Source organism: Aromatoleum toluclasticum ATCC 700605 (genome assembly GCF_000378245.1).
Lineage (GTDB): Bacteria > Pseudomonadota > Gammaproteobacteria > Burkholderiales > Rhodocyclaceae > Aromatoleum > Aromatoleum toluclasticum.
Map to the genome: position 1 here is coordinate 1 of NZ_KB899506.1, position 57,671 is coordinate 57,671.

The 57,671-nt window shown below is 65.6% G+C and carries 46 protein-coding genes (1 of these 46 running past the window's edge); 9 read left to right on the forward strand and 37 right to left on the reverse strand.

Translation table 11 applies throughout. The annotated features are described in order from the left end of the window. The 12 genes from F464_RS0121520 to fabF form a co-directional block, all read right to left on the reverse strand. Positions 1 to 630: sarcosine oxidase subunit gamma (locus F464_RS0121520; RefSeq protein ID WP_040395691.1), on the reverse strand; the 630-nt coding region annotated here is incomplete at its 3' end. Next, a complete protein-coding gene (locus F464_RS0121525) occupies positions 623 to 3,652 on the reverse strand; it encodes a sarcosine oxidase subunit alpha family protein (protein ID WP_018989914.1) in 3,030 nt (1,009 codons plus the stop codon). The genes F464_RS0121525 and F464_RS0121520, both read right to left, overlap by 8 nt. Continuing rightward, positions 3,649 to 3,948 (reverse strand): sarcosine oxidase subunit delta, encoded by a 300-nt coding sequence (locus tag F464_RS0121530; RefSeq protein ID WP_018989913.1) that lies wholly within the window; start codon positions 3,946 to 3,948, stop codon positions 3,649 to 3,651. The genes F464_RS0121525 and F464_RS0121530 overlap by 4 nt, the downstream gene beginning before the upstream one ends. A gap of 14 nt (positions 3,949 to 3,962) precedes the next feature. After that, complete coding sequence (locus F464_RS0121535) at positions 3,963 to 5,213, reverse strand: sarcosine oxidase subunit beta family protein (protein ID WP_018989912.1); 1,251 nt, start codon at positions 5,211 to 5,213, stop codon at positions 3,963 to 3,965. 17 nt (positions 5,214 to 5,230) lie between these two features. Beyond that, on the reverse strand, positions 5,231 to 6,610 hold the full coding sequence (locus tag F464_RS0121540; RefSeq protein WP_018991930.1) for an L-serine ammonia-lyase: 1,380 nt from the start codon (positions 6,608 to 6,610) through the stop codon (positions 5,231 to 5,233). Between the two features lie 22 nt (positions 6,611 to 6,632). Beyond that, a complete protein-coding gene (gene glyA, locus F464_RS0121545; protein ID WP_018991931.1) occupies positions 6,633 to 7,907 on the reverse strand; it encodes a serine hydroxymethyltransferase in 1,275 nt (424 codons plus the stop codon). A gap of 432 nt (positions 7,908 to 8,339) precedes the next feature. Beyond that, a complete protein-coding gene (locus F464_RS0121550; RefSeq protein WP_018991932.1) occupies positions 8,340 to 9,026 on the reverse strand; it encodes an isochorismatase family protein in 687 nt (228 codons plus the stop codon). Positions 9,027 to 9,279: 253 nt separating this feature from the next. Continuing rightward, positions 9,280 to 10,089: a hypothetical protein gene (locus tag F464_RS0121555; RefSeq protein WP_018991933.1), complete on the reverse strand. Its 810-nt coding sequence runs from the start codon at positions 10,087 to 10,089 to the stop codon at positions 9,280 to 9,282. 39 nt (positions 10,090 to 10,128) lie between these two features. Further along, the gene (locus F464_RS0121560; protein WP_018991934.1) at positions 10,129 to 11,640 is read right to left on the reverse strand and encodes an NCS1 family transporter; all 1,512 of its coding nucleotides are present in this window, start codon (positions 11,638 to 11,640) and stop codon (positions 10,129 to 10,131) included. A gap of 162 nt (positions 11,641 to 11,802) precedes the next feature. Beyond that, positions 11,803 to 13,611 (reverse strand): hydantoinase B/oxoprolinase family protein, encoded by a 1,809-nt coding sequence (locus tag F464_RS0121565; protein ID WP_018991935.1) that lies wholly within the window; start codon positions 13,609 to 13,611, stop codon positions 11,803 to 11,805. Between the two features lie 10 nt (positions 13,612 to 13,621). Next, entirely contained in the window at positions 13,622 to 15,718 is a 2,097-nt protein-coding gene (locus F464_RS0121570) for a hydantoinase/oxoprolinase family protein (RefSeq protein WP_018991936.1), read from the reverse strand. 683 nt (positions 15,719 to 16,401) lie between these two features. After that, positions 16,402 to 17,715: a beta-ketoacyl-ACP synthase II gene (gene fabF, locus F464_RS0121575; RefSeq protein WP_088179129.1), complete on the reverse strand. Its 1,314-nt coding sequence runs from the start codon at positions 17,713 to 17,715 to the stop codon at positions 16,402 to 16,404. A 150-nt stretch (positions 17,716 to 17,865) separates the two neighbouring features. Between fabF and F464_RS0121580 the strand changes: the two genes are divergently transcribed. Then, entirely contained in the window at positions 17,866 to 18,777 is a 912-nt protein-coding gene (locus F464_RS0121580; RefSeq protein WP_018991938.1) for a LysR family transcriptional regulator, read from the forward strand. Positions 18,778 to 18,923: 146 nt separating this feature from the next. On the opposite strand, the gene F464_RS0121585 is transcribed toward F464_RS0121580, so the two are convergent. The 5 genes from F464_RS0121585 to F464_RS0121610 form a co-directional block, all read right to left on the reverse strand. Further along, positions 18,924 to 20,213 (reverse strand): TRAP transporter large permease, encoded by a 1,290-nt coding sequence (locus tag F464_RS0121585; RefSeq protein ID WP_018991939.1) that lies wholly within the window; start codon positions 20,211 to 20,213, stop codon positions 18,924 to 18,926. Next, on the reverse strand, positions 20,210 to 20,737 hold the full coding sequence (locus F464_RS0121590; RefSeq protein WP_018991940.1) for a TRAP transporter small permease: 528 nt from the start codon (positions 20,735 to 20,737) through the stop codon (positions 20,210 to 20,212). Before F464_RS0121590 ends, F464_RS0121585 begins: the two co-directional genes overlap by 4 nt. Positions 20,738 to 20,816: 79 nt before the next feature. Beyond that, on the reverse strand, positions 20,817 to 21,839 hold the full coding sequence (dctP, locus tag F464_RS0121595; RefSeq protein WP_198292319.1) for a TRAP transporter substrate-binding protein DctP: 1,023 nt from the start codon (positions 21,837 to 21,839) through the stop codon (positions 20,817 to 20,819). Between the two features lie 575 nt (positions 21,840 to 22,414). After that, the gene (locus tag F464_RS0121605) at positions 22,415 to 23,485 is read right to left on the reverse strand and encodes a dipeptidase (RefSeq protein ID WP_018991943.1); all 1,071 of its coding nucleotides are present in this window, start codon (positions 23,483 to 23,485) and stop codon (positions 22,415 to 22,417) included. A gap of 418 nt (positions 23,486 to 23,903) precedes the next feature. Further along, complete coding sequence (locus F464_RS0121610) at positions 23,904 to 24,590, reverse strand: isochorismatase family protein (protein WP_018991944.1); 687 nt, start codon at positions 24,588 to 24,590, stop codon at positions 23,904 to 23,906. Between the two features lie 394 nt (positions 24,591 to 24,984). On the opposite strand from F464_RS0121610, the gene nhaC reads away from it, so the two are divergent. Then, positions 24,985 to 26,493: a Na+/H+ antiporter NhaC gene (nhaC, locus tag F464_RS29255; RefSeq protein ID WP_018991945.1), complete on the forward strand. Its 1,509-nt coding sequence runs from the start codon at positions 24,985 to 24,987 to the stop codon at positions 26,491 to 26,493. Between the two features lie 125 nt (positions 26,494 to 26,618). Next, positions 26,619 to 27,680, forward strand: a complete 1,062-nt coding sequence (locus F464_RS0121620) for a GlxA family transcriptional regulator (protein WP_018991946.1) — start codon at positions 26,619 to 26,621, stop codon at positions 27,678 to 27,680. Between the two features lie 6 nt (positions 27,681 to 27,686). Here the strand turns inward: F464_RS0121620 and F464_RS29260 are convergent, their stop codons facing one another. The 15 genes from F464_RS29260 to purU form a co-directional block, all read right to left on the reverse strand. After that, a complete protein-coding gene (locus F464_RS29260) occupies positions 27,687 to 30,074 on the reverse strand; it encodes a hybrid sensor histidine kinase/response regulator (protein ID WP_018991947.1) in 2,388 nt (795 codons plus the stop codon). Next, positions 30,058 to 30,843 (reverse strand): substrate-binding periplasmic protein, encoded by a 786-nt coding sequence (locus F464_RS29265; RefSeq protein ID WP_018991948.1) that lies wholly within the window; start codon positions 30,841 to 30,843, stop codon positions 30,058 to 30,060. Before F464_RS29265 ends, F464_RS29260 begins: the two co-directional genes overlap by 17 nt. Next, complete coding sequence (locus F464_RS0121635; RefSeq protein WP_026296212.1) at positions 30,840 to 31,565, reverse strand: response regulator transcription factor; 726 nt, start codon at positions 31,563 to 31,565, stop codon at positions 30,840 to 30,842. The genes F464_RS29265 and F464_RS0121635 overlap by 4 nt, the downstream gene beginning before the upstream one ends. Before the next feature lie 522 nt (positions 31,566 to 32,087). After that, complete coding sequence (locus tag F464_RS0121640) at positions 32,088 to 33,968, reverse strand: putative bifunctional diguanylate cyclase/phosphodiesterase (RefSeq protein ID WP_051092337.1); 1,881 nt, start codon at positions 33,966 to 33,968, stop codon at positions 32,088 to 32,090. A gap of 171 nt (positions 33,969 to 34,139) precedes the next feature. Next, positions 34,140 to 35,468, reverse strand: coding sequence for an MFS transporter (locus tag F464_RS0121645; RefSeq protein ID WP_026296213.1), 1,329 nt, complete (start codon positions 35,466 to 35,468; stop codon positions 34,140 to 34,142). A 303-nt stretch (positions 35,469 to 35,771) separates the two neighbouring features. After that, positions 35,772 to 37,016 (reverse strand): M24 family metallopeptidase, encoded by a 1,245-nt coding sequence (locus F464_RS0121650; protein WP_051092339.1) that lies wholly within the window; start codon positions 37,014 to 37,016, stop codon positions 35,772 to 35,774. A 183-nt stretch (positions 37,017 to 37,199) separates the two neighbouring features. Continuing rightward, positions 37,200 to 38,288 carry an ABC transporter ATP-binding protein gene (locus F464_RS0121655; protein WP_018991953.1) on the reverse strand — a complete coding sequence of 363 codons (1,089 nt, stop codon included), beginning with the start codon at positions 38,286 to 38,288 and terminating at the stop codon, positions 37,200 to 37,202. 8 nt (positions 38,289 to 38,296) lie between these two features. Next, complete coding sequence (locus F464_RS0121660; protein ID WP_018991954.1) at positions 38,297 to 39,151, reverse strand: ABC transporter permease; 855 nt, start codon at positions 39,149 to 39,151, stop codon at positions 38,297 to 38,299. Then, positions 39,148 to 39,987: an ABC transporter permease gene (locus F464_RS0121665; protein WP_018991955.1), complete on the reverse strand. Its 840-nt coding sequence runs from the start codon at positions 39,985 to 39,987 to the stop codon at positions 39,148 to 39,150. Before F464_RS0121665 ends, F464_RS0121660 begins: the two co-directional genes overlap by 4 nt. 58 nt (positions 39,988 to 40,045) lie before the next feature. After that, the gene (locus F464_RS0121670; RefSeq protein ID WP_051092340.1) at positions 40,046 to 41,203 is read right to left on the reverse strand and encodes a polyamine ABC transporter substrate-binding protein; all 1,158 of its coding nucleotides are present in this window, start codon (positions 41,201 to 41,203) and stop codon (positions 40,046 to 40,048) included. Positions 41,204 to 41,347: 144 nt separating this feature from the next. Further along, a complete protein-coding gene (locus F464_RS0121675) occupies positions 41,348 to 42,175 on the reverse strand; it encodes a hypothetical protein (protein ID WP_040395688.1) in 828 nt (275 codons plus the stop codon). A gap of 454 nt (positions 42,176 to 42,629) precedes the next feature. Further along, positions 42,630 to 43,430, reverse strand: a complete 801-nt coding sequence (locus tag F464_RS0121680) for a creatininase (protein WP_228216767.1) — start codon at positions 43,428 to 43,430, stop codon at positions 42,630 to 42,632. Positions 43,431 to 43,480: 50 nt separating this feature from the next. Continuing rightward, entirely contained in the window at positions 43,481 to 44,863 is a 1,383-nt protein-coding gene (locus F464_RS0121685; RefSeq protein ID WP_018991959.1) for a purine-cytosine permease family protein, read from the reverse strand. A gap of 337 nt (positions 44,864 to 45,200) precedes the next feature. Further along, the gene (locus F464_RS0121690; RefSeq protein WP_018991960.1) at positions 45,201 to 46,232 is read right to left on the reverse strand and encodes a GlxA family transcriptional regulator; all 1,032 of its coding nucleotides are present in this window, start codon (positions 46,230 to 46,232) and stop codon (positions 45,201 to 45,203) included. An 87-nt stretch (positions 46,233 to 46,319) separates the two neighbouring features. Beyond that, complete coding sequence (gene purU, locus F464_RS0121695; protein WP_018991961.1) at positions 46,320 to 47,189, reverse strand: formyltetrahydrofolate deformylase; 870 nt, start codon at positions 47,187 to 47,189, stop codon at positions 46,320 to 46,322. A gap of 174 nt (positions 47,190 to 47,363) precedes the next feature. Between purU and F464_RS0121700 the strand changes: the two genes are divergently transcribed. Further along, on the forward strand, positions 47,364 to 48,494 hold the full coding sequence (locus F464_RS0121700; RefSeq protein WP_018991962.1) for an AI-2E family transporter: 1,131 nt from the start codon (positions 47,364 to 47,366) through the stop codon (positions 48,492 to 48,494). On the opposite strand, the gene F464_RS0121705 is transcribed toward F464_RS0121700, so the two are convergent. Continuing rightward, positions 48,450 to 48,818 carry a disulfide bond formation protein B gene (locus tag F464_RS0121705; protein ID WP_232429014.1) on the reverse strand — a complete coding sequence of 123 codons (369 nt, stop codon included), beginning with the start codon at positions 48,816 to 48,818 and terminating at the stop codon, positions 48,450 to 48,452. The genes F464_RS0121700 and F464_RS0121705 overlap by 45 nt on opposite strands. On the opposite strand from F464_RS0121705, the gene F464_RS31430 reads away from it, so the two are divergent. Genes F464_RS31430 through F464_RS0121720 form a run of 3 tightly spaced genes read left to right on the forward strand, consistent with a single transcriptional unit; the run spans position 48,817 to position 52,641 of the window. Next, positions 48,817 to 49,239, forward strand: a complete 423-nt coding sequence (locus tag F464_RS31430) for a hypothetical protein (protein ID WP_198292320.1) — start codon at positions 48,817 to 48,819, stop codon at positions 49,237 to 49,239. The two genes, F464_RS0121705 and F464_RS31430, sit on opposite strands and share 2 nt — an antisense overlap. A gap of 46 nt (positions 49,240 to 49,285) precedes the next feature. Further along, positions 49,286 to 51,889, forward strand: coding sequence for a DNA mismatch repair protein MutS (gene mutS / locus F464_RS0121715; RefSeq protein ID WP_018991964.1), 2,604 nt, complete (start codon positions 49,286 to 49,288; stop codon positions 51,887 to 51,889). Beyond that, on the forward strand, positions 51,886 to 52,641 hold the full coding sequence (locus F464_RS0121720) for a fused MFS/spermidine synthase (protein ID WP_018991965.1): 756 nt from the start codon (positions 51,886 to 51,888) through the stop codon (positions 52,639 to 52,641). Before mutS ends, F464_RS0121720 begins: the two co-directional genes overlap by 4 nt. Positions 52,642 to 52,649: 8 nt before the next feature. On the opposite strand, the gene dnaQ is transcribed toward F464_RS0121720, so the two are convergent. The 3 genes from dnaQ to F464_RS0121735 are packed head-to-tail and all read right to left on the reverse strand — an operon-like array spanning position 52,650 to position 54,637. Continuing rightward, on the reverse strand, positions 52,650 to 53,378 hold the full coding sequence (gene dnaQ / locus F464_RS0121725) for a DNA polymerase III subunit epsilon (protein ID WP_018991966.1): 729 nt from the start codon (positions 53,376 to 53,378) through the stop codon (positions 52,650 to 52,652). 45 nt (positions 53,379 to 53,423) lie between these two features. Continuing rightward, a complete protein-coding gene (rnhA, locus tag F464_RS0121730) occupies positions 53,424 to 53,885 on the reverse strand; it encodes a ribonuclease HI (protein ID WP_018991967.1) in 462 nt (153 codons plus the stop codon). 11 nt (positions 53,886 to 53,896) lie between these two features. After that, a complete protein-coding gene (locus F464_RS0121735; RefSeq protein WP_018991968.1) occupies positions 53,897 to 54,637 on the reverse strand; it encodes a class I SAM-dependent methyltransferase in 741 nt (246 codons plus the stop codon). Here F464_RS0121735 and gloB point away from each other — a divergent pair. After that, positions 54,636 to 55,427: a hydroxyacylglutathione hydrolase gene (gene gloB, locus F464_RS0121740; protein ID WP_018991969.1), complete on the forward strand. Its 792-nt coding sequence runs from the start codon at positions 54,636 to 54,638 to the stop codon at positions 55,425 to 55,427. The genes F464_RS0121735 and gloB overlap by 2 nt on opposite strands. A 6-nt stretch (positions 55,428 to 55,433) precedes the next feature. Here the strand turns inward: gloB and F464_RS0121745 are convergent, their stop codons facing one another. After that, positions 55,434 to 56,402: a diguanylate cyclase domain-containing protein gene (locus F464_RS0121745; protein ID WP_018991970.1), complete on the reverse strand. Its 969-nt coding sequence runs from the start codon at positions 56,400 to 56,402 to the stop codon at positions 55,434 to 55,436. A 210-nt stretch (positions 56,403 to 56,612) separates the two neighbouring features. Here F464_RS0121745 and F464_RS0121750 point away from each other — a divergent pair, with 210 nt between their 5' ends. Further along, positions 56,613 to 57,671 carry the 5' portion of a transglycosylase SLT domain-containing protein gene (locus F464_RS0121750; protein WP_018991971.1) on the forward strand. The gene runs 441 nt beyond the window's last position, so the window shows 1,059 of its 1,500 coding nt (coding positions 1–1,059); its start codon is at positions 56,613 to 56,615; its stop codon lies beyond the right edge, outside the window.

Consider the following 57,671-nt stretch of genomic DNA (forward strand, 5'->3'; position numbering starts at 1 on the left):
GACGAACACCCCGAACTCCTCCGCCGCATCGAGGATCCAGCGGTACAGGTAATCGGCGAAGCTGCGGCGGATCACGAGTTCCCAGCGCTCTTCATCGACGCGGCGGATGACTGCCGAGCTCTTCGCGAAGACGCTGGAGACGCCCTTGCCGACCGGGAAGGCGCGCGGATGCACGTCGTAGGGGGTGCACTTCATCAAGAGCTCGCGCACCTTCGGGCCCGTGAGCTCCAGCACCGTCTGGCCGCCGCTGGTGTTCATCACCGCGTAGTGACCGGTGAGCTCGCGCCGCAGCGCCGCCTCGGCGTCGAACTCGAGCCCGGCCGGCACGACGATCAGCCACTCGTCGGGCGACATCCACTGCAGGCTCACGCCGCGCGCCTCGTCGCGCGCGACCGGACCGAGCGCGAGCGGCAGCGCCAGACCCAGCACGCGCTCGACACCGGCGCGGAAGGCTTCGTCCTCGGCGCGCCCACGCAGCACGAGATGCCCGAGGAAGGGTTTCTCGCGCACCACCACGCCGGCGTCACGCGCCGACGCGGCGAGCACGACGTTCACGCGCGTCATCGCCAGCGGCGACTCGGACTTCACCGCGCCACGCGGATTCAGGTCCATCTGTGCAATCTCAGACATTTTGGCGTGCTCCTTCTGCATCCAGGAAGACCGGGCTCACGACCTCGGCCGCATGCACCCGGCCGTCGGCCATCGGCAGATAAACGGTTTGCCCGATGCGCTGGCTGCCGCCCTTGACGACCGCGAGCGCGAACGAGTGGCCCAGGTTGGGGCTGTAATAGCTCGACGTGACGTGCCCGACCATGGGCATCGGGATGCGGATCTCCTTCTCGAGCACGATCTGCGCACCCTCGTCGAGCACCAGCTGCGGGTCGAGGGGCTTGAGGCCGACGAGCTGCTTGCGGTCCTCGCGCTTGGTGTCCGGGCGCGTCAGCGCGCGCCGCCCGATCCACGAGAAGGGCTTCTTGTAGCCCACGCACCACTGCATGCCCAGATCCTCGGGCGTCATCGAGCCGTCGGTTTCCTGGCCGACGATGATGAAGCCCTTCTCGGCGCGCAGCACGTGCATGGTCTCGGTGCCGTAGGGCGTCAGGCCGTACTTCTCGCCCTTCTCGAACAGCGCCTTCCACACATGCAGCGCGTGGTTGGCCTGCACGTTGATCTCGTAGGAGAGCTCGCCGGTGAAGGAGATGCGATACACGCGCGCCGGGACGCCCGCGACCGTGCCTTCGCGCATGTCCATGAACTTGAAGTTGTCGCGCGCGAGGTCGATGTCGTCGGTGAGCTCCGCGAGGAGCTTCCGCGCGTTGGGGCCGTTGATCGCCATCGCCGCCCAGTGGTCGGTCACCGAGTTGAAATACACCTCCAGCTCGGGCCACTCGGTCTGGTGCCACAGCTCCATCCAGTCCAGCACCGCCGCGGCGCCGCCGGTCGTCGTGGTCATGTGGAAGTGGTTGTCGCCGATGCACGCGGTCACGCCGTCGTCCATCACCATGCCGTCGTCCTTGCACATGAGGCCATAGCGGCACTTGCCGACGTCGAGCTTGGTCCAGGCGTTGGTGTAGATGCGGTTGAGGAACTCGCGCGCGTCCTTGCCCTGGATCTCGATCTTGCCCAGCGTCGAGGCGTCGAGGATGCCGACGCCTTCGCGCACGGCGCGGCATTCGCGCTGCACCGCCTCGTGCATGGTCTCGTTGCCGCGCGGGAAGTACCACGGACGCATCCACTGGCCCACTTCCTCGAACTTCGCGCCGTGCTCGACGTGCCACGCGTGCAGTGCCGTGAACCGACGCGGGTCGAAGAACTCGCGGCAGTGGCGCCCGGCGATCGCGCCGAAGGTGATCGGCGTGTAGTTCGGGCGGAACACCGTGGTGCCGGTCTGCGGGATGGTCTGCTTCAGGCAGCGCGCGGCGATCGCCATGCCGTTGATGTTGCCGAGCTTGCCCTGGTCGGTGCCGAAGCCCATGCCGGTGTAGCGCTTGACGTGCTCGATCGACTCGAAGCCTTCGCGCGTGGCGAGCTCGATGCCGGCCGCGGTGACGTCGTTCTGCGGATCGACGAACTGCTTCGGGGCGCGCATCGCGGGTTTCACGTGCGGCACCTGGTAGAGCGCCGCGGCCTTGCCTTCGCGCACCTTGGCGACCTTGGGCAGCGCGGGCGCTTCGACCTTGAAGCCGGTGCGCTGGGCCGCGGCCACGCCGGCCGCGGCGCCGTCGGCGAGCGCTTCGGCAATCGCGCTCTTGCCGTGCACGCCGCCCACCGGGGTCATGCCCGGCACCTTGCCGGGCACGAAGCCGAGGATGTCATCGCGCCACTCGGGACGCGCACCGGTGTGCGCCGCCAGATGCACGACGGGGCTGTAGCCGCCCGAGCTCGCGATGGTGTCGCAGGACAAGGTTTCGACGCGACCGGCGACCTTGAAGCCGCCGATGTCGATGCGCGCGACCTGCGCGCCCGTGACACGCTTCTTGCCGTTCGCTTCGATCACCGCGGAGCCGGGGATGATGCGGATGTTGCGCGCACGCGCTTCGTTGACGAGGTCGCCCTCGGGATGCTCGCGGGCATCGACGATCGCGACCACTTCGCGGCCGGCGTCCGCCCAGTCGAGCGCGGCGCGGTAGGCGTGGTCGTTGGCGGTCGACAGCACCAGGCGGCGGCCCGGGACGACGGCGTAGCGGCGGATGTAGGTCGACACCGCACCGGCCACCATGCTGCCCGGCACATCGTTGTTGGCGAAGACGAGCGGACGCTCGTGCGTGCCGGTGGCGAGGATCACCTCGCCGGCGCGCACGCGGTGCATGCGGGCGCGCACCTGGCGGCGGCCGTTGATGCTCGGCGCGAGATCCGCGAGATGCTCGGTGCGGCGCTCGTGCAGCGTCACGAAGTTGTGGTCGTGGTAGCCGTTGGCGGTGGTGCGCGGCAGCACCAGCACTTCGGGCAGGGTCGCGAGCTCGGCGAGCACGCTGGCGACCCACGCGGACGCCGGGCGGCCGTCGACGAGTTCGCGCGCATCGAGCAGCGATCCGCCCATCTCGTCCTGTTCGTCGCACACGATCACGCGTGCGCCGGAACGGCCCGCCGCCAAGGCTGCGGCCAATCCCGCCGGGCCCGCGCCGATCACCAGCACGTCGCAGTGGCGGTTGATGTGATCGTAGATGTCCGGGTCCTTCTCCTTCGGCGTGCGCCCGAGGCCGGCGGCCTTGCGGATGTACTTTTCGTACTTCGGCCACAGCGAGGCCGGTGCCATGAAGGTCTTGTAGTAGAAGCCCGGGGGCATCATGCGCCCGCCGACGCTGCCGATCACGCCCAGCAGGTCGCGGTCGACGTTCGGCCAGCCGTTGGTGCTCGCGGCCACCAGCCCGCCGTAGAGCGCCTGTTGCGTCGCACGCACGTTGGGCACCTGGCCCGCTTCGGTGGCCCCGAGCTGCACGATCGCATTCGGCTCCTCGGCGCCCGCGGCAACGATGCCGCGCGGGCGTGAGTACTTGAAGCTGCGGCCCACGACATCGACGCCGTTGGCGAGCAAGGCGGAGGCGAGCGTGTCGCCGGCGAAGCCCTCAAGGGTCTGGCCGTTGAAGCTGAAGCGCAGCGGGCGGCTGCGGTCGATGCGCCCGCCCGTACCGAGACGATTCTGCTGGCTCATTTGGCCGCTCCTTTGTCAGCGGTGACCGAAGGCTTCTGGCCGACCTTGTAGGTTTCGTGAATCTGGTAGCTCACGGTGTCACGCGTCACGTTGAAGAACTTGCGGCAGCCCGCGGCGTGGTACCACAGCTCGTGGTGCAGGCCGCGCGGGTTCTTGCGGAAGAAGAGGTAGTTGCCCCAGTCTTCGTCGCTCGTGGCTTCCGGTTCCACCGGGCGCGCGATGTGCGCTTCGCCCTTCGGCCGGAACTCTTCCTCTTCGCGGGTTTCCGCGCAGTGCGGGCAGTAGATGTGCAGCATGGGTGCGGCTCCTGTCAGTGCGCGACGCCCGCGGCGCCGTGCTCGTCGATGAGTTTTCCGGAGATGAAGCGGTCGATGGAGAACGGCGCGGCGAGCGGATGCGCCTTGCCCGCGGCCAAGGTCGCCGCAAAGACGTTGCCCGAGCCCGGGGTGGCCTTGAAGCCGCCGGTGCCCCAGCCGCAGTTGAAGAAGAGCCCCCCCACCGGGGTGGCCGAGATGATCGGGCACGCGTCCGGGCAGGTATCGACGATGCCGCCCCACTGGCGGTTCATGCGCACGCGCGAGAAGATCGGGAACATCTCGACGATGGCCTGCAGCGTGTGTTCGATGGTCGCGTAGCTGCCGCGCTGGCCGTAGCCGTTGTAGCCGTCGATGCCCGCGCCGATCACGAGGTCGCCCTTGTCCGACTGGCTCACGTAGCCGTGCACCTTGTTCGACATCACGACGGTGTCGAGGATGGGCTTCATCGGCTCGGACACCAGCGCCTGCAGCGGGTGCGATTCGATCGGCAGCTGGAAGCCCGCCATCTTCGCGAGCACACCGGAGTTGCCGGCAGTCACGACCCCCACCGTGTCGGCGGCGATGAAGCCGCGGTTGGTCTCGACGCCGACGACCTTGTTGCCGTTCTTGCGGATGCCGGTGACTTCGGTCTGCTGCAGCATGTCCACGCCCAGCGCGTCCGCGCCGCGGGCGAAGCCCCAGGCCACCGCATCATGGCGCGCCACGCCGCCGCGCGGCTGCCAGGAGGCGCCCATCACCGGATAGCGCGTGTTCTTCGACAGGTCCATGATCGGCACGATCTCCTGGATCTGCTTGACGTCCAGCACTTCGCCGTCGATGCCGTTGAGGCGGTTGGCATTGACGCGGCGGTGGATGTCGCGCATGTCCTGCAGCGTGTGGCCGAGGTTCATCACGCCGCGCTGGGAGTACATCACGTTGTAGTTCAGATCCTGGGAGAGGCCTTCCCACAGCTTCATCGCGTGCTCGTACAGCCACGCGGCCTCGTCCCACAGGTAGTTCGAGCGCACGATGGTGGTGTTGCGCGCGGTGTTGCCCCCGCCCAGCCAGCCCTTCTCGACCACCGCGACGTTGGTGATGCCGTGTTCCTTGGCGAGGTAATAGGCGGTGGCGAGCCCGTGGCCGCCGCCGCCGACGATCACGATGTCGTATTTCTTCTTCGGCGTCGGGTTGCGCCACGCGCGCTGCCAGTTCTCGTGGTAGGTGAGCGCGTGCTTGACGAGCCCGAATCCCGAGTAATGCTGCATGTCCTATCTCCTCGTCTTCAGCATTCGATGACGTTCACGGCGAGTCCCCCGCGCGACGTCTCCTTGTACTTGTCCTTCATGTCGCGACCGGTGTCGCGCATGGTCTTGATCACCTTGTCGAGCGACACGAAGTGCTTGCCGTCGCCCCTGAGCGCCATGCGCGCGGCGTTGATGGCCTTGATCGAGCCCATCGCGTTGCGCTCGATGCACGGCACCTGCACGAGGCCCCCCACCGGGTCGCAGGTGAGGCCGAGGTTGTGCTCCATGCCGATCTCGGCCGCGTTCTCGACCTGCTCGGGCGTGCCGCCCATGACTTCGGTGAGCGCACCGGCGGCCATCGAGCACGCCACGCCGACTTCGCCCTGGCAGCCGACTTCGGCGCCCGAGATCGAGGCGTTCTCCTTGAAGAGGATGCCGATCGCGGCCGCCGTGGCGAGGAAGCGCACCACGCCGTCCTCGGTCGCGCCGGGGATGAAGCGGTAGTAGTAGTGCAGCACCGCGGGGATGATCCCGGCCGCGCCGTTGGTCGGGGCGGTGACGATGCGCCCGCCCGCGGCGTTCTCTTCATTGACCGCCAGCGCGTAGAGATTCACCCAGTCCATGGTCGTGAGCGGATCGCGCAGGCTCGCTTCGGGCGCGCCCGAGAGCTTGCGGTGCATCTCGGCCGCGCGGCGCTTGACCTTCATGCCGCCCGGCAGCGTGCCTTCGATCTCGCAGCCGCGGCGCACGCAGGCCTGCATCACCTTCCAGATGTGCAAGAGGCCGTTCCTCGTCTCGGCTTCGCTCCTCCACGCCTTCTCGTTCTCCAGCATCAGCTGGCTGACCGAGAGCTCATTCACCGCGCACTGCGTGAGCAGCTGGTCGGCGCTGTGGAAGGGGTACGGCAGCGAGGTGCTGTCCTGGACGATGCGATCCGCCCCCGCGGCTTCTTCATTGACGACGAAGCCGCCGCCGACCGAGTAGTACACCTTGCTCGACAGTTCGCACTCGCCCTCGCCAAAGGCCGTCAGGCGCAGGCCGTTCGGGTGATAGGGCAGCGTCTGGCGGCGCAGGAAGACGAGATCGGTCTTCTCCTCGTAGGGCACGCCATGCAGGCCCAGCAGGGTGAGGCGCCTGGCCCCGCGGATCGCCGCGAGGCGGCTGTCGATGGTGTCGGGGTCGATGAGATCCGGCGCCTCGCCTTCCAGGCCCAGCAGCACCGCCTTGTCGCTGCCGTGGCCCTTGCCGGTGGCACCGAGCGAGCCGTACAGCTCGGCCCGGATACGGCACACGCGCGGCAAGAGCCCGTCGTCCTTGAGCCCGGAGGCGAAGGTGAGCGCCGCACGCATGGGACCCACGGTGTGGGAACTGGACGGGCCGATCCCCACCTTGAACATCTCGAATACGCTGATCGCCATGACGTGTCGCTCCGCGGGCCGTTCAGCGGCTGGCCGGATAGACCGGGAAGCGCGCGCACAGGGCCGAGACCTTCTCGCGTACCGCGGCGATCACCGACTCGATTTGGTCACCCCGGTCGATGTGGTCGAGCACGTCGCAGATCCAGTGCGTCAGCTCCTTCGCCTCGGCTTCCTTCAGGCCACGCGTGGTGATCGCGGGCGTGCCGATGCGGATGCCGCTGGTGACGAAGGGCGATTGCGGGTCGTTGGGCACGGCGTTCTTGTTCACCGTGATGTGGGCCGCACCGAGTGCCGCATCGGCCTGCTTGCCGGTGAGGCCCTTGGCGACCAGATCGACGAGGAAGAGGTGATCGTCCGTGCCGCCCGAGACGATCTTGTAGCCGCGCTCGATGAACACGCCCGCCATCGTGCGCGCGTTCTTCAGCACCTGCTGCTGGTAGGCGCGGAACTCGGGCTGCAGCGCTTCCTTCAGCGCCACCGCCTTGGCGGCGATCACGTGCATCAGCGGGCCACCCTGGATGCCGGGGAACACCACCGCGTTGAGCTTCTTCTCGAGCTCCGCGTTGGCGCGCGCCAGGATCAGGCCGCCGCGCGGGCCGCGCAGGGTCTTGTGCGTGGTCGTCGTGACGACGTCGGCGAAGGGGATGGGGTTGGGATAGAGACCCGCGGCGACCAGCCCCGCGACGTGCGCCATGTCGACGAAGAGCTTGGCGCCGACGAGGTCGGCGATCTCGCGGAAGCGCTTCCAGTCGACCACGCGCGAGTACGCGGAGAAGCCGGCGACGATCATCCTGGGCTTGTGCTCCTTCGCGAGCGCCTCGACCTGGTCGTAGTCGATCTCGCCGGTCGCTTCATCGAGGCCGTACTGCACCGCGTTGTAGAGCTTGCCGGAGAAGTTCACCTTGGCGCCGTGCGTGAGGTGACCGCCATGCGCGAGACTCATGCCCAGCACCGTGTCGTGCGGCTCCAGGAGCGCCATGTACACCGCGGCGTTCGCCTGCGAGCCCGAGTGCGGCTGCACATTCGCGTAGTCCGCGCCGAAGAGGCGCTTGGCGCGGTCGATCGCGAGCTGCTCGACGACATCCACATGCTCGCAGCCGCCGTAGTAGCGCTTGGCGGGGTAGCCTTCCGCGTACTTGTTGGTGAGCACGCTGCCCTGCGCCTCGAGCACCCGCGGGCTGGTGTAGTTCTCGGAGGCGATCAGTTCGATGTGCGATTCCTGGCGCTCGAACTCGGCGTCCATCGCCGCCTTCAGTTCGTCGTCAAAATCGGCAATGCGGTCGCTCAGTGCAAACATGGGATCCTGTCTCCTCGGTTTATCGGCTGTCGTAAAAGCCTTGTGTCGCCGCAACATCACGGCTTCTTGGGAGGAGATGGTAGAAACTCTCGCCAACTCCCCTTTGCCTGTATCCGTCATGCTCTTGCTTGATACGGACCGGGGCGGCGGGCCGGCGGGAATTCTGAACGTGCGGCGCATTGGGTCTCGCTAACGAGAAGTTCATCCTCGGTTCAAAAGATGCTTGGGAGACCTTTAGCGTTACTTCTTCGCGCTGTGCGACGCGGCAAATTTCTCGCCCTTCATTGCGCAGGAAGACTCGACCGGAACGCGAAAAAAAGCGACCCGCAAGCCTGGAGCGCCTGCGGATCGCGAGGGGGAGACACAATTCCCGCTGGGCGGGTCAAGCGCGGTAAGCCGGCAGAGGTAACCGCGCCCCCGCCACGAGCACGATCAGCCCTTCATCGAGTACAGGTAATCGACGCAGCGGTCGACCGACTCGACGTCGGCGAACTTCGCATCGATGTCGAACAGGTTCCACTCGACCGCGCCGGGCACGCGGTCGCCGATGCACTCGCGCACGGCGATGGTGCGGAAGCCTTCGGCGAGGCCGTCGCACAGCGTCGTGCGCACGCAGGCCGAGGCGGTCACGCCGGTCACGAGGATGGTGTCGACACCGGCCGCGCGCAGGAAACCCGCGAGGTAGGTGCCATGGAAGGAACTCGCGCGCTTCTTGATCAGCACCTGCTCACCGGCGATCGGCGCGATGCGCGAGTCGATCGCCCAGATGTTCTCGTCTTCCTGATTGACGACATCGACCGGGATCTTGTTGTGCCACAGACCCATATCGGTGTGCGGATTCTTGCGATCCGTGACCTGGTAGCAGGTCGTCACGTGGATCACCGGGTGGTTGTTCTCGCGGCAGGCCTTCAGCAGCCGCTGCACGCCGGGGATGATCTCGTCGTCGATCTTCTCGCAGGTGAAGGGATTGCCCGGCCGGGTCCAGGCGTTGGCGAGGTCGACGTTGATCAGCGCCGGCTTCTTGCCGAAGCCCACGCGGCGCTGGAAGCCGCGTTCCTGGTAGAGCTTGGTGGCTTCGGCGAAGGCTTGCTTGAGCATGTCGTTGAGTTGGGTGTCCATGTGATCGTCTCCAGACAATGATTTCGGGGGTGAGCGACAAGAAGTTCTCTGTCTGGAGAAATACTATTCTTTATTGTTTCCTCATCTATTTACAGTTTCGCTTAGATAATTGCTCAAAATTGCAATAGCGACAGACAAGCCCCCTCTGTGCGGCGGACAAAGAAAACGCGGGCGCAATGCGCCGGCAAATCGCCGCACATTGCGCCCGCAGAGGCCGCAGCGCAAACGCCGCGGCCGTGCTACTCAATACGGATCAGAACTTCACGACGGCCATGATGTTGGGGAAGCTCTCGTCGAGCCCGTCAATGCCGTACTTGTTGTGCCAGTACTGGTATTCGGTACCGATAAAGAATGCATCGCGGCGTCCCGAAACGAGTTCGCCCACGTCCAGCCGCAGCTGTGGCTGGCATAGCAGCTGGTTCACCGTGCCCTGCCCGCGCGCACCGATGTAGTCGCAGAAGCCCTCGAAACTCCAGTGTGTGGGGCCGATGCTGAACGGCAGTTGCCATACCGGCGTCACCTGGTAACTCTTGCGGTAATGGGTCGGGGCGCCGTCGAACTGCGAACGGTCGTCGTAGGCCAGCAGATCGACGTTGAAGTAGTTGAAACCGGGAAGCGCGAGATCCAGGGTCACGCCATACAGCAGGATCCGCGTCGCCGCGCCGCCGGTCGACGAGCCTGCGTTCACCCCGGCCGTCAGGCTCACGTCCTTCAGCATCCCGCCGCCGAAGGTTGCGCCGCTTGTCTTGCCCAGGCTGAGGTAGTGGTAATACTCCCCGTAGATGTCGTTCGAACGCGGCGCATTCTTCGTTCCCCAGTAGGAATCGACGAAGAAGTAGTTGCGCCCGTAGGCATACCCGCTCACGTGTTGCAGGGTGACCGTCGTCTTCGTCACGTCGTCGTGAATGCCCGGATCGCGAAAGCCCGTTCCGTTCATGACCTGCACGTCGGTCTGGCTCCAGTCGGCTGCCGTCGCCTGCCCCGCTCCGGCTGCCAGCGCGAAGGCCAGGACGCTCGCCGCTGCGCTGCCGGCGGACTTGTGGTTCGTGGAAAACTGCTTCATTCCAGATGCTCCTTTTGTCGTTTTGGTAGCTGCCGGGAATTACAGGTCGTTGCGGTGCGTCGAGGCCTCGCCCAACTGGTGCGACGGCAGGCGCGAAAAGCCGCGATCGGGGTGGTAGGTCCAGCTGTGGCTCATGCTGGTGGCGAGGAAGCGGTCGCTGTAGCGGGACGTGATCTCGGCCTGCGGGTAGCGCGGCAGCACCCACAGCCACATCAGCAGCAGATAGAGCGCGAAGCCGAGCGCGAAGCCCACGACGAAGGCCCAGGAGCCCGAGTAGAAGGCGGCCGCGCCACCGACGAGCCAGGTGACGAGACCCGCCGGATTGACGCCGCCGAGGAAGCGGAACTGGCCGTCGGCCTCGTAGAGATCGGGCACGTTGAGCCGACGGCGGCGGATCACGAAATAATCCGCAACCATGATCCCGCCGATCGTCGCCAGGAAGGACCCGTACGAGAACAGGAAGCTGAACAGGTTGTCGAGGATCAGCCAGGGCATCGACAGCGTGCCGATGATGCCGGCGAGCACGATCGCCGTGCGGTAGCCGACCCACGGCGTGCCGGCATTCACGAAGGTGAGCGCGGCGGGAATCAGGTTCGCCGCATTGTTCGTCGACCATTGCGCGAGAATCACCATCACCAGCAGGATGATCAGCGAGAAGCCGGTCGCACTGCCCTGGATCACCGTGATCGGATCCCAGTTGCCCGCTGCGATGAAGGCGGCCGCGCCGATCACTGCCACCCAGGTCTGCGTCGCGGGCAGCGCGATGAGCTGCGCGAGGAAGACGTGACGGTTGCGCCGCACGAAGCTCTTCGTGCCTTCCTCGACCTTCAGGAAGCGGGTGATGTTGGGGATGTCGATCGCGAGCGTCGACCAGAAGGCCATGTTGGCGAGGAACAGCGTCAGGATCGTCGTGTCCTTGCCGCCGACCCAGTTCCAGATGTTGAGGCCCTTGGTCTGCGCCATCACGTCGAGCGTGTAATACATCCAGATCGAGATCGCGATGATCGCCGGCGCGGCGATGTCGGCAAGCTTCTCGACCGCCTTGATGCCGCAGGCGGTGTTCCAGATCTGCACGACCGCGAACAGCGCGTACCACAACGGCCAGCTCGAGAAGCCGGTCAGGTACTCGACGATGCCGTTGATCGCCAGCGCACCGAGGTAGGTCTGGATGCCGAACCAGATCGCCGCGACTACGCCACGGAAAAGCGCCGGCAGGTGCGTGCCGGATGTCCCGAAAGGCGCGCGCAGATAGACCGCGAACGACAGTCCATGCTCGGTGCCGATGTCGGCGGTGAGCGTCATCAGCAGCGCCAGCGCGACGTTGGCCGCGAGGATCACGCCGACGACCTGCCATAGCGGGAGCGATTCGACACCAGCCGCGCCGAGCTGGAAGGTGGCGATGATGACCGCGAGGCCGATCCAGATCCACACGAAACCCAGCGTACCGATGCTGCGCTGGGTATGCAGGACGGGCAGGATGGATTCTTCGAGAAGGTGGGACCGGGTGGCCCCCCCGGCAATCGGCGCGGTGGCCGTTTCGACATTGCTCATGATGCGACTCCTCCTTGGTGACGACACGTTTTTCTTGGAAGGACGAACAGAAACCCGAAAGGCAGGCACCGGTACGCGCGCGCATGCCTCCCCGCACCCGGCCTTGCGGCCGGGCGGGTTGCGGAGCTACTGACTACGGGGAGACGGTACTGGCCGTGCCGCTCAGGCGGGCGCCGGCTCGGAAGACTGCGGGCTTGCAGCGACCTGCCGCTCCAGGCGGAGCAGCGTGCGGCGGGCATGGGTGGCCGCCACGTCGAGGACGAGATCCTCGGAAATCACGACGCCATAGACCTCGCGGGCGTGCTCAAGTGTGCAGAAGTCGTCCATCACGTCTTCCAGCACCTGGCCCGCGGGACGATCGAGCGGATCGCCGTAGCCGCCGCCGCAGGGCGCGTAGTACGACATGCCGCCGCCCGCCGCCACGCGCAGGTTCGAGAACTTCGCGTAGGTGTCGTACTTCGTACCGTTCGCATGGAAGATCTCGACCCGCCCCGGGACCCCCTCCCTGCCGCCGAACGCGCCCCAGGGCACGTCGAGGTGACGTTCGGATTCGTGCGTGATCGCGCCCTCGGTGAGCAGCCGCTGGCTCTTGACGACACCGATGCCGCCGCGGAACTGCCCCGCCCCCGGCATCACGTCGTCGCGCAGCTCGTAGCGATCACACACCATCGGCAGGTGCATGCCCAGATCCTCGATCGGATTGTTGCGCGTGTTGGCCATCAGGTTGTCGATCGAGTCGGGGCCGTCCGAGCTGGGGCGTCCGCCATAGGCGCCCTCATTGACTTCGAGGAACACCCAGTAATCGCCATCCGGCTTGATGCCCGAGTACGCGGCGAAGGACAGCGTCGCGGAGTTGCCGGCGGTGACCCGCTTCGGGATCACCGGCGAGAGCGCCTTGATGATGAGGTCGATCATCCGGTTGCACTGAGTGAAGCGCGCCTCGGCTGCGGCCGGGTAGATCGGATTGAAGATCGAGCCCTTGGGCGCCGTGACCTTGATCGGACGGAAGGAACCTTCGTTCGGCGGCAGCTTCACCTCCATCAGCGCGCTGTCGGTGAGCATCGCGCGGAAGGCGCAGTAGCAGGCGGGTTTCGTCGAACCTTCGAAGGGCACGTTGAAGCCGGTCGGTACCTGGTCGGCCGAGCCGGTGAGGTCGACCTCCACGCTGTCGCCCGTGACACGCACGCACACCTTGATCGGCAGGCGTTTGTCGCGGTTCGCGCCATCGTCGTCGAGGTAGCCTTCGGCGAAGTATTCGCCGTCGGGGATCTCGGCGATGCGGCTACGCATCATCGACTCGGTGTAGTCCATCAGCTGGTCGGCAGCGCCGAACACGACTTCCTTGCCATAGGTGTCGAGCAGCTCCTGCATGCGCTGCGCGCCGAGCATCGCCGAGGCGATCTGCGCGTCGATGTCGTCCTTGGTCTGCTTCGCGGTGCGGCTGTTGTGACTGATGTACTGCCACAGGCCTTCGTTGCGCTTGCCCTGCTCGTAGAGCTTGATGCCGGCGAAGAGCATGCCTTCCGCGAACACATCCGGGATGTCGATGATCAGGCCCGGCGTCGCCGCGCCGATGTCGACGTGGTGCGCGGTGTTGGCCGCAAACGCCACGAGCTCGCCGCGCCAGAACACCGGCACCACGATGCACAGGTCGGGGCTGTGGCTCGAGCCGTAATACGGGTGGTTGTGAATGACGACGTCGCCCTCGTTCCACGTACCGCCCTGCAGGCAGGCGTCGATGCCGCGCAGGTAGGCGGGAATGGAGCCGATGTGCAGCGGCGAGCCTTCGGACTCGGTCAGCGTGTTGAATTGCAGGTCGAAGAGCCCCGCGCCGATGTCCTGCGACTCGCGGATGATCGACGAGAAGGACATGCGGTAGAGGACGTGGCCCATCTCTTCGGCGATGGTGTGCAGCGCGCCGCTGATGACCTGGAGGGTGATCGGGTCGACCTTGGTGTTCGACGGGTTCATCTGCTTCTCCTTAGACGCGCTGCGCATTGATGTGGATGTTGCCCTTGCCCGAAACCTTGGCGACATAGCCCGGGGGCACCAGGGTCGTGGAGTCGTGCTGGACGATGATCGCGGGACCGGGGAGTTCATGGCCGGCTTTGAGTTTCTTGCGGTCGTAGCGCGGCGTGGCGTAGGTCTGCCGGTCGTCGAAGATCGTCGGGCGCTCGTACATCAGGGCCACTTCGGGCCCGCTGCCGGCGGCGTCCTCCAGTTCGGGCCAGGCCAGCGGCCGGGTGTGGGCGATGCCGATGATACGGATCGTCACGATCTCGACATCCACGTCGTCGAAGGCCCAGCCGTAGTCGCGCTTGTGCTGCGCCTGGAAGTTCGCCTTCACCGCAGCGAGCTTCTCGCCGTCGATCCGGCCCTCGGGAATGTCCGCGCGCAGTTCGAAACCCTGGCCGTGATAGCGGCATTCAGCGATGCGCACGAAGTGCTGGTTGTCCGCCGGCACACCGTCGTCGTCCAGACGCTCGCGGCACAGCGCCGTGAGCTCGTCGATCACGCGGTTGAGCCTGTCGAGCGCGGGCTGTTCGACGTCCTTCAGCAGCGTCGGCACGGAGCGCGTGAACTCGTACTGCATGTCGGTGACGAGCAGCCCGATCGCCGCGGTGATCCCCGGCGCGGGCGGCACGATCACCTCGCGCGCCGACACCGCCTCGGCCAGGGCGACGCCGTTGAGCGGCCCCGCGCCGCCGAAAGGCGCGAGCGCGAACTTGCGCGGATCGAAGCCCTTGGCGACGGAGTTCGCACGGATCGCGAGCGACATGTTGGAGTTGAGGATGCGGATGATGCCCAGCGCCGCCTCTTCGACCGTGAGCCCGAGCGGCTCGGCGACCTTCGTGCGGATCGCTTCGCGCGCCAGCTCGGCGTCGATCTCGATGCCGCCACCGAGGAAATGGTCGGGGTCGAGACGTCCGAGCACGACCTGGGCGTCGGTCACCGTCGGCTCCGTGCCACCCTTGCCGTAGCACGCCGGCCCCGGATCGGCACCCGCCGAACGCGGACCGACGCGGAAGGCGCCGCCCTCGTCGATGTACGCGATGGAGCCGCCCCCCGCCCCCATCGTCGCCAGGTCGATCATCGGCGCGAGGATCGGATAGGCACCGACGTAGGTGTCGCGCGGGTTCATGATCTTCACCTTACCGTCGGGGATCGTGCTGAAGTCCGCCGAGGTGCCGCCGATATCGACGGTGATGATGTTCTTCTCGTCCGACAGCGACCCGGCCCAGCGGCCACCCATCACGCCGCCGGCGAGCCCCGACATCAGGATTGAAACGGCCTCCGACGAACATTTCTCGACCGTCGACACGCCGCCGTTCGACTGCATGATGCGCAGGTGCGCCTTGATCCCCGCATCGAGGAGCTTCTCCTCCAGATTCTTCAGATAGAGCGAGGTCTTGGGGCCGACATAGGCGTTCATCGCGGTCGTCGAGAAGCGCTCGTACTCGCGGATCACGTTGGCGACCTCGGACGAGCACGACACGTAGGCGTCGGGCAGCACCTCCCGAATGATCTCCTTGGCCCGGCGCTCGTGCGTGTTGTTGAGGAAGGAGTAAAGGAAGCAGACGATGACCGACTTGATGCCGCGGGCCTTGAACAGCTCCGCCGCCGCGCGCACCTCGTCCTCGTCCAGCGCCTGCGCCACGTCGCCGTGCGGCGGCATGACACGCTCGCTGATCGCGATGCGGTTGCGCCGCTTCACCAGCGGCCGAGACTGCCACGGGACGTCGAACTGCAGCGAGAAATTCTCCGGGCGCTTGTGCCGGCCGATATGCAGGATGTCGCGGAAGCCGCGCGTGGTGAGCATCCCGACTTCGGCGCCGTTGTGCTCGATGGTGATGTTCGTCGCCACCGTCGTCCCGTGCACGATCAGACGCACATCGCTCGGATAGATGCCGCCGATGCGGCAGATCTCCAGGATGCCGCGCAGCACCCCTTCCGATTGATCCCACGGGGTGCTAGGCACCTTATGAACGTACACCCGATGCTTGCCCTGTTCCTCACCTTCGACCTCGAGCACCAGGTCCGTGAAGGTCCCTCCGACGTCAACTCCGATTCTTGCCATTCCAGTCTCCTTCATTTTCTGTTTATTGCGAATCGTGTCGCCAAGCGGCGCTGTGCAATTAGGCGATATCGAACCTCTCTACTGCATGTTTGCTTACCCGGACAAGGAAACGCTTGCCGAACTGGATACTAGGCGCTGCACTATTGCTGGTCTATTGAGAATTTATCCTCGACTATTTTCTTTTGAGTCAACAATAAATATCGAGCAGCCGCTCGCGCAGGCCTTCCGCATAGGCAAAGGGCATAGCGCGAGCAAGGGCATTTCTGGTGGGGCACGGGGCCCGATTCGCGCGGCAAGGGGCGACGCACGCAGCCCATGCCGGCAGCACCGGGCGGCCGGGAACGCGGTTGAACTCATGCTGGGGGCAGGAACGGGCGTGCGGAGGCGACGCGGGACGCGCAGCGCCCCGGGCGGAAGCCGTTCGGGCGGGCAACGCACCGGCCGATGAACGTATCGCTCTCGCCCAGCGAACGGTCCTGCACAGACCTGCGTCCGGCGGCAGGCCGCTCAGGTCGCGCCGGGTGAGGGGCTGATGAGTACTGCGGCTGCTGTTCCGGTCATTGCTGTCTCCTCGTTCGAATATGTTTTCGAATCGTTGTGGGCGTGTGGGCCGGCACGCCCTCCGGTGCAGGATCTGCGGTCGGGCCGGTGCGCTCGCGCCCCGGCCCTTCGCTCACAAGCGCTCAGTTCGTGACGGCACCGACGACCAGCGCGGCGTTGGTGCCACCGAAGCCGAAGGAATTCGACAGTGCGACACGCACGGAGCGCTTCCGGGCCGAACCGGGCACGAGATCGAAGCGCTCGAAGCCTTCCGGCGGCGCACCGAGGTTGAGCGTCGGAGGAACCACCTGGTCCCGCAAGGCGAGCATGCACAGGATCGCCTCGACCGCGCCGGCGGCGCCGAGCAGGTGTCCCATCGCCGACTTGGTGGACGACACCGACAGCCCGCCTTCGCCCGCACGCTCCGCGTGCGCCCCGAAGACTTCACGCAGGGCACGCAGCTCGACGAGGTCCCCAAGCGGAGTGGAGGTCGCGTGCGCATTCACGTAGTCGACCTCCTCCGGGGCGACCCCCGCCCATGCCAACGCTGCACGCATCGCCCGCACGGCGCCACCGCCGTCCTCGGGCGGCGCGGCGACGTGGTAACCGTCACCCGACAGCCCGTAGCCCAACACCTCGGCATGGATGTGCGCGCCGCGCGCACGGGCGTGCTCGTAGTCTTCGAGGACGACGATACCGGCACCCTCGCCGATCACGAAACCGTCGCGCCCGGCATCCCAGGGACGCGAAGCAGCCTTGGGATCATCATTGAAGCCGGTCGACAGCGCGCGTGCCGCGGCGAAGCCCGCAATGCCCAGGCGTGACACCGCCCCCTCGGTGCCGCCGGCGACCATCACGTCGGCGTCGCCCAGCATCACCATGCGCGCCGCGTCGCCTATCGCATGGGCGCCGCTCGCGCAGGCGGTCGCGACACCGTGCGTGGGCCCCTGAAGGCCGTGGCGGATCGCAACCTGACCGGCCGCCAGATTCACGAGTGCGGAGGGGATGAAGAAAGGCGAGATGCGCCGTGCGCCCTGCCGTTCGAGCGTCACCGCACCCTCGGCCAGGGCAGGCAAGCCGCCTATGCCCGAGCCGATCAGCACGCCGGTCCGCTCACGCGATTCACGCGTCGCGGGATGCCAGCCGGCGTCCTGCAACGCCTGTTCGGCGGCACACAGCGCATACATCGCGAAGCGGTCCATTTTGCGCTGGTCCTTCGCCGGCACCCATTCGCCCGCGTCGAAACCGCCCTCGGCCCGGGATCCCGCCGGCAGCAGGCCTGCGATGCGCGACGGCAGGTCGGCAACCTCGAAGCGATCGATAGCGCGAATGCCCGATTCGCCAGCAAGGAGCCGACCCCACGTGTGCTCGACGCCGACGCCGAGCGGCGTCGCCAGCCCCCAGCCAGTCACCACTACGCGCCGCAGACCGTTCCGTCCTGCTCTCTGTCCCGCCATCTCGTCCCCTTTTCGTCTTCGTCGCGGCCAATAGCCCGACAGTGAGTCCAGCGTGAATCCTAGTCGACACTATTGCGAAGATTATTTACAGTTCTAGTTTAATTATTGCTGAAAATGATTATTATCCCGTTCAACCATCGTGAGGCATCCATGCGTTTCGAAATCCGCCACATGCGCGCCTTCATTGCCGTCGCAGAAGAACTGCAGTTCCGCCCGGCCGCCGAGCGGCTTCACATGACGCAGTCGGCGCTCACGCGCACCATCCAGCATCTGGAGGAAGCCGTCGGGGCGGAGTTGCTGTCACGCACGACGCGCGTGGTGCATCTCACCGACGCCGGCCGCACCTTCCTGTACGAGTGCCGTCTCGCGCTCGGGCACATCGAAAAGGCCTCGCTCCTCGCGCAGGCCGCCGCCGACGGCAAGGTCGGCTACCTGCGCATCGCGTACATGGACTTCGCGATAAACGGCAAGCTGCCCATGATCATCGAGCGGTTCCTGCAGACCCATCCCGGCATCAAGGTCGAGCTCTTCCACTTTCCGAGCTCCAAGCAGAAGGAGGCCCTGCTCGAATCTCGGATCGATGTCGGCTTCCTGATCGGCCCCTTCGAATCCCCGTCGGTGCGCCAGTTCATGATCGAGCGCGAGGACCTCGTGGTGCTGTTGCCGGCCGCCCATCCGCTCGCGGCCAAGCCTTCGATCTCCATCCGCGACCTCGCCAACGAGAAATTCATCCTCGGTTCCAAGGACTCGTGGGAAGCGTTCCGGACCCATTTCTTCGCGCTGTGCCACGCGGCCAACTTTTCCCCCCTCGTCGCGCAAGAGGCATCCACGAGCGACGGCATCTTCGGACTGGTCGCCGCGAACATCGGCGTGGCACTGTACGCGCGCTGCGCGGAGAACATCCAGCGCAAGGGCCTCGTGATCCGCCCGCTCGCGGGTCGGCAGAAGCCCCTGGAAACCATGGTGTGCTGGCGCAAGGACATTCCAACCCCCACCGTCGAGCGCTTCGCCGAGTTCCTGCACGACAACGCGGACGAATTCGGCATCGCGCAGGAGGCATGAGGATAGCGGGGGGCGCGGACCTCACTATTGCAGTTTGCGACGCCATTGTTGCCCTTGTTCGCAACAGTCTCATTCATCATGCGGCAATAAAGGCGCCCCGCCGCCCGGGGGGGGCAGCGGGTTGCAAGCAGAGAACGATGCGCCGGTCAGAAGAAGTGCTCGGGCACGAAGGTCACGATTTGCGGGAAGGCCGTGAACAGCGCGATCACGCTGAGCATGATCAGCCAGTACGGCACGGTGGCCCACGACGCCTCGCCGAGGCTCACCTTGCGCCTGGAGATCGTCACGAGCACGAAGAGGTTGAGCCCCACCGGCGGCGTGATCATGCCGACCTCCATCAGGATCGTGACGATGATGCCGAACCAGACCGGATCGAACTGCATCGACATCATCAGCGGGAAGGCGATCGGCAGCGTCATCAGCAGTAGCGAGATGCCGTCGAAGAAGCAGCCCAGCACCAGATACACGAGCACGATCGCGAACAGCACCTCGTAGCGGCTCAGACCCATCTTCGCGACCCAGTCGACGAGCTCCTTGGGCAGGCCAAGGACGCTGATCGCCTGCGCGAGGATCAGCGTGCCGAGCAGAACCATCGCGATCGTGCCGAACATCAGCACCGAGGTCTTGAACGACTGCCACAGCTTCGGCAACGTCAGGTCACCCCACACGAAGCCCAGCACCGTCGCCGCGACCACGCCCAGTGCGGCGGCCTCGGTGGTCGTCGCGAGCCCCATGTAGATCGTGCCGAGCACGAAGAAGATCAGGATGGGCAGCGGCCAGATAGCGCGCAGGCCGGTGAAGATCTCGCCCCAGCTCGGCCGCTCGTCTTCCTTCGGCACCAGATCCTTGCGGAAGTAGCACAGGCCCGCGATGTAAGCCGAGAACAGGCCGGCGATGAGCAGGCCCGGCACGATGCCGGCGAGGAATAGCTTGCCGATCGACACGTCCTGCGTCGCGCCGTAGATCAGCAGCGACAGACTGGGCGGGATCAGCAGGCCCAGCGTGCCGCCGGCCGCGAGCGAGGCGATGACGGTCGCCGGGTCGTAGCCGCGCTTGACCAGCTCGGGATAACCGACCGAGCCGATCGCCGCTGCGGTCGACGAGCTCGACCCGCTGACCGCGCCGAACACCGTGCATACCGCGATGTTGGTGTGCAGCAGCTTGCCCGAGCAGCGGTGGAACAGCGGCGTGAGGCCGTTGTAGATGCGCCCGGAGATGCCGCTCGCCATCAGGATGTCACCGAGGAAGATGAACAGCGGCACGGCGCTCAGCGTGAAGTCGGTGAAGGTGTTCCACACCGCCTGCACCGCGAGCGAGCTCGCGTCGCCCACCTGGAACTGCAGCAGGATCAGGCCGGTGAGCCCGAGCGCGGCGCCCAGCACCGCCCCGGTGACCATCAGCACGAGCATGCTGGTCGAAAGGATGCCCCAGGTCATAGCACTTCCTCCTCGCCCGCGAGGGAGAACAGCGACGGCCGGCCGGCGAGCTGGCGCAGGCTGTCGAAGAGCTGGCCGAGGCTGACGAGCACCATCACCACGGTGCACAGCGGCAGCATCGCCATCCACGGCCACAGCAGCATCGAGCCGATGTCCGAACGCGCGTCGAGCAGGCGCGAGTAGTCGGCGAAATCGTAGGAGAGCGCGAGGAACCACGCACAGAAGGTAGTGAGGATCACGGTGGCGCCTATGTCGACGAAGTGGCGCAGCGGCCCCTGCAGGCCGCGCGTGACGATGTCGAGGATGATGTGACGGCGCATCACGAGGCCCAGCGGCATCGCGAGGAAGGCCATCGTGGCGAACAGCAGGCCGATGAATTCATCGGAAAAGGCGAAGGGTGCGCCGACGAAGTAGCGCATCACGACGCCCAGGAACACGAACAGGCTCATCAGCACGGCGGCCACGGCCGCGAGCCGGTTCATGCCGAGCGCGAGCCATTCCAGGCAGCGGATCAGGACTTGCATCTTGGACTCCAGCGAGAGGTACGGAAACGATCGGGGCGGCCGCTGCCGCAAGCTTGGCCGGCCGCCCAGGCGACACCGCTCAGGGTGTCAGCTTTGCAATCGCCTCCTTCATTCGCTGGTAGTACTCGGTGCCCTTGGGGCCCGCCGATTTCGCCATGTCCGCCCAGGCCTTGTCGGATGCGGCCGCGAAAGCACTCACGTCACCCTCGGGGAAGGGCTGCAGCATGGTGATGCCGAGCGCCTTGCGTTCCTCGATGGCGGCGCTCTCGCGCTGCGGACTGACGGCTGCCTCGCGCGTCTTGGCCCACATCGCCTCGCCCGCTTCGGCAAGCACCGCCTGCAGATCCTTGGGCAGGCGCGACCACGCCTTGTCGCTCACGCCGAACATCCACGGCACGGCGGCCCACGGGTGCAGGTAAGCCTCGTACTTCGCGACTTCCTGCAGCGATACCGTCTTGGCCACCGTCGACAGGTAGTAGGCGCAGTCGACCACGCCGGTCTGCAGGGCCATGTACATGCTGTTCTGCGGAATGACCTGCGCCGCCACGTCCAGCCCCTGGAAAGTGCTCACCAGGTGGCTGCCCCACACGCGCAGCTTCTTCCCTTTAAGCTGGGACAGGTTGTTGATCGGCTCCTTGCAGTGCACGCCGACGTTGAACACCGGGCTCACGACACCGCCAACGGTATGGATGTGCCACTTCGAGTAGCCCTCCTCGTAGATCGCGCGCATTGTCGGCAGCAGCTGGAGATGCTGCTGGGGCGTGCGGATGGCGCCCTGCACATACACAACGCCCAGCTCGGGGGCGTCGCGCGTGAAGTACTCTCCATACAGCATCGCCATGTCCACCGCCCCGGCCTGCATGATGCGCAGCAGATCCGTGTCCTTCAGGCCCAGCGATCCTGCGTGGAACACGTTGATCTTCAGGCGACCGTTCGAGCGCGCCGCCACGTCGTCGGCGAACTGCTGCAGATATTTCGCCTCAGGGCGGGATTCGACGATCTGGCTGTGCATCTTCAATTCGATCGTATCGGCCGCCGCTGCGACACCTGCGACCGCCAGCATTGCTGCGGCAACGATCCTTTTCAACATCAAGATATTCACGGGCACTTCTCCTTTGGTATTCGAATAGCCACGAACGTCAGACCGCGTTTCATTGCACGACTCCCTGGCCGACCTCGTCACCGTTGATGCGGGCAATTCGCACGCAACATCCTTTGCACGATCCATCATTGAATTAAATGAATTGGCAATCAGGTTCTAGCAATTACGATGCCAGATTAGAACGAGAAGCAAATGACCCATATCCGGCACATTGCCACTGAATCGGCAGCTTTTTTCGGTTCTTATTATTGTTTCGTAGCCATCGTCTTTGTCTCCTGCACCAGGCGAGTGCAGATCATGGTTATTGTGATTCCTTTTGGGGCGTTGCTTTATTAGTCGTTTATTTGATTTTCTCCATTCCGGGTTATTGACAGATCGCACATTCTGTCCGCGCAATGCACCTTTTGAATTTCCCCGAGTTTCCTCCCTGCGGACATCCTGGAATGCGTGGCATCGCGAGATACGGACGATCGACGTCTGTTGAATCCGCGAGTAGCTGAAAAATGGTGGCATTTCGCGGCAACCTGATGCCGCGCCGGGTTATGCCAAACTGGAAAACCGCACCGCGAGCGTGCTTATTCGCCCCACACGTCTTTCAGCAAGCGCAGCCAGTTTTCGCCCATGATCCGCCGCGTCTGCGTCGGAGTGAATCCGCCTTTCAGCAAAGCGGCGGTCAGATTGGGATATTCGGCGACGGTACGAATTCCGCGAGGATTGACGATTTCGCCGAAATTGGTCAGGCGGCGCGCATAGCCCTTGTCATGAACGAGGCGCGCAAAAAACGCCGCGTCGTGGCCTTGCGTGAAATCCGTGCCGATGCCGACATTCTCTTCGCCCACGAGATCGAATACGTAGCGAATGGCTTCGACATAGTCATCGACCGTGGAGTTCACGCCGTTTTTCAGGAATGGCGTAAACATCGTCACGCCGACGAAGCCGCCATGGTCCGCGATGAATTTCAATTCGGAGTCCGATTTGTTTCGCGGATGATCCTTGAGGCCGCTCGGCAGGCAATGCGAATAGCAAACCGGCTTGCGCGATTCGGCTATTGCTTCGCGCGCGGTATTCGGGCCGACATGCGACAGATCGCAAAGAATTCCCACTCGGTTCATTTCGACGAGGATCTCGCGCCCGAATCCCGACAAGCCGCCATCCCGTTCGTAGCAGCCGGTCCCGACGAGGTTCTGCGTGTTGTAGCACAGCTGCACGACCCCGACGCCGAGGTCCTTGAATATCTGCACGTATCCCAGGCGGTCCTCGAAGGCCGTCGCGTTCTGGAACCCGAGGATGACGCCCGTCCGGCCTTCACGCTTGGCCCGCTCGATATCCGCGGTCGTGCGCACCTTCAGCAGGCAGTCGGCGTTCGCTTCGATCAGCGCGTTCATCTGCGCGATCTGGTCCACGGTGTCACCAAACCCTTCCCAGATCGACACCGTGCAGTTTGCCGCAGAGAGGCCGCCTCGCCGCATGTCCTCGAAGAGATCGCGATCCCACTTCGCGACAATCAGACCGTCAATCACGACGGCGTCGCGGTGCAGCTGCGCGGCCACGTCGCCCGGGTCCGCAAGCGGCTGATGGCCGGTCAGGCCGCCTTCGCCGGGAGACAGGGAATCGAGGAAAGAGGTGGAACCGTTCGTCGCGGACATGCTTCCGATCTCCCGTTCGTGCCCTCGCGCCTCAGGACGGCGATGGCGGCGTGAATGAACCCTGTACGCTCAGGCTGAAGGGATATCGCAGCCGAGCTGCTTGCCAGCATGGGCGAGATATTGTCTGTGCAGACCGTCCGTCCGACGCTCCCTCTCACCCGAATCCTAGTCGAAGCCATTTCCGGATCTATTTACAGTTCGGTCATGATTATTGCGATCCGTGCGAACTATCCGAACACCATTGGGACATTTGCATACGCAGCACCGTCCTGCCCGTCCATCACCGGAAAAATGCACGACCTGAGGTAGGTCACAAGGAGGGAGAACACTGCGCACGGCCACGAGAACGCCGCACGGGCGAGTTCGGGGCACACGGGCCGGCGACGGGGGGACGGCCACCCCCCCGCCGCGTGCCCGATCAGCCCTTCATCGAGTACAGGTAATCGACGCAGCGATCGACCGACTCGACGTCGGCGAACTTGGCATCGATGTCGAACAGGTTCCACTCGACCGCGCCGGGTACGCGGTCGCCGATGCACTCGCGCACGGCGATGGTGCGGAAGCCTTCGGCCAGGCCGTCGCACAGCGTCGTGCGCACGCAGGCCGACGCGGTCACGCCGGTCACGAGGATGGTGTCGACACCCGCCGCGCGCAGGAAGCCCGCGAGGTAGGTGCCATGGAAGGAGCTCGCGCGCTTCTTGATCAGCACCTGCTCACCGGCGATCGGCGCGATGCGCGAGTCGATTGCCCAGATGTTCTCGTCTTCCTGATTGACGACATCGACCGGGATCTTGTTGTGCCACAGACCCATGTCGGTGTGCGGATTCTTGCGGTCCGTGACCTGGTAGCAGGTCGTCACGTGGATCACCGGATGGTTGTTCTCGCGGCAGGCTTTCAGCAGGCGCTGCACGCCGGGGATGATCTCGTCGTCGATCTTCTCGCAGGTGAAGGGGTTGCCGGGACGGGTCCAGGCGTTGGCGAGGTCGACGTTGATCAGCGCCGGCCTCTTGCCGAAGCCCACGCGGCGCTGGAAGCCGCGGTCCTGGTACAGCTTGGTGGCTTCGGCGAAGGCTTGCTTGAGCATGTCGTTGAGTTGGCTTTCCATGTGTCGTCTCCAGACAGTGTGGGTTTCGGGGTTGCGACAAAGGCGTCTTTGTCTGGAGGAATACTAGCCAATACTATTGATCTGAATATTTACAATTATCATTCGATTATTGCCGTTTGTGCACATAAAGCGATAGACGCGGCTTCGTATGCCCCTACCCGGCACGGGACGAGCATCGGGCGTCGCGGCGAGTCAGCGCGGCGCAGCACCGACCGGATTGCAGGGCGCAATGGCGCGGAATGTAAAGGCGCACATGACAAGCCATCACAAATCTGCACAAACGCTCGAAACCCCGTTTACAACTGCTTGCTAGCCTCCGAATCGGCAGCGAAGAAATCCTGCTGTCCTCGACGGTCCCGGACGATCGTCGGGTCATATATTCGGAGACAAAACAATGAGTGATCTGCGCACCGAGAGGCCCTCGCTCGGCCTCGCCCTGCTGCCCATCGTCCTCACGCTCGGCGTGCTGGGCGTGCAACTCTTCTACTACAAGGACTTCACCCCCCACGTACCGCTGGCGATCGGTCTTGCGATCACCACGGCGATTGGCTGGCTGCAGGGCCATCGCTGGCAGCAGATGGAACAGGGGGTGCTGCGCATCGTCAGCATCGGGCTGCAGTCGATTGCGATCCTGATCGTCGTCGGCATGATCATCGGTACGTGGATCGCGAGCGGCACGGTGCCCTATATCATCCACGCGGGACTCAACCTCCTGACCCCGCAGTGGTTCCTTGCCGCGGGGATGCTGCTGTGTTCCCTGGTGTCGGTGTCCCTGGGGACGTCCTGGGGCACGACCGGCACGGTGGGCCTCGCGCTGATGGGCATTGGCGCGGGTTTCGACATCCCGCCGTACTGGACTGCCGGCGCCGTGGTATCGGGCGCGTTCTTCGGCGACAAGGTATCGCCGCTATCGGACACGACGAACCTCGCTCCCGCGGTAGCCGGCGTGGGCCTGTTCGATCACATCCGCAACATGATGCCCACGACGATCCCGTCGATGCTGATCGCGTTCGCAATCTACCTCGTTGCGGGCTTCAGCCTGATCGGCGGCCAGGCAGTCGACTTTAGCAAGGTCGAGATGATCACGACCGGCATCGAGAAGCACTTCACGCTGTCGTGGACGGTCCTGCTGCCTGCCGCCCTCGTGCTGTTCCTCGCGCTTCGCAAGATGCCCGCGATCCCGTCCTTGTTCGCCGGCGCCATCGCCGGAGCGCTGGTCGCCATGGTGGTACAGGGTGCCAGCCTGCACGACGTGTTCGCCTACATGCAAAACGGCTACAAGCTCGAGTCCGGGGTGAAGGACATCGACAGCCTGCTCAACCGCGGCGGCATCCAGTCGATGACCTGGGTCATCACGCTGGTCATGATCGCGCTGGGTTTCGGCGGCGCGCTCGAACACACGCGCTGCCTCGAAGTGATCGTCGACGCGATGCTCAAGCGTACGCGCCGCTTCGGCTCGATGCACGCTGCGGCTACGGGCACCGCGATCGCGACGAACCTGGTTGCGGGCGACCCCTACCTCTCGATCGCCCTGCCCGGCCGCATGTACGCCCCTGCGTATCGCGGCAAGGGTTATTCGACGCTGAACCTGTCACGCGCGCTTGAAGAGGGTGGCACCCTCGTGTCCCCGCTGGTGCCCTGGAACGCCGGCGGCGCCATCGTCATCACCGCGCTCGGACTGGGCGTGGCCGAAGGCAATTTCCAGAACCTGCTGTATATTCCTCTGTCGTTCGCATGCTGGATGTCGCCGGTGATCGGCATCTTCTACGCCTACATGGGCTGGTTCTCGCCACGCGCCAGCGCGGCGGAAAAAGCGCGGTGGCATGCTAACGGCGAAGCGATCCAGACCTTCGACCACGATGAACCGCTGGGCGGCCTGAAGCCGAGTCCGGCGGCGGCCTGACGGCAATCCGGCAAGGCGGCGCCCCGGTGCGCCGCAAGCCCCGGGCACGGCCCCTCTTCGAGGGGGTCGTGCCTTTATAATTTGATCTTTCCTGCAGACACGAGCGTCGACACGACGGGACCGGCATGGCTGACAAACCGCTCCAGCACCAGCGCAAGTTCGACAGTCGCCTGCGTCACAGCAATCAGGCCCACCTGCCCGGACAACACGCCGAAGGCGTCCCCACGACGATCTGCAGGCGCATCGGTTTCCTGTTGCTCGAACATTTCTCGATGATGGCGTTTACCGGCGCCGTCGACGCCATCGTCACCGCCAACCTCGTCAGCGGCAAGCCGCTATACAGCTTCGAGACGTACAGCCTCGAAGGATCGACGGTTCGCAGCGACCTCGCGATCAATATCTCGGTCGATGGCGACTTGCCATCCATCCCCGTGAAGACACTCGACGTCCTGATCGTGTGCGGCGGTTACCGCTCGAAGCTCGAGCCCGCGCGTCCGACCGTCGAAAAACTCCGCGAGGCTGCACGGCATCGCATCATGCTGGGCGGCCTGTGGAACGGCAGCTACCTGCTCGCGCACGCGGGGCTCCTCGACGGCTACGCCTGCACGGTGCACCCCGACAGTCGCGCCGGGCTGGAGGAAGTGTGTCCGCAGGTCAAGCTCCTTGCGCATCCTTTTGTCATCGATCGCGACCGCATTTCATCTGCCGGCGCCAACAGCGCCCTGAGCATGATGCTGGCCGTGATCCGCAACCATCACGGCGAGGAGGTGGTGCGCGGCGTGGAGGAGATCCTCTCCTGCGACCGCACCCTCGATGACCTGCCCGACCTTCCGATGACGGCGCTGGCGGACGATCCCACGCTGCCCGCGGCGCTCCGCACGGTCCTGCAGCTGATGAAGAACAACATCGAGGAACCCCTCAGCATCGACGACCTGGCGCAGCACGCCCAGGTGTCGCGCCGCCAGATCGACAGGATGTTCCAGCACTACATGAATGCCACGCCGGCGCGCTATTACCTCGAGACCCGCATCACGCGCGCCCGGCGCCTCCTGCAGCAGACGAACGAGCCGATCACCAGCATCGCGATCGCCTGCGGCTTCAGCGGCGCGCCGCACTTCAGCCGTTGCTACCGGGAATTTTTCGGCGTCTCCCCGTCGCAGGTCGGCGCGCGGCGGCGTCGCCCCTGACGGGATCTATGCTGCCCGGCCCTGCATCTCGTCCCGGCCGGACGCAGCAGGGGCGGGCTCGTCGGGTTGCAGGCAATCCCCGGCCTCATCAAGCTCACGCGCCAGAATGATTCCGAGCCCGTCGTGCGTGCTGCGGCAACCGGCGACGTCATCTGCGCCGGCCTTCCCCTCCAACGCGCGCAAGCGCTCGCTGCTGTCCCGCAGGCCCAGCATTTCGCATGCGCCGGCGAGTTTGTGCGCCAGTTCCTGCACTTCGAACAGATCCCCCTGCTCGAGCGCCTCGGTGAATTGCGGCAGGGTGGCGTTAGCCTGCTCGCGCAGCAGCGCCACCAGGCTCCGGACACGGGCGCAGCCGAACACCCGCGCATGGGCCACCAGCAAGCGCCTGTCCACCGTCACAGAGCGCTCAGCCTCGTTCTCGCGCATCGGGGCCGGGATGAATGGCTCCTTTAGCCCGAGCACTTCGGCGAGGGTCTGCAGCAGATGTTCGATCCGGACGGGCTTGGCCACGACGGCGTCCATGCCGTGACCGAGGCAGTGCCGGATGTCTTCGGGGCTCACGCTGGCGGTCAGCGCAATGATCGGCGTGGCCCCGTTCAGGTTGCCGGGGTCGCTTCGGATCTCCCGGCTCACTTCGCTTCCGCTCATGATCGGCAGGTGCATGTCCATGAGGATCGCGTCGAACCCCTGCTGCCTGCAGATATCGAGCGCCTGCCGGCCGTCCACGGCCGTGCACACCAGATGCCCGGCATGTTCGAGCAGGCCGCACAGGACCAGACGATTCACCTCGACATCCTCGACGAGGAGCAGGCTCAGGCTCGGCAGGTCTGCCGCGGCCACCGACCGCGTCACGGATGCCTCCGGCGGCAAGGCCCGTACCGGCACCTCGAGCCGGAAGCGACTCCCCTCTCCCGGCACGCTCGTCACGCCGATCGTTCCGCCCAGGCCTTCGACCAGCTTCCTGCATATCGCCAATCCGAGGCCGGATCCGCCGAAACGCCGCGTGATCGTGTCGTCGGCCTGGGTGAAGCGCTCGAAGATGCGCGCCTGCTGTGTTTCGTCGATGCCGATGCCGGTGTCGGAAACCTCGAAGCGTAGGCGGCTCGCGGCTCCCGCCTTGTCATCGGCGTCGACACGCAGCCTGACCTCGCCCTCGAGGGTAAATTTGATCGCATTCGACAGCAGGTTGCCGAGGATCTGCCGCAGGCTCCCCGCGCCGCCGATATACCGCCCCGCCAGCCCCGGCGCGATCTCGGCCGCCAGCGTCAGTCCCTTTGCACCGGCCGCGGCGGCCACGAGCAGGAGCTGGTTGTCGACCAGCTCCTGAAGGTCGAAGGCCTCCTCCTGCGGTATCTCCGCCCCTTCCTCGATGCGGGCGTAGTCAAGGACGTGATTGAGCGTCGCGAGCAGCAATTCCCCCGACCGCTGCAGGATATCGAGCTGGGTTCGGGACTTTTCCGGCATCTCGCTGTGACGCAGGAGCTGCAGCATTCCGAGCATGCCGTTCATCGGCGTGCGGATCTCGTGGCTCATCGTGGCGAGGAAGGCCGATTTCGCGCGGTTCGCCGCCTCGGCCGCATCCTTGGCCGCCTGCAGGCTGCGTGTGCGCTTCTCGACCATTTCCTTGAACTGGTCGCGGCTGTACAGCAGCCGTTCGTGAGCAAGCTGGCGCCGGCTGATGTCCTGGCGGATCGCCAGCTGCATGTCGTTGAGGGCCGCGACCACGGCGTCGAGCTCGTCGGGCACGGCCGCAGGCGGACGCGCCAGCTTCAGCGGCGCATCCAGGCGTCCTTCGCCGAGCAGCCGGGCGAAGCGCGCCATGCCCTCGAGGTGGCGCGTGACGAACCACTGGAACACCACGACCAGCGCCGCCGCGATCAGCAGGACGGTGAGCGTCTGGCTCAACAGGATGATGAGCCCGCTCCAGCCGAGCCGCGCGAACACCGCCCCGCGGTCGGTCTGCACGACCAGCCGCCCCAGGCTCCGGTCGCCTTCCGGCGCGGGATAGACGAGCTCGAAGCCGTGCTCGATCGGCACGATGACCTGTCGGCGGGCGGGGATCTGGAACGGTGTCAGGAAGCCGGCACCATCCAGCCGCAGGCCGCCGATGTCGGGAAAATCGGAGATCCCCTGCAACTGCAGGCGCAACTGCTCCTCGTCGAGATCCCACACGCTGCGTGCGAGGCTCGCGAGATAGCTGCTGCGGATCAGCTCGATCCGTTCCTCGATCGAACGCATCTCGCGCCGGTACTCGATCGCGACCTGCAGGGCGGTCGACAGCAGCGCGAAGCCCAGGCTGCAGGCCAGCACATAGATCGTCACGCGATGCGCGAGCGGATGCTCACGGCGGTAGCCGGGAAGGTGCCGCAGCCAGCGTTCAGCGGCGCGCAGCATGCGGCTCCGTTCCTTCGAGTTCCGCCAGGTAGGCGTCGGCGTGCGCGCGCTCCAGTCGCTGCAGGCTGCCGTCCGCATGCATTTCAGCGAGCCGCCGGTCGATGTGCGGAAGCAGCGGTTCGAGCGGCGAGCCCCGGCGCACGGCGACGTAGTAGTGCTCGGTGACCAGCGGCGCGGGCAGGCGCATGATCTCGTCGGCGTACCCCAGCCGCTGCCCCTGCAGACGCCACGTGCGGAGCCCGACGGGCATGAAGTCGATGCGCCCGAGCGCGAGCTTGCGCACGTTCTGCTCACTGCGCGACACCCGCTCGACCTTCAGGCGGGCCTCGGCGAAACGGTCGAAGCGCTCGCCGAAGCTGTCGCCCAGCAGCAAACCGACGGTCCTGCCCTCCAGGTCGCTCCAGCGCGAGAACGCGAATTGCCGGTCGCGCCGGACGAAGAGGACGATCGGGTCGGCGACGAGGTATTGCGTCGAGAACGCGAGCCGCCGCTCCCGCTCCGATGTGCGGTAGGCCGCGACGACGACGTCGATGCGCCCCTCCTGCGCTTCCAGCAGGCAGCGCTTCCAGTTGCCCAGCGGCTCGGTGCGCAGCTCGTGCCCCATCTCGCGGAAGATCTCGCTTACGACCTCGGGCGCGAGTCCGCGCAACTGGCCCTGCGTGACCCACGACACCGGCGGATAGGCGGGATGACCGCAGGCGCTGAACGTTGCCCCCTGCGCACCGGCGGCGAGCCCGCACAGGGCCAGCGCCACGCTCGCGCACCTCATGGGCGTTCGCGTGGAACCGGAGTGAAGCGGTATCCGGCCCCGTGCACGGTCAGGATGACTTTCGGGCTCGCCGGGTCGTCCTTCAGCTTGCGGCGCAGGCGGCCGACCAGCACGTCCACGGTACGGTCGCTCGGCACCCATTCGCGGTTGCGGATCTGGTCGAGCAGCTGGTCGCGGCTCATCGTCTGACCGGGATGACGGAGAAACGCCTTCAGAAGCTGGAACTCGCCTTCGGTGAGCTCGGCCTCGACGCCTGACGCATCGACTAGCTGGCGGCGGTCCGGGTGCAGCGTCCAGTCGCCGAACGCCACCTCCTTCCCGCGTGCGGAGCCGGCGGTCATCGACCCGGAGCGTTTCACGCGCCGGATGAGGTTCTTCGCCCGCGCAAGGATCTCCCGCGGGTTGAACGGCTTGGTCACGTACTCGTCCGCCCCGCACTCGAGGCCGACGATGCGTTCGATCTCGTCCTGCTTGCCCGACACGAGGATGATGCCGACTTCGCTATTCACGCGGAGCTCGCGCGTCAGGGTCAGCCCGTCCTTGCCCGGGAGCCGGATGTCGAGCAACACGAGGTCCATCTTCTCGGCTGCGACGATATCCCCGGCCATCTCCGCCGTCTCCGCGCAGAAGACGCGATAGTCCTCGGCCGCGAAGTATTCCGCGAGCAGGTTTCTCGTCACCGGGTCGTCATCGACGACCAACACCCTTGCTTCATCGGCCATGCCGCCACGCTCCTGCAACGTCCGTGATCGCACCGTTTTCCTTGTGCACGGGCGCGTGCGAGAACGTTCTCGCGTGTTGCGCCACGTGCGACGGAAATGGAAGCGGCGCCGAGCGCGGCCCGCTGCGACGCGCGCCGCACCGAGTCGGCGAGCGTCTGCGCCTTGCCTACGCCCGATCTTAGTCAGACCCTCCGCCTGTTACTTGTCGCCTCGCGCCATGCGCTTATCCACCTGCGACGCGTCTGGCTGTGTACTGTCCGATACGCCGGGCACTCGTTCGTCGCGTCCGGATCCAACTCGGGTTGGTGCGCAACCCTCAGACTTCACCGCCCACGCCCTGCCCGGCACCTACGGCCCGGTCAGCGGCATCACGCCTTATCTCAATTACGGCGCGGTCACGAAGGACAAGTCCGGCTACAGGGACTCGCAGCGCATCATCGCCGGCGCCCACTCCGGCGCGGTGAACGCACCGGCGGCCGGCCCGTCAGTCCGCGACCGGGAACGCGAGGCGGGCCATGCTCCTCAATGCGCCCACGAAAACCCGGCCGTCCACTCCGCATACTGCGCCACCGGCATCGGCCGACTGATGCAGTAGCCCTGCGCTGCCTCGCAGCCGAGCCGGGCGAGCTGGTCGGCGATCGCGTGGGTTTCGACCCCCTCGGCCACGACACGCAGGCCGAGGTTGTGCGCCATCTCGATCGTCGAGCGCACGATCACGGCGGAGTCCTCGTCGCTGGCCATGCTGCCGACGAAGGACTGGTCGATCTTGATCGAGTCGATCGGGAGCTTCTGCAGGTAGGCGAGCGAAGAGTAGCCGGTGCCGAAATCGTCGATGAAGAGCTCGACCCCGAGGTCCTTCAGCTGCGCAAGTCGGCTGCGTGCGCCGCCGGGGTCGTCCATCAGCGCGCCCTCCGTGATCTCGAAGGCGATCCAGTCGGGCTGGGCGCCCCACGTTGCGAGCGCGCCGCGGACGCGGTCGAGGAGTTGCGGATCGCGCAGGTCGTGCGGCGACAGGTTCACCGCCAGCGGCACCGCGAGTCCCGCCGAATGCCACGCGTAACTCTGGCGCAGCGCGGCGCCGAGCACCCAGTAGGTGAGCGGCGTGATGAGGCCGGCGCTTTCGGCCAGCGCGATGAAGCCGCCGGGGTCGATCATGCCCAGGCGCGGATGTTCCCAGCGCACCAAGGCCTCGACGCCGGACACCAGTCCGGAGCTGATCTCCACCTTGGGCTGGCAGAAGAGGCGCAGCTCCTCGCCCTCGATCGCGCGGCGCAGCTCGCCCATCAGCGCAAGCCGGCGCGTGCACTCGCTGTCCAGCCCGCCAGCGTAGAAGGCGTGGCGCTGCCCGGTCTGGCGTGCCTGGAAGTTCGCGACGGCGGCGCGGCGCAGCAGCGCCTCGGGGTCGTCGCCGTGGCCAGGGTAGAGCGTGATGCCGATGCTGGCGCGCGCATCGAGCAGCAGGCCCGAGAGCTCGACCGGCACCGCGAGGCTCGCAAGGATGCGTTGTGCGAGCCCGCGCGCGGCCTCCGAATCGCCGCGCGCGAGCACAATCACGAAGGCATCGTCGCCGACGCGCGCGAGGGTGCCGCCGGCATCGAAACTGCCGAGCCGCCGTGCGATTTCCTGCAACAGCAGGTCGCTCTCGCGGTAGCCGAGCGCCTCGGTGATCTCGCGAAAGCTGCCGATCTGCAGGTAGAGCACCGCGAGCGGCCGGTTCGCACCCTTGGCCTCGTCAAGCGCAGCGTGCAGGCGTTCGTCCAGCTGCACGCGGTTGGGCAGGCCCGTGAGGGAGTCGAACCAGGCCATGCGGTGTATCGTTTCCTCGGCAGCGCGGTGACGCGCGCGCATGCGCAGCGTCTCGATGCCGAACGCGAGGTCCTCGGCCGTCTCGCCGAGCAGCGCGAACTCGTCCGCGCCGAAGGCATCCGGCTCGGGCGCGGCGATGCTGATCGCGCCGATGACCACGCCCTCGACGCGCAGCGGCATCGACAGCAGCGAGCCGTAGCCGCGCGCAACGCTCGCCGCGCGCCACGGCGCCTCGCGCGGATCGGTCTGGATGTTCTGGATCACTGAGGGCTTGCCGGTGCGGATCGCGGTGCCCGTCGGCCCCTGGCCCAACAGCGTATCGGCCCACGTGACCTGGATCGACTCCAGGTAGCCCTCATTCACGCCGGCGCAGGCGATCGGCCGTACCGTCTTCGCCTCGTCATGCTCGGCACGCGTCACCCATGCGAGCCGATACCCACCCTCTTCCACCGCGATGCGGCAGAACTCGTGGAACAGCGCATCCTCGTCCTCGGCGCGCAGCAGCGCGCGATTGCTCGCGCTGAGCGTTCGCAGCGCGCGGTGCACGCGCTGCAGTTCGCTCGCGTCGCACGCAGCCACTCCAGCAGTCGCTGTCATCGAGGTCGCCTCCGCCAGGCCGCGCGTCTGCTGCGCAGCGCGCTGTTCTCCTGATATTAGACAGCGCGGGCGACAATTTCGCGCCGTCGGGCGCGAATGTCCTCGTGACCCGACCGGCGCGTTGCCGCCGGACTGCGACAAGCGCTTGTCCGCCAGCAACGCGATTCCCGCTCAGGTTCTCGCTTCGATGAAGTCGTCGCCCGAGTGCGCGCGGGTGGCGAGGATCGCGACCAGCGAAACCGCCGCGGCGACGACCAGGTACCAGGCCGGCGCGAAGGGATTGCCGGTGTTCTTGATCAGCCACGTGCAGATGAACGGGGCCGTGCCGCCGAAGAGCGTGTTCGCGAGGTTGAAGCTCAACGCGAAGCCGCTGTAGCGCACCGAGGTCGGGAAGGTCTCGGCGAGGAAGCACGCGAGCGTCCCGTCGTTCATCGCGAGCAGCAGTCCGAACATGATCTGGATCATCAACATCGTCTCGAAACTGGCGCCCGGCAAAGCCTGGAACAAGGTGACGCTCATCGCCATGAAACTCATCGCAGCGACGACCAGCATGGTCTTGCGCCCGAAGATGTCGGAGAGCTTGCCCATCAGGAAGATGAAGCCGATGTAGGCGACCAGGGCGATCGTCGCGGCCCTGAACGACGCCGCTTCGCTGAGGCCCTGTTCGGTACTGAGGTAGGTCGGCATATAGGACAGCAGCACGTAGAAACCGACCGCGTTGAGGCTTGAGACGCCGAGCGCGACGATCACCGTCCTGCGGTAGCGGGTGAGCAGTAGCCGGATCGGCGCAGCCTCCTTGTGGGCGTGTTTCGACTCCATCGCGCGGAATGCCGGCGTGTCTTCAAGGTTCGTGCGGATCCAGCGACCGATCAGGCCGAAGGGCGCTGCGAGCAGGAAGGGCAGGCGCCAGCCCCACGAGTGCATTTCCTCGGTCGTCAGCACCGTATACATCCACGCAACGAGCAGCGAGCCGAAGAGCAGCCCGACCGCCGTGCTGGCGGGGACCAGGCTGGTGTACAAACCACGGCTCTTCGGCGGTGCGTACTCGGCGATGAAGGCCGAAGCGCCGGCATATTCACCCGAAGCCGAAAACCCCTGCACCAGGCGGACGAGCAGCAGGAGCACCGGCGCCCAGATACCGACCATCTCGTAACTCGGCAGGAAGGCGATCAGGAAGGTCGAACCCGACATGATCAGGATGGACAGCGACAGCGCATCGCGACGGCCGATGCGGTCCCCGATGTGCCCCCAGATCACGCCACCGACGGGGCGGATGAAGAACGAGATCGCGAACACGGCGAAGGTCGACATCAGTGCCGTCGCGCGGTCCTCGCTCGGAAAGAACACCGCCGCGATGATGGTGGCGAGATAGCCATAGGCCGCGTAGTCGAACCATTCGACGAAGTTGCCGATGAAGCTTCCGGCAGCGGCGCGACGCACGAGACGCTTTTCGCTATCCACGGCGAACTCGCTCCTCAATACGGCTTGTTGTGTATTCATGTTGTCTCCACGAAACCTGGTGTGAATGCGTCCGACGCGCACGGCAAGCCACGGCAGGCCCGAAAGGTGCGGGCGCGCGGAACGGTAAATCCGGGTGAGCAGGCAGCGTCGGTCCGGCCGCGGTCGTGCGGCACGGAAGGCGGGTCGTCAGGGACCTCTTGGGAAGCGACGCGAAGGGGCCTCTAGGACGAGACCCTGCAGCTTTTTTTCATGAACGTGTCTCCGGTGTAATCGCCGCCCTCTTCCGGGGCAGTCATCGTTTTGGCGGCCTGCCGCGGGCGCGGCAGGCCGGATTCCGTCGGCTTAGCGGCGGATGATGTTGTGCTCCGGCCCGTACTTGAAGCCGGTGATGTTGTCGGCGCCATTCTCGGTCACGACGAGGATGTCGTGCTCGCGGTAGCCGCCCGCGCCGGGCATGCCTTGGGGCAGCATGATCATCGGCTCGATCGACACCACCATGTTCGGCTCCAGCACGGTCTCGATGTCCTCGCGGAATTCAAGGCCCGCCTCGCGCCCATAGTAGTGCGAGAGCACGCCGAAGGAGTGCCCGTAGCCGAAGGTGCGGTACTGCAGCAGGCCGTGCTCGGCGAAGATCTCGTTCAACTGCGCGGCAACGTCGCAGCAGCGCACGCCCGGCTTCACCAGCTTGAGGCCGGCTTCGTGCACTTTCACGTTCACTTCCCACAGCTTGAGCGAGGCGTCGTCACAATGATCGTAGAACATCGTGCGCTCGAGCGCCGTGTAGTAGCCCGAGATCATCGAGAAGCAGTTCAGCGACAGGATGTCGCCCTTCTGCACCTTGCGGGTCGTCACGGGGTTGTGCGCACCGTCGGTGTTGATGCCCGACTGGAACCAGGTCCAGGTGTCCATCAGCTCCGAATCGGGGAAGCGCTTGGCGATCTCGCGGATCATCGCCTGGGTCGAAGCCAGCGCCACCTCATGCTCGGGCACGCCCTCATGCACCGCCGCCGCGAGCGCCGCACCGCCGACGTCGCACACCTGCGCGCCGTGCTTGATCAGCGCGATCTCCTCGTCCGACTTGATCATGCGCATGCGCATGGTCGGCGCGCCGATGTCGGTCAGCGCGACCGCCGGCAACGCCGCCTTCAGCTTCTCCAGACGCTCGAACGGGATGTGGTCGTACTCGACGCCGACGCGGCCCTTGTTGGGGATCTCCTGCTGGATCGCGCGGAAGTAGTTGTCGCGGCGCCAGTCGGTGTAGACGATGTTGTAGTCGCCGACGGTGCGGCGCCACGGCTGGCCGCCATCGATGTTGGCGCTGATCGACACGACCTTCTCCTGCGTCACGACGAGGGCGTAGGGGCGGCCGAAGGAGCAGTACAGGAAGTCGCTGTAGTAGTTGATGTTGTGCATCGACGTGAACAGCACCGCGTCGATGTCGTTGGCCGCCATGTAGGCGCGCAGCTTCGCCTGGCGGTTGTGGAATTCCTGCTCGGAGAAGGTGTGCTTCACCTTCTCGCCGTTCTCGATGCGCAGCAGGTCCTTCATGTCCTTGATCGACTGAATGCCGGTAACCAGATTCGTCATGTCCATCCGCTCCTGTTTATTGTGGGGTGTTCGGGAAACCATCGCCGGACGCCTGGAAATTCGCGCATCGGCAACGTGAGTCCATGCTAAAGAAGGGGCGGGGCCACTAATTTCCGCACTTCGACGGGCGTTTGCGTGAAAACGACGACGGCGAAAATACGCACGGAACGCGGCCCGCCGGGGTCAGGCGTTGGCGCCGAAAAAGTGCGCGGCAGCCGCCGGCCAGGACGCCACGACCGAGTCGCCGGGCTGCATGCCGAGGCAGTCGTAGGTCCTTTCGGGCAGGATGACCTTGAGGTCGTCGTCAATTCCAGGCACCTCTAGGAACAGCGTGACCATGTTGCCGATGAACTTGTGGCTCAGGAAACGCGCGCGCACGTGGTTCTCGTGCCGGGGCTCGTCGGCGATCGCGATCTGGTCGGCATTGACGTAGAAATCCACCTGCGCGCCATGCGATGCCGCGAAGTTGCCGCGCGACACGCTCATTCCCCCGGTGGCCGTGTCCAGCCGCACCGCCTGCTCCCCGACGTCCGCAACCGTCCCGCGCAGGATCGTCACGTTGCCGATGAACTCGGCGACGAAGCGATTCGCGGGATGGCGGTAGATCGCCTGCGGCGAGCCGATCTGCTCCACCTTGCCGCGGCTCATGATCACGACGCGGTCGGCCATCGAGAAGGCTTCCGTCTGGCTGTGCGTCACATAGATGAAGGTGATGCCCAGCTCGCGCTGCAAGGAGCGCAGCAAGGCCTGCATGCGCACGCTGAGGTGGGCGTCGAGCGCGCTCAGCGGCTCGTCGAGCAGCAGCACCTTGGGCTCGGTGACGAGCGCACGCGCCAGCGCGACCCGCTGCCGCTGCCCCCCGGAGAGCTGCGTCACGTTGCGGCTCGCGAACTCGCCGAGTTCGAGCTTGTGCAGCCAGGCGAGCGAGCGCCGGTCGCGCTCGGCCTTCGCCACGCCGCGCATCTTCAGGCCGAAGCCGACGTTGTCGAGCACGCTCAAGAAGGGGAAGAGCGCGAGGCTCTGCCACACCAGCGGCAAGTCCCGCCCCCATGCCGGCAGACCCTTCTGCGAGCGCCCTTCAAGACGGATCTCGCCGGCGCTCGGTTCCTCCAGCCCCGCGAGCATGCGCAGCATGGTCGTCTTGCCGCAGCCGCTCGACCCCATGATGGCGACGAATTCACCCTGCCCGATGCTGAACGAGGTTTCGGTCACCGCCGTATAGTCGCCGAATCTCTTCGATACGCGATCGATCTCTACCAGTGCTTCAGTCATGATCACCCTCACAAAGACAAACCGTTGTTGGTTACCAGCGCTCCGCCCACAGGCTGCGCGGGGGTGTCGGCGGCGGCGCGTTTCGCCTTGCCCATGCCGGAAAACGCCATGCCGATCGCGACGAGGAGAATCGACGAGGTGAATACCGCTGTGCCGATCGCATTGATCACGGGACTAACCTGCCCTTGCAGGAACACCAGCACGCGCACCGGAACGGTTTCGTTCAGGCCCGACACGAACCACGCGACGGCGAACTCATCGAAGGACACCGCGGCGGTGATCAGGAAGGCCGCGACCAGGCTCTGCTTGCAGAAAGGCAGGACGACGTGCCACAGGGTCTGCGCCGGCGAAGCGCGCAGGTTCCACGACGCCTCCTCCAGCGCGCTGTCCATCTGCGCGAGACGCAGCCGGATCATCGCCATCGCGAACGGCAGCGCGATCACGACATGGCTGATCAGCACCGCCCACACCTCGCCGGCGAGGCCGATGCGTGAGAGATAGGACAGCATCCCCAGTCCCATGATCACCGCGGGAATCGTCGGCGGCAGCAGCATCAGCAGGCTGAACAGCGACTTGCCGCGGAAATCGAAGCGGAAGTCGCAGTAGGCGGCGCAGAAGCCGAGGATCGTCGACAGCAGCGCCACCGGGACCGACACCATCACGCTGCGCTGGAAGGCCTCGATGACCAGCGGATCGGTGAAGGTGCCGCCGTACCAGTCCGTCGTGAATCCCTTCAGCGGCAGGGACGGGAAGCGATCCGCGTTGAACGAGAACACCAGGCTGGCGGCGATCGGCGCCAGGATGAAGAGGAAGGTGTAGCCCGTGTAGGCCCACCCGAACCAACGTCCGATTTTGAGCATCATTTGCGCCTCCCGTAGGCAAGCCGCACCGCCGCGATGGAGGTGAGGACGAGGGTCAGGATCATCACGATCGCGACCACCGCCGCGCGCGGCCACTGCTGGCCGGACTTGGTGGTGTCGATGATCAGGTTGCTCAGCGTTGGCGGCGCACCGCCGCCGAGATAGGTCGGCGCGACGAAGTCGCCGAAGGCGAGGATGAACGCGAAGAGCGCGCCTACGACCAGCGAAGGCTTGGCGAGCGGGATGATCACCTCGAACAGCGTGCGCACCGGCCCGGCGCGCAGGTTATGCGCCGCCTCGATCAGGTTGCGGTCGATCTGCGCCAGCCCCATCGTCTGCACCAGGGTCACCAGCGGCAGCGCCAGCGTCACGTAACCGACGAGCGATCCGAAGTCGGAGTTCAGCATCGGCAGCCCGTCGATGCCGACAACCGCAAGCAGGGCATTGACGATACCGTTGTCGGCCAGGAAGGCCTGCCACGAATACACGCGCACGAGATAGCTGGTGAAGAACGGCACCACCAGGAACATCAGCGCGAGCTTGCGCGTGCGCTCCGACACCGTGAACGCCAGGCTGCAGGCGGCCGGAAACGAGCAGCAGGTCGTCACAACCGCCGCCCCCAAGGCCAGGGACCAGGTATGCCCATAGGCCGACCAGAAGGAACTGCGACTCAGCATGAAGTCCCAGTTCTTCAGGGTCATGTCCGGCTCCAGCCGGAAATTGACGACGCTCCAGAACGAGATGACGAAAAGGAAAAGCAGCGGCAGCAGGAAGAAGGTCAGCTGCCACAGCAGGGGCGGCAGCAGCAGCGGCCACCGCCGACGGCTGGTGTTCGACATGGGATGGCTCCGGAATGTCGCCGGGCGGACGCAGGCCCGCCCGGCGTTGCGGGAAGGCTCAGGCCTTTTCCTTGTACTCGGACCAGAAGTCGTTCCAGTCCTCGATGCTCTGCTGCACGGGCAGCTGGCGGAAAGTGATCTTCCCGGAGCGGATGTCATCCATGACGTTGTGCCCTTGCAGCACCATGCCCTGGCGGCGCGCCTCGGCCGGGTCGCTCTGCCCCAGCAGCTCCCAGCCCTTGCGGTTCGGAATCAGCGCCGGATACGCCGCCATCTTCGCGGACTTGACCTGCCCCTGTGCGGAGGAGATGTACTGGATGAAGGCCTTCGCGAGATCAGGGTTGCGCGTGCCCTTGCCGATCGACAGCGACTCGGTCCATTGCAGACCGCCCTCGTCCGGAACAACCGAACTCACCTTGGCGCCGGAGCGCGCCAGCGTGCCGGTGATCCAGTCGCCGATGCCGCACACCAACTGCAGCTGCCCGTTCTTGAGGCCGCTGAAGGTGCCACCGTAGTCGAAGAAGCCGGCAACCTGGGGACGCAGGGACTTCATGACGCCTTTCAGCTTGGCGAACTGCTCCTTTTCCAGCTTGTAGGGCGCCTTGTGGCCGGCGTAGAGACTGATCTCGCCCATGTTCGGCAGATACCAGTCGAAGTGCCCGACCTTGCCCTTGTAGGCCGGATCCCAGTACACCTTGAACGAGCGCGCCTTGCTCTCCGGAACCGCCTCCGTGTTGTACGCCACGCCGAGGAAGCCGAAGCGCACCATCACCGCGTAGAGGTCGTTGCCGTCCCAGTGCCCGGGGAACTTCTGGAACTCGGGGAAATAGTCGTCGAACGCATAGTCCTTCGCGTCGAGGCGTTCGAGGTAACCCGCCTTGCGCAGCTGCGGCACGTACTCCGCATCGGACAGGATCAGGTCATAGGTACCGGCCGGCGACTGCGAGATCAGCGCCAGCATGTTGTCGCCGCCCGTGTAGTACTTCGGCTTCACCTTGCAGTTGTACTTCGCCTCGAACTCGGCAGCGATGTCCGGCTCGGCATGGCCGTACCACGCCAGCATCGTCAGCGTGCGCGGCTGACCGCCCGACGACTGCGCCCAACTGTTTGCTGACGTCAGCGCAAACGGCAGCGCACTGCCCGCAGCCAGGGCAGTGCTGCCCTGGAGAAAGCGGCGGCGGAACGGCGACTGCAGGGTCTTGTCTTCGTCTTTCATTTCGATCTCCTTTGGTACGAACGGATCGGCAGGCAGCGGCTGCTCGGCCACTTCTTGCCTCGCCGACGAAACATCGCGAACACGCCCGCAACCGGCCGCCGGCCCCGACAGGAGCCCGGCAGGCCGATCACGGCTGAAGGGAAATCAGAAGTTCCAGCGCACCAGCAGCGTCGGCGTCGTGCGCGAGTACGTGCCGCCGCCCTCGCCCGCCGTCTTGCTGTAAGTCGCGTATTCGTGGCGGTAGCCGACGTCGAAATGCTTGTTGAGTTTCAGCCACAGGTCGGGCTGGACGAAGACCGTGTTGTCGCGCTCCTTGTTGTTGAAATTCACCAGTAGCAGCGGAGACCAGGTGAATTTGAGCCCGGCCACCTCGAACGGCAGCATGGCGAAGGTGCGCCAGAACAGGGTGTGGATGTCCTTTCCGCCGTCGCCGGTAAACCTTGCGCTGCGGGCGTAAAGGTCGGTTTCGAAGAAGCTGAAACCGGGCACTTTCAGGTCGAACGCAACGCCGAAATTGTTCGCGCGGAAGTTCGCATAGGAGCCCCGTTCGAGGCGCATCGCGAGATTCACGTCCTGGATGAATCCGAACGAGAGATTCGCGCCGGTCATTTTCGACAGACTCAGGCGCGGATTCCACACCCCGAAGTACTGATCCTTGGTCTGCTCGCCGAAGGAGCCCGCACCGAACCCGAAGAAGCTGCCGACTTCCTTGCCGTGATAGGTATCGTAGAAGAAATAATTGTCGCCGTATTCATGAACGCCGAAATGCTCGAGGCGCACGGTGGTCAATTTCTTGTCGGCCGTACCGGTGCCGAACACGGGGTCGAACTTCGATTCCGTCGTATATCCGACGGTAAGGTTGGTGTTCTGCCAGCTTTCCGTCGCGAACGCACTTTTCCCTGCGACCATCCCCAGAGCAACACAGCAGCCCGCCATAAAGGCGGAGCCGGATTTCCTTCCAATGCTCTTCATTAGCTTTCCTTTGGTGTGAATTCATTGTTTTGATTTCCGTGGCGCGACTGCTCATGCAATTCTCGATGGCCATCCGGATTTTCTTGTTCGACATGCGAATCGATCTGCGCAAATCCCTCCTCATCAAACGAGAGTCTCCCGGCGCCTGCGCGCACCCTTCCCGATCCGAATTACTTGTTGCTGTACTTTTCGGGATCTGGTGGAGGCAAGTATGGAAATGCGCAGCCCCGCAGCATTTCCTGATATCGACAAGCCTTGTCGCGCTGACGACATCGGACGAATTGTCGAAAATGCGCACACCAGACTGATTCAGCGACCCATCGTTGAATCAGCGGAAGACGAGCGACATTGCGTCGGACGTAAACGCCAATCGGCCCTGTCTGCGTCGTCGCACGACGCAGACAGGGCCGATTTCAATTCAGCGGCAACGCCGGGGCGGCGCGCCGCGGCGGGATCACTCGAAGGCGGACATCAATTCCCTGCTGATGCCGTCGACGCACACCTTCAGCAAGGTCTCGCCATGTTGTGCGCTCGCTCGCTTCGCGGACGACAGGCAACCGGAATCCGGCGTCCACTCGGGCTTGATCGGGAAGAAGTCATAGGGCGGGAATTGCGCCGGCGCATGGTCGCAGACCTTTTCCATATCCACGAGCTGAGGATGCAGATGCAGCATCAGCGAGGTTTCCAATACCCCGCCATGCTCCACGGCCCAACCCGGGAATTCGCCCTGGTAAATATCGTCGATCGCCTCCTGCGTGACGAAATCCCAATACGACAAAACCACCGTGGAAAAATCTCGGATTCCGTCCCAGCGCAACTCCCGTTGTGCGAGATCGACGCCCTCCACAATGAAGGCGGAATTCTCGTAATGGCCATTGACCAGCACCGTGCGGCGCACGCCATGACGCGCGAGTTCCTTGAGCACATCGCGGATCGTGCACGTCACCGTCATGCCGTCGAGGCTGGTCGTGCCCGGCATGTGGTTGCCGCCCCCGCTTTTCTGCTGCGACTTGTAGCCGTATGCGATCGGGGGCGCGACGAGTGCGCCGATGCGCTCGGCGACCCGTTCCGAGATGGCGGTGGGAAGCAGCACGTCCGGATTCATCGACATGTGGGGACCGTGCTGCTCGAGCGCGCCGACGGGAATCAATACCGCGGTCCGGCCGTCGCGGACCCGGGCATCGTATTCCGGCCAGGCGAGCTCGGAAATGTGAACACTCTTCATGCAATCGTCTCCTTGTGCCGGCCCGACCACCTGCCTTTCCTGCAATCGGGTGTCGGGCCGTATCGGTCAATCAATGCCGCTCAGGCGCGTTTCAGCACCCGCGGCTGTGCTGGAACGCCCTTCACGGCGACCAGCAGCAGATACGTCACCGCGGTGATCGCAATGGCGGGCAACGAGGCCGTCGTGACGATGGCGATTTCCTTGAACCCGTAGTGCAGCAGATAGAACACCGCCAGTCCGGCGATCATTGCCACCCACCCGCAGATGTTCCAGTCGCCCAGCGCACTCAGCGTACGCCCGAGACGGTCCTCGCCGGCAAAGAGATCCTCGTCGCGCACGCGCGCACGCCGCACCACAAAATAATCGAGCACCACGAGGGTCCACAAGGGGATGAAGACGCCACCCACGATACCGAGGAAGAACTCGAAGTAGTGGATGAAGCTGTCGAACACCAGCGGCAGGAAGCACATCACCAGCTGAAGGATCGCGATGAAGTACAGGAATTTGCGCGGATTCGACGTGCGCGCGGCCCCGACCAGCCCCATGCCTGCGCCGTAAAGAACCGTGACGTTGGTGCTCACCGTGGCGAAGAAGACCACGAGGAAGGCCACCATGCCGAGGCCGAGCGAAGCGATGGTCGAACTCGGGTCGGCGTTGTTCGGATCGAACACGCCGGTTTCGAGGACCACGCCGATGACGCCGATGGCGCCGACAAGCATGAACCACCCCTGCCCCAGGTTCACGCCGATCCAGCTGCCGACGGTGGCCGAGGCCGAACTCTTCGAGAAACGCGAGAAGTCGCAGATCTGCGCCCACCCCCAGCAGAACCCGAACGCCAGATCGACGTAGAACGCCGGCGAATGCTGCGCGACGGGCAAGGTGAAGTTGGCGATCTTGTCGTAGTCCCAGTGCTCGAGCACGACCTTGGTTTCCCAGATGCCGAGGACCAGCAGCAGCACCACTGCCAGCCATTCCAGGTACTTGATCGCGCTGTGGCCGATACACACGATAAGGCCCTGCAGCAGCGCCGTGACGAGGATACCGGCGACCAGCGGCCAGGTGGAGCCGGGCGAGCCGTACGCCGGCCAGTCGAACATCGCATGGAACACATGCGTCAGCGAGATTGCGGCAATGAAGGTGTTGATGCTGGGCCAGCCGATGAGTCCGAGGAATTCGCCCACACCCATGAAACGGGCGCCCTTCACACCCAGCGCAGGAATCGAGGAGGTCACCGTGGACGCGCCGTGCTTCCACCCGATCCAGGCCACCATCGCCCACGGGATCATCATCAGCGGCAGGTACACGGCGCTGTACCACCACACGAAGGACATCCCCAGCGCGGCCGCCATGCCGCCGAACACCCACGAACCTGTGTTGACGCCGGATCCGAACCACGTGAATACCGTGTCGACGAACCCGTATTCCCGCTTGTCATGCGGAATTCTCGCTGTACCGTACTCCATCTTGCCGCCTCCTTTGTAGTGTGCTGCTGTCTTGTATTTGTTATGCCGCGTCGCCCCCGAAGGGGCGATACGGGGATGCCTGGAGTCTTTGTGAACCCGCTCCCTGGTCATCCTGCACTGCTGGCATGGCTCGTCACGCTAGACCGCGCTCGGCACCGCCACCAGACCGGCTGTATTTAACCCTATCCTAGTGACGGGCGCCCCGCGTTGATATCCGGCTGCCGACAATCTGTTTCGTGAAAACGACGAAAAAAAACCTCCGACCGAAACCGGCCGGAGGCGTGCAACCCGGTCGTTAAACGACCGTGGGAGAGGGAGACGGAGAACGCAACGCGACTCAGGTCGGCTTGCTCGGCCCTGCCGCGTCGGAGGTGTGACGCCGGCGCTCGGCGCTCGGCGAGATGCCGAAGCCGGCGTGGTAGCGGTGCGAGAAATGCGCGAAAGACACGAAACCGCAGGCCATCACGATGTCGGCGATCGGGCGGTTGGTGCGTGTGAGGAGCTGGCGCGCGCGCTCGAGGCGGATCTGCAGGTAGTACTGGCGCGGCGTGCAGTTGAGCGTTTCGCGGAACAGGCGTTCGAGCTGGCGCGCCGAGAACTGCATGTGCGCCGCCAGCTCCTCCATCGACAGCGGCTCCTCGATGTTGCACTCCATCAGCTTGATCGCCTCGACGAGCTTGGGATGCGATGCATTCGACACATCGCGCAGCGAGGTCTTCTGTTTCTCGTCCGGGCCGCGGCACTCGTAGATCAAGAGTTCGGCCACGGCCTTTGCGATCTTGCGCCCTCCTCCGCCGAGGCCGATCAGATGGATCATCATCTCCACCGGCGCGATGCCGCCGCTGCACGAACAACGGTTGCGGTCGACCTCGTAGAGCTTGTTCGACACCACCAGGCGCGGGAAGCGATCGAGCAGCGCGTCCATGTCTTCCCAATGGATCGTGCTGCGATGGCCGTCGAGCAACCCCGCACAGGCGAGGAAATAGCTGCCCGTGTCCACCCCGCCGATCGCGACGCCGCGCCCCGCAAGCGTGCGCAGCCAGCGCAGAATCGGTTCGGTGCCGGTGATCGGCAGCGGATTCGGGCCGACGACGAAAACGCCGTCGAGATCGGCCGCGTCGGCCGCCGCGCAGTCGGGCTTCACGCAAATGCCGGCGCTGGAGCGCACCGGCTCGCCATCCATCGTGATGGTGACGAACTCATACAGCTTCCTGCGCGCCACCATGTTCGCAAGACGCAAGGGATCGACCGCCGCGCCGAAGCCGATCAGCGTGAAGTCGGGAACAAGAAGAAAACCGAAGCGGATCGGGGCATCGCCGCCCCGCCCGGCCCAGTGGCCCGGCCCCTGGCCGGGAATCGCATTGCTCATCGAGATACCCTGAAAGTCGTAGTTCCTGCTCGAAGTCTATACGCACCGCCGGCGCCATCAAGACGCCGGCCGATGGAATCGACACGATCAGGGCAGGACGACCGTACGGGTACCGTTAAGGAAGACGCGACGCTCGACGTGATACAGCACGGCGCGCGCGAGCGCCTGGCATTCCATGTCGCGACCGACCGAGAGCAATTGTTCGGCGCTGAGCGCATGCGTCACGCGGTCGACGACCTGCTCGATGATCGGCCCCTCGTCGAGATCCCCGGTCACGTAGTGGGCCGTCGCACCGATCAGCTTCACGCCGCGCGCATGCGCCTGGTGATAGGGCTTCGCGCCCTTGAAACCGGGCAGGAAGGAATGATGGATGTTGATCGCGCGGCCGTGGAGGCGTCGGCACAGCTCGTCGGTCAGCACCTGCATGTAGCGCGCCAGCACCACCAGCTCGGTACCCGTTTCCTCGACGATCTCCATCAATTTCGCTTCCTGCTGCGGCTTGGTCGCCTCGGTCACCGGCAGGTGATGGAAAGGCAGGCCATCGGCCACGGCAAGGAATTCGAGGTCGGGGTGATTCGACACGACGCCGACGATGTCGATGGGCAGCTCACCGATGCGCCAGCGGTACAGCAGATCGCGCAGGCAGTGATCGAGCTTCGACACCATGATCAGGACCTTGGGCCGCTCGCGCAGCGCGTGCATCCCCCATTCCATGTCGAAGCGCTTCGCCAGCGGCGCGAACTCATGGCGCAGACTTGCCACGTCGACCGCGGCCTCGGTTTCACGACCGAATACGCAGCGCACGAAGAAACGATCGCTGAGGTCGTCGTCGAAACACGAGAACTCGTTGATGTAGCATCCCTGACGATCAAGGAAGCCGGAAATCGCGGCGACCTGGCCTGCGGCGCTGGGGCACGCGACGGTCAGTGTCCAACGCTTTTCTTTTGTATTGTGCATGTCTCTCCTCCTGTTATGCGCACTCAAGTTACGTGAGTCGCCAGGAGGCCACTTGTCTGCACGCGACAACAGCCCCTGGATTTTCGACGCGAGAATCGGAACCGGATCCCGATGAAGCGATCGAATGACGTTCGGGACCGCCCTCTGCCCAATGACCGACCGACGAGCACGCACATGATCGAGCAGGTTGCCGACAAGATTGCCCGCCGAGCCATTCTTGGCTTCCTGCTCGGCGGCCTGCTGTTGCTCGGCTACGCCGTCCTGCACCTGTTCATCGTGCCGGTGGCCTGGGCGATCATCATTGCCTACGCGACCTGGCCCGTGTACCGGCAGTTGCGCGCAAGAATGCGGCGACGCCCCACCTTGAGCGCGTTGCTGATGACGCTCCTGCTCAGCACCGCGTTCATCCTACCGGCGCTCTGGATGGGCATGCTGTTGCGGACCGAGGTCGGGGTTGCGATTGCGACGGTTACGACGCATCTCAAGGAGGGTTCGCTCGCGCTACCCGACTTCGTTCGATCGCTGCCCTGGCTGGGCGACACCTTGCAGGCATCGATCGATGAACTGGCCGGAGATCCCGACGCCTTCAAGACCCAGCTCACCGAATGGGTCCGGCAAGGCAGCGATCAACTCGTGGCCCTGATCGGCGATGTGGGACGCAATGCCGCCAAGCTCGGCTTCGCGCTGATCACGGTCTTCTTTCTCTACCGCGATGGCAATCGCGTGCTGACACAGGTCGAGGCCGTGCTGCACCGGTTTCTCGGCGCACGGGTGGACGCCTACCTTGCCGCAGTCGGCGTGATGACCAAGGCGGTTGTCTGGGGGCTGATCGCCACCGCACTCGGGCAAGGCATCGTCGCCGGACTCGGCTACTGGTGGGCCGGCCTGCCCGCCCCGGTCCTGCTCGGGGCGGTGACGGCGATCGTCGCGATGATCCCCTTCGGCACCCCGTTCGCGTGGGGCTCGCTGGGCATCTGGTTGCTGATGAGCGGGGATACCGCCAGCGGGATCGGCCTCTTGTTGTGGGGCACGCTGGTCGTGAGCTGGGTGGACAATCTCATTCGGCCACTCGTCATCAGCAACGCGACGCGGATACCTTTCCTGCTCGTGATGTTTGGCGTCCTTGGCGGCCTGGCGGCGTTCGGCCTGATCGGACTCTTCCTTGGTCCGGTCGTGCTCGCGGTGCTGATGGCGGTGTGGCGGGAATGGCTGGAGGAATCGGATCTCGGCAACCCCGCTGCCACGCCGGCACCCGATGATTCATCCCTGGCGCCGGAGATGCGTCACGACCAGCAACGCGAATAGGGTCGAGAAGGCGATGACCGACAGCAACGGGATCGTGAGGAAGCCGAACCACTCGATGACGGTCTGTGAGCACGGGATCCCTTGCGTACACGGGCGGACTTCTTCGGGGATCACGCCAAGGACGAGGAGCTGGTGAAACACCGCGATCAGCCAGCCAACGACGACCAGCGGCAGCGCATAACGGACGACCTTGCGGTCGAACGGAAACAGGCCCGCCGGCAGGATCAGTACGAGCGGGAACATGAAGATGCGCTGATACCAGCACAGCACGCAGGTCGGCAATTTCATCACTTCACCGAAGAACAGCGCGCCGAGCGTCGACATGCTGGCGATCACCCAGGCGGCGAAGATCAGGTTCCATCCGGTTGTGGTTTCGTTGCGCATGGGATGTGGGTATTCATTCGTGTTCATTGATGGAGGGCCGTCAACGGCGACGGCCTTGCTTTGCGGGGTGTCACACGACATCGGACCGCCTGAGCTTCCCCACGAATTTTGCGGCCTTCGCCCGTGCAGCGGCAAGGTCCGGCAAACCTGCGACGTTACCGACGCTCGGCTGTACGAACTTCCCATTTACCTTGCGGCGAGGGATGGAGGTCTTCGTCGCACCGACGCGAACGGCAAAGCCTCGCGGAGCCGGGTCCGCCGCGTCACGGACGATATGGCGCTCGCGCCCCGGCTTGTCTTCGAAGACAATACCGGCTTTGTCGTCGCCCTCCGCAATGCCATGAAGACCGGCAATAAATGACGAAACAATAACAAGAAGCCGCCGAAAGAATTTCACAAGTTATTGAATGAAAAAAGAAACGATTCCGAGACCGCTGGACCAGGACGAGTTCGCCGGACACACCCCGATGATGGTCCAGTACCTCCGGATCAAGCAGCAGCACCCCGACACGCTGCTCTTCTACCGGATGGGCGACTTCTACGAACTGTTCTTCGAAGACGCCGAGAAGGCCGCCCGGCTGCTCGACATCACGCTGACGACGCGCGGACAGTCTGCCGGCCAACCGATCAAGATGGCCGGCGTGCCCTTCCACGCCGTCGAGCAATACCTCGCGCGGCTCGTGAAACTCGGCGAATCGGTCGTGATCGCCGAACAGGTCGGCGACCCCGGTGCGACGAAGGGCCCCATGGAGCGCGCGGTCAGCCGCATCGTGACCCCGGGCACGCTCACCGACGCAGCGCTCCTCGACGACCGTTCGGATTCGCTGCTGCTGGCGGCGAACCTGCATCGCGGCATCCTCGGCCTCGCCTGGCTGAACCTCGCCAACGGCGACCTGCGCGTCATGGAATGCCCCGCCGAGCAGCTGCAGGCCCAGTTCGAGCGTCTGCGTCCCGCCGAGGTGCTGGTGCCCGATGGCCTCGCGCTGCCGCTGGTCGAAGCGCTGTCGCCGGTGTTGCGCCGCCTCGCCGACTGGCAATTCGAAGGCGAGACCGGCGAGCGCCTGCTCACCACCCACTTCGGCACGCGCGACCTGAGCGGCTTCGGCGTCGAAGGCATGCCGGTCGCGCTGGGCGCCGCCGCGGCCCTGTTCGATTACGCACGCAGCACGCAGCGCCAGAGCCTCGAACACGTCACCGGCCTCAAGGTCGAGCGCGAATCGGAATACCTCCGGCTCGATGCGGCGACACGGCGCAACCTCGAACTCACCGAGACGCTGCGCGGCGAATCCTCGCCCACCCTGCTCTCGCTGCTCGACTCCTGCGTGACCAGCATGGGCTCACGCTGGCTACGCCACGCCCTGCACCACCCGCTGCGCGACCGTCATCACGCCGCCGCGCGCCACGGCGCCGTCAGCGAGCTGATCGGCAGCGACACCGGCGACGCACGCATGCTGGCGAACGCCCGCCAGGCCCTGCGCGGCGTCGCCGACGTGGATCGCATCACCGCGCGCATCGCACTGCGCAGCGCCCGCCCGCGCGACCTCGCCGCACTGCGCGACAGCCTCGCGCGACTGCCCGAACTGCACGACGCGCTTCAAAGTCCGCAGTCCGCCCTGCTCGCGCAGCTCCTCGCCGGGCTCGGCGTGCCGGAAGCCGCCCTCGACCTCCTCGTGCGCGCGGTCGCCGCCGAGCCGGCCGCCGCGGTGCGCGACGGCGGCGTGATCGCGACGGGTTACGACGCCGAACTCGACGAGCTGCGCGGCATCCAGACCAACTGCGGCGAGTTCCTGATGGCGCTGGAAGCGCGCGAGCGCGAACGCAGCGGCATCGCGAACCTGAAAGTCGAGTTCAACAAGGTGCATGGCTTCTACATCGAGGTCAGCCACGCGAACGCCGGCAAGGTGCCCGACGACTACCGCCGCCGCCAGACGCTGAAGAACGCCGAGCGCTACATCACCCCCGAGCTGAAGGCCTTCGAGGACAAGGCGCTATCCGCGCAGGAGCGGGCGCTCGCGCGCGAGAAGATGCTCTACGAGGCCCTGCTCGAAGAGCTCGCCGCCCACATCCCCAAGCTGCAGCACATCGCCCGCTCGCTCGCCTGCCTCGACGGCCTCGGCGCCTTCGGCGAGGCCGCCGTGCGCTACGGCTACGTCTGCCCGCAGTTCTCGGACCAACCCGGCATGGACATCGTCGGCGGCCGTCACCCGGTCGTCGAGCGCCAGGTCGAGAACTTCATCGCCAACGACTGCAGCCTCGCGCCGACGCGCCGCATGCTGATGATCACCGGCCCGAACATGGGCGGTAAATCGACCTTCATGCGCCAGGTCGCACTCATCGCGCTGCTCGCCCACGTCGGCGCCTTCGTGCCCGCGCAGGCCGCGCGCATCGGTCCGCTGGACGCCATCTTCACGCGCATCGGCGCATCCGACGACCTCGCGTCCGGCCGCTCGACCTTCATGGTCGAGATGACCGAAGCCTCGGCGATCCTGCACGGCGCCACCGACCAGAGCCTCGTGCTGATGGACGAGATCGGCCGCGGCACCTCGACCTTCGACGGCCTCGCGCTGGCCTTCGCGATCGCCCGCCACCTACTCGAGAAGAACCGCTGCCTCACGCTCTTCTCCACCCATTACTTCGAGCTCACGCGCCTCAACGCCGACTACCCGGAGTGCGCGAACGTACATCTGGACGCCGTCGAGCACGCGCACCGCATCGTCTTCCTGCACGCCGTCGAAGAAGGCCCCGCGAGCCAGAGTTACGGAATCGAGGTCGCGGCGCTGGCCGGAATTCCCGGCTCGGTGATCCGCGACGCCAAACGCCGCTTGCGCGCGCTGGAAAATCGCGAAGTCGGCGCCGGCCCGCAGGCCGACCTCTTCGCCGCGCTGCCCGAAGCGGACGACGAACCGCTGTCGCACCCCGCGCTGACGGCGCTGGCCGACATCGACCCGGACAGCCTCAGCCCGCGCGAGGCCCTCGAACAGCTTTACGCCCTCAAGAGATTGACGGTATGAGCACGCCGATCGACATCAGCGAGGACGGTGGCGTCCGCTACCTGCACTTCGGCTCCGAGTGGGTCCAGGGCGCGATGCGCATCCGCCGCCCCAACGCACTGGAACTCGCCTACACGCGCGAGATGATGGCGGGCCTGCTGCTGCGCGACGCCGACGACTGGCCGCGCACGGCGCTCGTGATAGGCCTGGGCGCCGCATCGCTGACGCGCTTCCTGCACCATCACTGCCCGCACACGCGCACCCAGGTCATCGAGATAGAGCCGCGCGTCGTCGCCGCGGCACGCCAGTTCTTCAAGCTGCCTGAAGAGGACGAGCGCCTCGCGATCCACGTCGGCGACGGCGTGCGCTACGTGATGGAAACCGAGCGCAAGTTCGACCTCATCCTCGTCGACGGCTTCGACCGCAACGCCCGCGCCGGAGCGCTCGACACCGCCCCGTTCTATGCGGCGGCCCGGGCACGGCTGTCGGAACAGGGACTGATGTCGGTGAACCTGTTCGGACGCTCGCGCGGCTTCCGCGCCAGCGTCGAGCGCATCATCACGGCCTTCGACGATCGCGCGATCGCGTTCCCGTCGTGCGACAGCGGCAACGTTGTGGCCTTCGGCGCGGAAGGCGACCGGATCGACGTCCCGGTGGCCGAACTGCGCGAACGCGCCCGGACGCTGAAGGAGAAGACCGGCCTGGACCTCGGCCCCACAGTCACCCGGCTGGAGCAGGCCGGCAGCCTGCCGGGCGGCAGACTGATCCTCTAGCCCACTGTTCAGACCGCCGGCACTTCCTCTGCCGGCGCCGGCGCAATCCACAGGCAGGCCCCCTTGTTGGCCTTGCTGATGTCCTGCAACACGCGGTCGTGCGCCGCCTGTTCGTCAGGAGTGGGCCGCAGCACGCGCAGCGGCGGCCGCTCGATCGGGCTGCCGCTCGCATCCACGCCTCCCATCGGCGAGTCGTCGTCGAGCAGCATCATCAGGCTTTCCTGCCCGCGGGTCATCGCCAGATAGACGTCGGCGAGCAGTTCCGCGTCGAGCAGCGCGCCGTGCAGGGTGCGCGCGGCGTTGTCGATCTCGAAACGGTCGCACAGCGCGTCGAGGGACGCCTTCTTGCCCGGGTTCAGCTCCTTGGCCATCTTGAGCGTGTCGATCACGCCCGTGCACAGCGCACCGAGCTTCGGGTGCCCCAGCCGCGACAGTTCGTGATCGAGGAAGCCGACGTCGAAGCTCGCGTTGTGGATCACTAGTTCCGAGTCGCGCACGAAATCCATGAAGTCGCCCGCAACATCGCAGAATTTCGGCTTGTCGACGAGGAATTCCTCGGTAATGCCGTGAACGGCCACCGCCTCGGCGTCGATCCCCCGTTCCGGGTTGATATAGACGTGGTAGTGCTTGCCGGTCAGGTTGCGGTTGAGCAGCTCCACACAGCCGATCTCGATCACGCGGTCGCCATTGCGCCAGTCGAGGCCCGTGGTTTCGGTATCCAGGACAATCTGTCTCAAGGGTTCATCCCCGGTCGTTCGTTCGCGCCCTCGCGGGCCGGTTGATCACATTTCCGCGACGGAACCACCGCGCGCGCGCACGGCATCGACGCCCCGGCGCGCGAGTTCGTCCGCGCGCTCGTTCTCCGCGTGCCCCGCATGGCCACGCACCCAGATCCACGCGACCTTGTGGCGGCTCGCCGCCTCGTCCAGCGCGCGCCACAGGTCCTCGTTCTTCACCGGCTCGCGCGAGGCGGTCTTCCAGCCGCGCTTCTTCCAGCCGTGGATCCACTCCGAGATGCCTTTCTGCACGTACTGGCTGTCGGTATGCACGCGCGCCGCGACGGGCCGCTTGAGCGTTTCCAGCGCGCGGATCACCGCGAGCAGTTCCATGCGGTTGTTGGTCGTCTTCGGCTCGCCGCCCCAGATTTCCTTCTCGTGCGGGCCGCTGCGCAGGATCGCGCCCCAGCCGCCGGGTCCCGGGTTGCCGCTGCAGGCCCCGTCGGTGAATATCTCGACTTCTTCCATCCCTCTTCCGTCTATTCCACTTTTTGTACGCCGCCCGTCACCTGCCGCCCGCGCTGGGCCACCGGTGAAAGGCGCTTTGCCGCGGCGCGCGCATCGCGCCAGTTCGGCGTTATCAGGCGCATCCCCTGCACCCGCTTGATGCCCTGGATGATGTAGGCACCGCCGCAGATCGGCCACCAGCGGTCGCCCGCCTTGTCCATGAAGCCCCAACGCTCCAGCCATTTCGTGCTCGCGAACGCCGGCGCGTAGCAGCCGAAGCTGCCCGCCTGGGTCTCGAAGCCGAGCAGCGCCAGCCAGTCCTTCGTGCGCCGCACCGACAGGTATTGCCCGCGCCACGGATAAGACCCCGAACGCCGCGCCACCAGGCGCCGCAATCCCCACAGGCTGAGCGGATTGAAGCCCGCGATGATCACGCTGCCCTCGGGCACCAGCACCCGCTCGACCTCGCGCAGCACCTGGTGCGGATTGCGCGAGAATTCCAGCACGTGCGGCAAGAGCACGAGATCGATGCTTGCCGACGCGAACGGCAACGCGCCGCCCTCCGCAACGACTGCGATATCGCCGGAGCGCGCGCAATGGAAACGGAAGGGAATGCGGTTGCCGCGCAGGAAGTCGTACTCCGGCAATCCAATCTGCACCGCGTTGTAGCCGAAAATGTCGGCTACCATGAGATCGAACTTGGCCTGCTCCCACCGCAGCAGATAACTTCCCTGCGGGGTTTCAAGCCAGTCCGACAGACTGAGGATGGACATGGACGATCAGCACTCAAAAATCCGCAGCGCCGACATTATCCCCCTTCCGGCCTTCCGCGATAACTATATCTGGCTGCTTCGCCGCGGCCCCTGGGCGGCGGTCGTCGACCCCGGCGACGCATCCGTCGTCGAAGCCGCGCTGCAGGAACACGACTTACGGCTCGTGGCGATACTGCTGACCCACCACCACGACGACCACATCGGCGGCGTGGCCGAACTCGCCGCGCGCCACCACCCGGCGGTGTTCGGTCCCGCCGGCGAGAACATCCCCGGCCTCACGCGCCGCGTCGGCGAAGGCGACGAGGTCGTCCTCGACACCCTCGACCTCCGCTTCAGCGTGTTCGCGATCCCGGGCCACACGACCACGCACATCGCTTACCACATGCCCGGCGTCCTGTTCGCGGGCGACACGCTGTTCAGCGCGGGCTGCGGCCGCCTCTTCGGCGGCACGGCCGCGCAACTGCATGCCTCGCTGCAGCGCCTGGCGCAGCTTCCGGGCGACACCGCCGTCTACTGCGCCCACGAATACACCCTGTCCAACCTCGCCTTCGCCCGCGCGGCCGAACCCGTCAACCCGGAACGCGATGCCTGGCTCGCCGAATGCGAAGCCCTGCGTGCCGCCGGCCGCCCGACCGTGCCCACCAGCATCGAGCGCGAACGCCGCATCAATCCCTTCCTGCGCACCGATTCGCCCGCCCTGCTCGACGCGGTCACCGCGCAAAGCGGTCAGCGTCCTGCAGACTCCGGCGAGTGCCTCGCCGCCCTGCGCAAGTGGAAGGACGTGTTCTGAGGCGCGTCACCGCGCCGCGGCAAGTTCGGACGCCACGGCAAGATGCCAGCGGTTGCGTCCGTCACGCTTGGCCCGGTACAGCGCCTCGTCGGCGCGCGTGAGCAGGGTCGCGAAGCCGCCGTCGTCGCTGCGCTCGGGTCTGGTCACCGCGATGCCGAGGCTCACCGTGACGACCCGCGCCGCGGTCGAGTGCCGATGCGTGATCGCCAGCGCCTCGACCGCCCTGCGCATCGACTCGCCGACGATCGCGGCGCCCTGTGCGTCGGTGTCCGGCAGCACGACGGCGAATTCCTCGCCACCATAACGCGCCACCAGATCCACCGGCCGGCGCGTGTTGCCGGCCAGCGCGCGCGCGACGGCCTTGAGGCACTCGTCGCCCACCTGGTGACCGTACGCGTCGTTGAACTGCTTGAAGCAGTCGACGTCGACCACCATCAGCGAAATCGGCGCCCCACTGCGCGCGCTGCGCCGCCATTCGCGCGACAGCGTCGCGTCGAAGGTGCGGCGGTTGGCGATCCCCGTCAGCCCGTCGAATGCCGACAGGCGCGTCAGTTCCCGGTTCGCCTCGTCCAGCTTGCGTGTCAGCGCCACGAGCGAGGCGCGCATATGGGCGATGCGCTGCATCGCCCGCACCTTGGCCTTGAGCACCGCCTCGGACACCGGCTTGACGAGATAGTCGTCACCGCCCACGGCAATGCCGCGTTCGATGTCCTCGTCACGGGTCCGCGCAGAAAGAAAGATGATCGGCGTCCAGTCGCCGTCCGACTCGAGCTGGCGTATGCGCCGTGCGACCTCGAACCCGTCCATCCCGGGCATCACGACGTCGAGCATGACGAGATCGGGCCGGGATTGCCGGAACGCCTCGATGCCGCCTTCCCCGTCGCGCCGGAGCACGGTTTCGAGCCCCATTCCGCCGAGCATCCGGCAGGTCAGGGCGGCACTCGTCACGGTGTCTTCTATTACGAGAACCTTCATGCCGATCGATATTCCAGCGGAACGAAAAACCCTATCATCGTATCAACTTAGTTCCGATATGTCGTCAAAAACGGCATCGACAGTGCAACGTCGGCCAGATCCCCGACGCTGCCAGCCCCCGCCAGCCACCCGCCGCAAATTCCGGTTTGACGCACCTTCGCCCCTGCCATAGAGTCCACCCTCTTTTTTCCCGAACGAGGCGCCGGATTCATGGCGATTCCTCTCCTGCGAATCTTCCTGCTGGTCATCTCGCTGGCTGCGGCGACATCGTCCGCAACGGCCGACGATGTCCCGGCTGCCGATGCCCGGCCCGCCGATGCGGCGCCCGCCGAATCCTTCGCGCGCTCGCTCGGGACCCTGCGCCCGCCCTCCGCCGCGCGCGCAACCGAAGGCCTCGCGGCCTCCCCCAACCAGGTGATCGAACTGCGGGATCCCGCCCCGCGCGTGCTCACGCTGGACCTCACGCGCGACGCGAACGACATCTGGGATCGCATCCGGCGCGGCTTCGGCATGCCCGATCTCGATACCGAAGCGGTCGCCGAACTGCAGCTCTTCTACCTCAACCGGCCGAGCTTCCTGAAGAAGGTGTTCGAGCGCGGGGGGCGTTACCTCTATCACATCGTCGACGAACTCGAACGCCGCGGCATGCCGACGGAACTCGCCCTGCTGCCGATGGTCGAGAGTAGCTACAACCCCATGGCCTATTCGCGCGCGCGCGCCTCGGGCCTGTGGCAGTTCATCCCCTCGACGGGGCGCAATTACAACCTGACCCAGGACAAGTGGGTCGACGAACGGCGCGACGTCATCGCCTCGACCAACGCGGCACTGGACTACCTGCAGACCATCTACGAGATGCACGGCGACTGGCACCTCGCACTCGCCTCCTACAACTGGGGCGAAGGCGCCGTCGGGAGGGCCGTCCAGCGCAATCTCGCCGAAGGCCTGCCGGCCGAATACAGCCAGCTGCGCATGCCCGAGGAGACCCGCAACTACGTCCCGAAGCTGCAGGCGCTGAAGAACATCGTCGCCCAACCGGAACTCTTCCACTTCGAACTGCCCTACGTCCCGAACACGCGGCACTTCGTCACCGTCGAAACGCCCGCCGGCATCGACCTCGCGACCGCCGCGCGCCTCGCGGAAATGCCGCTCGACGAGTTCATCGCGCTCAACCCCTCGTACAACCGCCCCGCGATCGCGCAGGCCAACTCGCTGGTGATCCCGGTCGACCGCGCCGAACGCTTCCGCGAACGGCTCGCCGAGCAGCAGGGC

Excerpts from the sequence above, each read along its gene's own strand:
- F464_RS0121525 (WP_018989914.1), bottom strand. The coding sequence starts at position 3,652 with ATGAGCCAGCAGAATCGTCTCGGTACGGGCGGGCGCATCGACCGCAGC.
- F464_RS0121530 (WP_018989913.1), bottom strand. The coding sequence starts at position 3,948 with ATGCTGCACATCTACTGCCCGCACTGCGCGGAAACCCGCGAAGAGGAA.
- F464_RS0121535 (WP_018989912.1), bottom strand. The coding sequence starts at position 5,213 with ATGCAGCATTACTCGGGATTCGGGCTCGTCAAGCACGCGCTCACCTAC.
- F464_RS0121540 (WP_018991930.1), bottom strand. The coding sequence starts at position 6,610 with ATGGCGATCAGCGTATTCGAGATGTTCAAGGTGGGGATCGGCCCGTCC.
- glyA (WP_018991931.1), bottom strand. The coding sequence starts at position 7,907 with ATGTTTGCACTGAGCGACCGCATTGCCGATTTTGACGACGAACTGAAG.
- F464_RS0121550 (WP_018991932.1), bottom strand. The coding sequence starts at position 9,026 with ATGGACACCCAACTCAACGACATGCTCAAGCAAGCCTTCGCCGAAGCC.
- F464_RS0121555 (WP_018991933.1), bottom strand. The coding sequence starts at position 10,089 with ATGAAGCAGTTTTCCACGAACCACAAGTCCGCCGGCAGCGCAGCGGCG.
- F464_RS0121560 (WP_018991934.1), bottom strand. The coding sequence starts at position 11,640 with ATGAGCAATGTCGAAACGGCCACCGCGCCGATTGCCGGGGGGGCCACC.
- F464_RS0121565 (WP_018991935.1), bottom strand. The coding sequence starts at position 13,611 with ATGAACCCGTCGAACACCAAGGTCGACCCGATCACCCTCCAGGTCATC.
- F464_RS0121570 (WP_018991936.1), bottom strand. The coding sequence starts at position 15,718 with ATGGCAAGAATCGGAGTTGACGTCGGAGGGACCTTCACGGACCTGGTG.
- fabF (WP_088179129.1), bottom strand. The coding sequence starts at position 17,715 with ATGGCGGGACAGAGAGCAGGACGGAACGGTCTGCGGCGCGTAGTGGTG.
- F464_RS0121580 (WP_018991938.1), top strand. The coding sequence starts at position 17,866 with ATGCGTTTCGAAATCCGCCACATGCGCGCCTTCATTGCCGTCGCAGAA.
- F464_RS0121585 (WP_018991939.1), bottom strand. The coding sequence starts at position 20,213 with ATGACCTGGGGCATCCTTTCGACCAGCATGCTCGTGCTGATGGTCACC.
- F464_RS0121590 (WP_018991940.1), bottom strand. The coding sequence starts at position 20,737 with ATGCAAGTCCTGATCCGCTGCCTGGAATGGCTCGCGCTCGGCATGAAC.
- F464_RS0121605 (WP_018991943.1), bottom strand. The coding sequence starts at position 23,485 with ATGTCCGCGACGAACGGTTCCACCTCTTTCCTCGATTCCCTGTCTCCC.
- F464_RS0121610 (WP_018991944.1), bottom strand. The coding sequence starts at position 24,590 with ATGGAAAGCCAACTCAACGACATGCTCAAGCAAGCCTTCGCCGAAGCC.
- nhaC (WP_018991945.1), top strand. The coding sequence starts at position 24,985 with ATGAGTGATCTGCGCACCGAGAGGCCCTCGCTCGGCCTCGCCCTGCTG.
- F464_RS0121620 (WP_018991946.1), top strand. The coding sequence starts at position 26,619 with ATGGCTGACAAACCGCTCCAGCACCAGCGCAAGTTCGACAGTCGCCTG.
- F464_RS29260 (WP_018991947.1), bottom strand. The coding sequence starts at position 30,074 with ATGCTGCGCGCCGCTGAACGCTGGCTGCGGCACCTTCCCGGCTACCGC.
- F464_RS29265 (WP_018991948.1), bottom strand. The coding sequence starts at position 30,843 with ATGAGGTGCGCGAGCGTGGCGCTGGCCCTGTGCGGGCTCGCCGCCGGT.
- F464_RS0121635 (WP_026296212.1), bottom strand. The coding sequence starts at position 31,565 with ATGGCCGATGAAGCAAGGGTGTTGGTCGTCGATGACGACCCGGTGACG.
- F464_RS0121640 (WP_051092337.1), bottom strand. The coding sequence starts at position 33,968 with ATGACAGCGACTGCTGGAGTGGCTGCGTGCGACGCGAGCGAACTGCAG.
- F464_RS0121645 (WP_026296213.1), bottom strand. The coding sequence starts at position 35,468 with ATGAATACACAACAAGCCGTATTGAGGAGCGAGTTCGCCGTGGATAGC.
- F464_RS0121650 (WP_051092339.1), bottom strand. The coding sequence starts at position 37,016 with ATGACGAATCTGGTTACCGGCATTCAGTCGATCAAGGACATGAAGGAC.
- F464_RS0121655 (WP_018991953.1), bottom strand. The coding sequence starts at position 38,288 with ATGACTGAAGCACTGGTAGAGATCGATCGCGTATCGAAGAGATTCGGC.
- F464_RS0121660 (WP_018991954.1), bottom strand. The coding sequence starts at position 39,151 with ATGATGCTCAAAATCGGACGTTGGTTCGGGTGGGCCTACACGGGCTAC.
- F464_RS0121665 (WP_018991955.1), bottom strand. The coding sequence starts at position 39,987 with ATGTCGAACACCAGCCGTCGGCGGTGGCCGCTGCTGCTGCCGCCCCTG.
- F464_RS0121670 (WP_051092340.1), bottom strand. The coding sequence starts at position 41,203 with ATGAAAGACGAAGACAAGACCCTGCAGTCGCCGTTCCGCCGCCGCTTT.
- F464_RS0121675 (WP_040395688.1), bottom strand. The coding sequence starts at position 42,175 with ATGAAGAGCATTGGAAGGAAATCCGGCTCCGCCTTTATGGCGGGCTGC.
- F464_RS0121685 (WP_018991959.1), bottom strand. The coding sequence starts at position 44,863 with ATGGAGTACGGTACAGCGAGAATTCCGCATGACAAGCGGGAATACGGG.
- F464_RS0121690 (WP_018991960.1), bottom strand. The coding sequence starts at position 46,232 with ATGAGCAATGCGATTCCCGGCCAGGGGCCGGGCCACTGGGCCGGGCGG.
- purU (WP_018991961.1), bottom strand. The coding sequence starts at position 47,189 with ATGCACAATACAAAAGAAAAGCGTTGGACACTGACCGTCGCGTGCCCC.
- F464_RS0121700 (WP_018991962.1), top strand. The coding sequence starts at position 47,364 with ATGATCGAGCAGGTTGCCGACAAGATTGCCCGCCGAGCCATTCTTGGC.
- F464_RS31430 (WP_198292320.1), top strand. The coding sequence starts at position 48,817 with ATGCTGGCGATCACCCAGGCGGCGAAGATCAGGTTCCATCCGGTTGTG.
- F464_RS0121705 (WP_232429014.1), bottom strand. The coding sequence starts at position 48,818 with ATGTCGACGCTCGGCGCGCTGTTCTTCGGTGAAGTGATGAAATTGCCG.
- mutS (WP_018991964.1), top strand. The coding sequence starts at position 49,286 with ATGAAAAAAGAAACGATTCCGAGACCGCTGGACCAGGACGAGTTCGCC.
- F464_RS0121720 (WP_018991965.1), top strand. The coding sequence starts at position 51,886 with ATGAGCACGCCGATCGACATCAGCGAGGACGGTGGCGTCCGCTACCTG.
- rnhA (WP_018991967.1), bottom strand. The coding sequence starts at position 53,885 with ATGGAAGAAGTCGAGATATTCACCGACGGGGCCTGCAGCGGCAACCCG.
- gloB (WP_018991969.1), top strand. The coding sequence starts at position 54,636 with ATGGACGATCAGCACTCAAAAATCCGCAGCGCCGACATTATCCCCCTT.
- F464_RS0121735 (WP_018991968.1), bottom strand. The coding sequence starts at position 54,637 with ATGTCCATCCTCAGTCTGTCGGACTGGCTTGAAACCCCGCAGGGAAGT.
- F464_RS0121745 (WP_018991970.1), bottom strand. The coding sequence starts at position 56,402 with ATGAAGGTTCTCGTAATAGAAGACACCGTGACGAGTGCCGCCCTGACC.